47 protein-coding genes are annotated in these 57,671 nt (G+C 60.9%); 22 read left to right on the plus strand and 25 right to left on the minus strand.

What is annotated here, in order from left to right; all coding sequences use genetic code 11:
• Nucleotides 1-164: 164 nt before the first annotated feature.
• From rpoN to lptC, 4 genes are all read right to left on the minus strand, one after another.
• On the minus strand, nucleotides 165-1,658 hold the full coding sequence (gene rpoN, locus HF949_RS05295) for an RNA polymerase factor sigma-54 (RefSeq protein WP_292898770.1): 1,494 nt from the start codon (nucleotides 1,656-1,658) through the stop codon (nucleotides 165-167).
• A gap of 96 nt (nucleotides 1,659-1,754) precedes the next feature.
• The gene (gene lptB, locus HF949_RS05300; RefSeq protein WP_292900002.1) at nucleotides 1,755-2,489 is read right to left on the minus strand and encodes an LPS export ABC transporter ATP-binding protein; all 735 of its coding nucleotides are present in this window, start codon (nucleotides 2,487-2,489) and stop codon (nucleotides 1,755-1,757) included.
• A gap of 75 nt (nucleotides 2,490-2,564) precedes the next feature.
• Complete coding sequence (locus tag HF949_RS05305; protein WP_292898772.1) at nucleotides 2,565-3,125, minus strand: LptA/OstA family protein; 561 nt, start codon at nucleotides 3,123-3,125, stop codon at nucleotides 2,565-2,567.
• A gap of 44 nt (nucleotides 3,126-3,169) precedes the next feature.
• Nucleotides 3,170-3,874: an LPS export ABC transporter periplasmic protein LptC gene (gene lptC / locus HF949_RS05310; RefSeq protein WP_292898774.1), complete on the minus strand. Its 705-nt coding sequence runs from the start codon at nucleotides 3,872-3,874 to the stop codon at nucleotides 3,170-3,172.
• Between the two features lie 363 nt (nucleotides 3,875-4,237).
• Here lptC and sppA point away from each other — a divergent pair, with 363 nt between their 5' ends.
• The 9 genes from sppA (at nucleotide 4,238) to HF949_RS05355 (ending at nucleotide 13,158) form a co-directional block, all read left to right on the plus strand.
• Nucleotides 4,238-5,200 (plus strand): signal peptide peptidase SppA, encoded by a 963-nt coding sequence (gene sppA / locus HF949_RS05315; RefSeq protein WP_292898776.1) that lies wholly within the window; start codon nucleotides 4,238-4,240, stop codon nucleotides 5,198-5,200.
• 75 nt (nucleotides 5,201-5,275) lie between these two features.
• Nucleotides 5,276-5,566: an integration host factor subunit beta gene (locus tag HF949_RS05320; RefSeq protein WP_007008125.1), complete on the plus strand. Its 291-nt coding sequence runs from the start codon at nucleotides 5,276-5,278 to the stop codon at nucleotides 5,564-5,566.
• Nucleotides 5,567-5,632: 66 nt separating this feature from the next.
• Nucleotides 5,633-5,959: a LapA family protein gene (locus HF949_RS05325; protein ID WP_292898779.1), complete on the plus strand. Its 327-nt coding sequence runs from the start codon at nucleotides 5,633-5,635 to the stop codon at nucleotides 5,957-5,959.
• Between the two features lie 99 nt (nucleotides 5,960-6,058).
• Nucleotides 6,059-7,087: a class I SAM-dependent rRNA methyltransferase gene (locus HF949_RS05330; RefSeq protein WP_292898781.1), complete on the plus strand. Its 1,029-nt coding sequence runs from the start codon at nucleotides 6,059-6,061 to the stop codon at nucleotides 7,085-7,087.
• The gene (locus tag HF949_RS05335; protein ID WP_292898783.1) at nucleotides 7,084-7,944 is read left to right on the plus strand and encodes a TrmH family RNA methyltransferase; all 861 of its coding nucleotides are present in this window, start codon (nucleotides 7,084-7,086) and stop codon (nucleotides 7,942-7,944) included. Before HF949_RS05330 ends, HF949_RS05335 begins: the two co-directional genes overlap by 4 nt.
• The gene (gene lspA, locus HF949_RS05340; protein ID WP_292898785.1) at nucleotides 7,941-8,438 is read left to right on the plus strand and encodes a signal peptidase II; all 498 of its coding nucleotides are present in this window, start codon (nucleotides 7,941-7,943) and stop codon (nucleotides 8,436-8,438) included. The genes HF949_RS05335 and lspA overlap by 4 nt, the downstream gene beginning before the upstream one ends.
• A gap of 63 nt (nucleotides 8,439-8,501) precedes the next feature.
• Complete coding sequence (acuI, locus tag HF949_RS05345) at nucleotides 8,502-9,497, plus strand: acrylyl-CoA reductase (NADPH) (RefSeq protein WP_292898787.1); 996 nt, start codon at nucleotides 8,502-8,504, stop codon at nucleotides 9,495-9,497.
• Between the two features lie 67 nt (nucleotides 9,498-9,564).
• Nucleotides 9,565-11,859, plus strand: coding sequence for a PAS domain-containing hybrid sensor histidine kinase/response regulator (locus tag HF949_RS05350; protein WP_292898789.1), 2,295 nt, complete (start codon nucleotides 9,565-9,567; stop codon nucleotides 11,857-11,859).
• A gap of 423 nt (nucleotides 11,860-12,282) precedes the next feature.
• Nucleotides 12,283-13,158, plus strand: coding sequence for a GNAT family N-acetyltransferase (locus HF949_RS05355; RefSeq protein ID WP_292898791.1), 876 nt, complete (start codon nucleotides 12,283-12,285; stop codon nucleotides 13,156-13,158).
• A gap of 73 nt (nucleotides 13,159-13,231) precedes the next feature.
• Here the strand turns inward: HF949_RS05355 and mauJ are convergent, their stop codons facing one another.
• Both mauJ and HF949_RS05365 read right to left on the minus strand, forming a co-directional pair.
• Entirely contained in the window at nucleotides 13,232-14,635 is a 1,404-nt protein-coding gene (mauJ, locus tag HF949_RS05360) for a methylamine utilization protein MauJ (protein ID WP_292898793.1), read from the minus strand.
• A gap of 30 nt (nucleotides 14,636-14,665) precedes the next feature.
• Nucleotides 14,666-16,951 carry an NADP-dependent malic enzyme gene (locus tag HF949_RS05365; RefSeq protein ID WP_292898795.1) on the minus strand — a complete coding sequence of 762 codons (2,286 nt, stop codon included), beginning with the start codon at nucleotides 16,949-16,951 and terminating at the stop codon, nucleotides 14,666-14,668.
• A 226-nt stretch (nucleotides 16,952-17,177) separates the two neighbouring features.
• Here HF949_RS05365 and mutS point away from each other — a divergent pair, with 226 nt between their 5' ends.
• Entirely contained in the window at nucleotides 17,178-19,826 is a 2,649-nt protein-coding gene (mutS, locus tag HF949_RS05370) for a DNA mismatch repair protein MutS (protein WP_292900004.1), read from the plus strand.
• 15 nt (nucleotides 19,827-19,841) lie between these two features.
• On the opposite strand, the gene HF949_RS05375 is transcribed toward mutS, so the two are convergent.
• Complete coding sequence (locus HF949_RS05375) at nucleotides 19,842-20,801, minus strand: small ribosomal subunit Rsm22 family protein (RefSeq protein ID WP_292898797.1); 960 nt, start codon at nucleotides 20,799-20,801, stop codon at nucleotides 19,842-19,844.
• Between the two features lie 134 nt (nucleotides 20,802-20,935).
• Between HF949_RS05375 and HF949_RS05380 the strand changes: the two genes are divergently transcribed.
• The 6 genes from HF949_RS05380 to HF949_RS05405 all read left to right on the plus strand — a co-directional run bounded on the left by HF949_RS05380 (nucleotide 20,936) and on the right by HF949_RS05405 (nucleotide 29,109).
• A complete protein-coding gene (locus HF949_RS05380; RefSeq protein ID WP_292898799.1) occupies nucleotides 20,936-23,734 on the plus strand; it encodes a [protein-PII] uridylyltransferase in 2,799 nt (932 codons plus the stop codon).
• Between the two features lie 160 nt (nucleotides 23,735-23,894).
• Nucleotides 23,895-25,457, plus strand: a complete 1,563-nt coding sequence (gene murJ, locus HF949_RS05385; protein ID WP_292898801.1) for a murein biosynthesis integral membrane protein MurJ — start codon at nucleotides 23,895-23,897, stop codon at nucleotides 25,455-25,457.
• Nucleotides 25,458-25,523: 66 nt separating this feature from the next.
• Nucleotides 25,524-26,717: an acyltransferase family protein gene (locus HF949_RS05390; RefSeq protein ID WP_292898803.1), complete on the plus strand. Its 1,194-nt coding sequence runs from the start codon at nucleotides 25,524-25,526 to the stop codon at nucleotides 26,715-26,717.
• A 72-nt stretch (nucleotides 26,718-26,789) separates the two neighbouring features.
• Entirely contained in the window at nucleotides 26,790-27,857 is a 1,068-nt protein-coding gene (trpS, locus tag HF949_RS05395; protein WP_292898805.1) for a tryptophan--tRNA ligase, read from the plus strand.
• Between the two features lie 92 nt (nucleotides 27,858-27,949).
• Complete coding sequence (locus HF949_RS05400; RefSeq protein WP_007008142.1) at nucleotides 27,950-28,441, plus strand: universal stress protein; 492 nt, start codon at nucleotides 27,950-27,952, stop codon at nucleotides 28,439-28,441.
• A gap of 92 nt (nucleotides 28,442-28,533) precedes the next feature.
• Nucleotides 28,534-29,109 carry a NifU family protein gene (locus HF949_RS05405; protein WP_229450350.1) on the plus strand — a complete coding sequence of 192 codons (576 nt, stop codon included), beginning with the start codon at nucleotides 28,534-28,536 and terminating at the stop codon, nucleotides 29,107-29,109.
• Nucleotides 29,110-29,207: 98 nt separating this feature from the next.
• Here HF949_RS05405 and HF949_RS05410 read toward each other — a convergent pair whose 3' ends face one another.
• The gene (locus tag HF949_RS05410) at nucleotides 29,208-29,831 is read right to left on the minus strand and encodes a L,D-transpeptidase (RefSeq protein ID WP_292898809.1); all 624 of its coding nucleotides are present in this window, start codon (nucleotides 29,829-29,831) and stop codon (nucleotides 29,208-29,210) included.
• Nucleotides 29,832-30,021: 190 nt separating this feature from the next.
• Here HF949_RS05410 and cueR point away from each other — a divergent pair, with 190 nt between their 5' ends.
• Both cueR and HF949_RS05420 read left to right on the plus strand, forming a co-directional pair.
• Complete coding sequence (cueR, locus tag HF949_RS05415; RefSeq protein ID WP_292898810.1) at nucleotides 30,022-30,411, plus strand: Cu(I)-responsive transcriptional regulator; 390 nt, start codon at nucleotides 30,022-30,024, stop codon at nucleotides 30,409-30,411.
• Between the two features lie 38 nt (nucleotides 30,412-30,449).
• Nucleotides 30,450-30,950, plus strand: a complete 501-nt coding sequence (locus HF949_RS05420) for an MmcB family DNA repair protein (RefSeq protein ID WP_292898811.1) — start codon at nucleotides 30,450-30,452, stop codon at nucleotides 30,948-30,950.
• 3 nt (nucleotides 30,951-30,953) lie between these two features.
• Here the strand turns inward: HF949_RS05420 and HF949_RS05425 are convergent, their stop codons facing one another.
• From HF949_RS05425 to HF949_RS05455, 7 genes are all read right to left on the minus strand, one after another.
• Nucleotides 30,954-31,571 carry a 2-hydroxychromene-2-carboxylate isomerase gene (locus tag HF949_RS05425; protein ID WP_292898812.1) on the minus strand — a complete coding sequence of 206 codons (618 nt, stop codon included), beginning with the start codon at nucleotides 31,569-31,571 and terminating at the stop codon, nucleotides 30,954-30,956.
• 61 nt (nucleotides 31,572-31,632) lie between these two features.
• Nucleotides 31,633-32,178, minus strand: a complete 546-nt coding sequence (locus tag HF949_RS05430; protein WP_292898814.1) for a thioesterase family protein — start codon at nucleotides 32,176-32,178, stop codon at nucleotides 31,633-31,635.
• 153 nt (nucleotides 32,179-32,331) lie between these two features.
• Entirely contained in the window at nucleotides 32,332-34,551 is a 2,220-nt protein-coding gene (locus tag HF949_RS05435) for a 3-hydroxyacyl-CoA dehydrogenase NAD-binding domain-containing protein (RefSeq protein WP_292898816.1), read from the minus strand.
• Between the two features lie 22 nt (nucleotides 34,552-34,573).
• Nucleotides 34,574-35,782 carry an acetyl-CoA C-acetyltransferase gene (locus tag HF949_RS05440; protein ID WP_292898818.1) on the minus strand — a complete coding sequence of 403 codons (1,209 nt, stop codon included), beginning with the start codon at nucleotides 35,780-35,782 and terminating at the stop codon, nucleotides 34,574-34,576.
• A 47-nt stretch (nucleotides 35,783-35,829) separates the two neighbouring features.
• Entirely contained in the window at nucleotides 35,830-36,936 is a 1,107-nt protein-coding gene (locus tag HF949_RS05445; protein ID WP_292900005.1) for an acyl-CoA dehydrogenase family protein, read from the minus strand.
• A gap of 134 nt (nucleotides 36,937-37,070) precedes the next feature.
• The gene (locus HF949_RS05450) at nucleotides 37,071-38,867 is read right to left on the minus strand and encodes an acyl-CoA dehydrogenase C-terminal domain-containing protein (protein ID WP_292898820.1); all 1,797 of its coding nucleotides are present in this window, start codon (nucleotides 38,865-38,867) and stop codon (nucleotides 37,071-37,073) included.
• A gap of 235 nt (nucleotides 38,868-39,102) precedes the next feature.
• Complete coding sequence (locus HF949_RS05455) at nucleotides 39,103-39,570, minus strand: MerR family transcriptional regulator (RefSeq protein WP_292898822.1); 468 nt, start codon at nucleotides 39,568-39,570, stop codon at nucleotides 39,103-39,105.
• Nucleotides 39,571-40,007: 437 nt separating this feature from the next.
• Between HF949_RS05455 and HF949_RS05460 the strand changes: the two genes are divergently transcribed.
• The 3 genes from HF949_RS05460 (at nucleotide 40,008) to HF949_RS05470 (ending at nucleotide 45,731) form a co-directional block, all read left to right on the plus strand.
• Entirely contained in the window at nucleotides 40,008-43,724 is a 3,717-nt protein-coding gene (locus HF949_RS05460; RefSeq protein WP_292898824.1) for a peptidoglycan-binding protein, read from the plus strand.
• Nucleotides 43,725-44,027: 303 nt separating this feature from the next.
• Entirely contained in the window at nucleotides 44,028-44,948 is a 921-nt protein-coding gene (locus HF949_RS05465; protein WP_292898826.1) for a sulfite exporter TauE/SafE family protein, read from the plus strand.
• Nucleotides 44,949-44,951: 3 nt separating this feature from the next.
• Complete coding sequence (locus tag HF949_RS05470) at nucleotides 44,952-45,731, plus strand: TIGR02186 family protein (RefSeq protein ID WP_292898828.1); 780 nt, start codon at nucleotides 44,952-44,954, stop codon at nucleotides 45,729-45,731.
• Here HF949_RS05470 and pdeM read toward each other — a convergent pair whose 3' ends face one another.
• From pdeM to phnC, 9 genes are all read right to left on the minus strand, one after another.
• Nucleotides 45,732-46,439 (minus strand): ligase-associated DNA damage response endonuclease PdeM, encoded by a 708-nt coding sequence (gene pdeM, locus HF949_RS05475; RefSeq protein ID WP_292898830.1) that lies wholly within the window; start codon nucleotides 46,437-46,439, stop codon nucleotides 45,732-45,734.
• Nucleotides 46,436-48,967, minus strand: coding sequence for a ligase-associated DNA damage response DEXH box helicase (locus HF949_RS05480; protein WP_292898832.1), 2,532 nt, complete (start codon nucleotides 48,965-48,967; stop codon nucleotides 46,436-46,438). The genes pdeM and HF949_RS05480 overlap by 4 nt, the downstream gene beginning before the upstream one ends.
• An 84-nt stretch (nucleotides 48,968-49,051) precedes the next feature.
• Nucleotides 49,052-49,684 carry a phosphonate metabolism protein/1,5-bisphosphokinase (PRPP-forming) PhnN gene (gene phnN, locus HF949_RS05485; RefSeq protein ID WP_292898834.1) on the minus strand — a complete coding sequence of 211 codons (633 nt, stop codon included), beginning with the start codon at nucleotides 49,682-49,684 and terminating at the stop codon, nucleotides 49,052-49,054.
• Complete coding sequence (locus tag HF949_RS05490; RefSeq protein WP_292898836.1) at nucleotides 49,681-50,820, minus strand: alpha-D-ribose 1-methylphosphonate 5-triphosphate diphosphatase; 1,140 nt, start codon at nucleotides 50,818-50,820, stop codon at nucleotides 49,681-49,683. The genes phnN and HF949_RS05490 overlap by 4 nt, the downstream gene beginning before the upstream one ends.
• 2 nt (nucleotides 50,821-50,822) lie before the next feature.
• On the minus strand, nucleotides 50,823-51,530 hold the full coding sequence (locus tag HF949_RS05495) for a DUF1045 domain-containing protein (protein ID WP_292898838.1): 708 nt from the start codon (nucleotides 51,528-51,530) through the stop codon (nucleotides 50,823-50,825).
• Between the two features lie 112 nt (nucleotides 51,531-51,642).
• Nucleotides 51,643-53,190 carry a phosphonate ABC transporter, permease protein PhnE gene (phnE, locus tag HF949_RS05500; RefSeq protein ID WP_292898840.1) on the minus strand — a complete coding sequence of 516 codons (1,548 nt, stop codon included), beginning with the start codon at nucleotides 53,188-53,190 and terminating at the stop codon, nucleotides 51,643-51,645.
• A gap of 2 nt (nucleotides 53,191-53,192) precedes the next feature.
• Nucleotides 53,193-54,161 (minus strand): phosphonate ABC transporter, permease protein PhnE, encoded by a 969-nt coding sequence (gene phnE / locus HF949_RS05505; RefSeq protein ID WP_292898842.1) that lies wholly within the window; start codon nucleotides 54,159-54,161, stop codon nucleotides 53,193-53,195.
• 66 nt (nucleotides 54,162-54,227) lie between these two features.
• Nucleotides 54,228-55,136 (minus strand): phosphonate ABC transporter substrate-binding protein, encoded by a 909-nt coding sequence (gene phnD, locus HF949_RS05510; RefSeq protein WP_292898844.1) that lies wholly within the window; start codon nucleotides 55,134-55,136, stop codon nucleotides 54,228-54,230.
• 87 nt (nucleotides 55,137-55,223) lie between these two features.
• Entirely contained in the window at nucleotides 55,224-56,066 is an 843-nt protein-coding gene (phnC, locus tag HF949_RS05515; RefSeq protein WP_292898846.1) for a phosphonate ABC transporter ATP-binding protein, read from the minus strand.
• Nucleotides 56,067-56,276: 210 nt separating this feature from the next.
• Here phnC and HF949_RS05520 point away from each other — a divergent pair, with 210 nt between their 5' ends.
• On the plus strand, nucleotides 56,277-56,684 hold the full coding sequence (locus HF949_RS05520; RefSeq protein WP_292898848.1) for a GFA family protein: 408 nt from the start codon (nucleotides 56,277-56,279) through the stop codon (nucleotides 56,682-56,684).
• A 22-nt stretch (nucleotides 56,685-56,706) separates the two neighbouring features.
• On the opposite strand, the gene HF949_RS05525 is transcribed toward HF949_RS05520, so the two are convergent.
• Nucleotides 56,707-57,663, minus strand: coding sequence for an NAD(P)H-dependent flavin oxidoreductase (locus HF949_RS05525; RefSeq protein WP_292898850.1), 957 nt, complete (start codon nucleotides 57,661-57,663; stop codon nucleotides 56,707-56,709).
• Between the last annotated feature and the right edge of the window lie 8 nt (nucleotides 57,664-57,671).

Genomic DNA, 57,671 nt, shown 5'->3' on the forward strand with positions numbered 1-57,671 from the left:
CATGTACAAGGTGCCGCGGCGGATTGTGATGTAAGTCGGCCGCGTATCCCTTCTTCGGTTGCTGGCACTGCGGACAAAAGTCGAAGGCTCTCAAGGCCTGGTAGTCCATGCGGGCGGGCTTCTAGTGGCTTCCGTCGCCCTTGTCAATTCAACCGCAGGCGCAATCAGGCGCGCGTGCCTGCAGCCGCCAGCATCTTCTTCTCGCGGCGGCGCTGCACCGACGACGGAATATTGAGCGCTTCCCGGTACTTGGCAACGGTACGGCGGGCAATGTCGATGCCTTCTTCGCGCAGCATATCCACAAGGGCGTCGTCAGAAAGCACTGCGGAGGGCGCCTCGGCATCAATAAGCGAGCGAATGCGATCGCGGACCGATTCCGACGAGTGCGCGTCACCGCCGGATGCGGAGCCGAGTGCCGATGTGAAGAAATATCTCAACTCGAATGTGCCGCGGGGGGTCATCATGTACTTGTTTACGGTCACGCGGCTTACGGTCGATTCATGCATCCCGATCGCTTCCGCGACGGTGCGCAGGTTGAGTGGGCGCAGATGGCTGACACCGTGGATCAGAAAGGCATCCTGTTGGCGTACAATCTCGGAGGCGACTTTCATGATGGTCTTTGCCCGCTGGTCGAGGCTGCGGGCGAGCCAGTTGGCGCTCTGCAGGCATTCGTTGAGAAACTGGCCTTCGCCCTCGCGAGCCTGGCTGGAAACCTCCGCGTAGTACGGTTCGTTGACGAGAACACGGGGCAGGGTTTCGGGATTGAGTTCCACCGTCCAGCTTCCATCATTCGCCGCTCTTACGATAATGTCGGGGACAACCGGATCAGCAGTGCCGCCTGAGAATGCCATGCCCGGTTTGGGGTCGAGCGCCCGGATTTCCGACAGCATGTCGGCCAGATCTTCCGTATCGACCCCGCACAGGCGCCCGAGTGTACGGAAATCGCGCTTTGCCAGAAGCTCGAGATTGTCCACCATCGCCTTCATGGCGGGATCGTATCGATCCTGAGCGATCAATTGCAGTGCGAGACACTCCGCCAGATCACGCGCGAAGAGGCCCGGCGGGTCGAATGTCTGGCAGGTAGAAAGCGTTGCCTGGACGGTTTCAGCTGCGGCGCCGATACGCTGGGTGAGTTCTTCGATGTCAAGGGCGAGATAGCCTGCCTCATCCAGGCCATCGGCGAGTTCATGGGCGATGAGCAATTGCGCGGGGTCAGTGAAGGCCAGCGCGATCTGGCCATTTACGTGGTCGCGCAGGGTTGGGGCGGCGGCTGTTGTGCTCTCCAGGTCGAAAGCGGTGCCGCTGCTGCTTTGGAGCCCGTTGCCACTCGCCGATTTCCATTGCGCTGAGAGATCGGAGCCGATGCGCTCCTTTGTACCTGGATCATCCGGAAACAGGTTTTCCAGTGAGGAGTCCAGCTTGTCCGAAATGGATTCGGCTGTGTTTTCGCGCAGTTCCGGCTCGTTCTGCCAGGTTTCGGTGCGTTCTTCCGAATTGGCTTCGCCGCGCTCCAGCAACGGATTGCGCTCGATCTCGGAATCGAGGAAGCGTTCAAGCTCCAGATGTGTCATCTGCAGCAGCTTGATCGACTGCAGCAGTTGCGGCGTCATGACGAGCGATTGCGTCTGACGCAGATGGAGTTTTGGCGCAAGCACCATAAAAACCAGCCCCGATTGAGCCCGGCTGGGAGAGCCGGGAGAAAGCCGGATTCAATTGGCCCGACTTTTGCTTGTCAAGTTGAAAGAGGGGAATGGTTAAAGGGTGAAGCCTTCGCCGAGGTAAAGACGGCGTACATCGGCATTGCCGACAATGTCGTTGGGACGTCCGTGGGTAAGCACCTGGCCGGCATGAATAATATAGGCCCGGTCGATCAGTCCGAGCGTCTCGCGCACGTTGTGGTCGGTGATCAGGACGCCGATGCCGCGCGCGGTAAGATGGCGCACGAGCTGTTGGATGTCGGTCACGGCGATGGGGTCGATGCCGGCGAACGGCTCGTCGAGCAGCATGAAGTTGGGACGGCTCGCGAGCGCGCGGGCGATTTCCAGCCTCCGCCGCTCGCCGCCGGAAAGCGCGACCGATGGCGACTTGCGAAGATGGCTGATGTTGAACTCATCAAGCAGCGCGTCGAGGTTCTTGTCGCGTTCCTTGCGGCTGGGTTCGACAACTTCCAGGATCGCGCGGATATTCTGTTCCACCGTCAGGCCGCGAAAGATCGAGGCTTCCTGAGGCAGGTAGCCGATGCCCAGCCGCGCGCGGCGATACATGGGCATTCCCGTAACGTCGTGCCCGTCGATATGGATTGTGCCCTGGTCCACTGGAACAAGGCCCGTAACCATATAGAAGCACGTGGTCTTGCCTGCGCCATTGGGGCCGAGCAGGCCTACGGCCTCGCCGGCGCGCACGCCGATGGAAACTCCGCTGACGACCTGGCGGCCCTTGTACGCCTTGGTCAGGCCACGAGCGATGAGCGTGCCCTTGTAGTTGGGCAGCTTGCCCCTGGCCGGATTCTCCGCCGCGGGCTCTTTTGCCGGCCGCTTCTTACGCAACTTGGAAATCAATGTGGGTTACTGCCTGTTCTGGGAGCCAGGGGTGAGCAGCATTTTCACACGGCCGCCAGAACCACCGCCCTTGCAGCCATCAAGCTTTGCCTGACCGCTCTTCATCTGCACTGTGAGGCGGCAACCGACGATGACGTTCTCGCCCTCCGAAAGCACAACCTCCTTGCCCGAGAGCACGAGCACCTCGGTCGCCATGTCGAAAGTGGCGCTGTCGCCGGTGGCGACCTGCTTCTCCGACTTCACGTAGACATTGCCGTCCACCTCAAGTCGGTCGATATTCGCGCTTCCGGTTGCAGCAGAGCCGCCATCTTTCAGGTAATACACCTTCATGCGCCCCGCCTTGAGCAGGGTCGGCCCCTGCACGACGGACACGTTTCCGGAGAACACCGCAACATTCTCGCTCTCGCGCACTTCAAGGCGCTCACTCTCGATCTGAATGGGTTTGTCACCGGAAAGCTGGAGGCCGGTCAGGCGACTCTGGGAATCCTGCGCAAGAGCGGCAGAGGACACTCCCGCCAGAAGAAGAAGCACGCCAGAGGCGAGCCTGGAAAAGCTTCCGATGCGCATTGTGTTCCTCTCCATTGCCTGGTCATCGCGCCGGTGACCGTGGTTCAATTTCCCGCTGCTGCCGCTGTTTCGCGAAGCCGCGACGGGTCGATTGTAACGCGAACGCGTTTATCGAATACAAACACTTTGCCACCGTCTTCCGCTGCGAAGGAATCGGCTGCAATCTTCGTTCCTTCAAGCTCGATTTCCACCGGCTTCGAAGAGGCGAGGCTGCTGTTTTCGATATCGATTTCCGCAGAGTCCAGCGTGGCAACAATACCTGAAGTGGTGCGTAGCGAAATCTTGCTGGTGATGTCCAGACGATTATTGCTCCGATCATAGATGCCGTCACTCGCCTGGATGGTGGCGAAATTGTCGGCATCAACCGGCACATGGGCGCGAATGCCCTCCAGCTCGATGACATCCTCACCGCCCAGCTTCTGGCGTGCGCGCTCGGCTGTCATCTTGTAGGGGCGGTCGTCATTGGTGAAGCCGTTCAATTCGGGGCTGGACATGACCAGTGATCCGCCCTCGATCGATGCGCTTGCCAGATCTATCGCACCGCGCGTCCCGGAAAAGACGTAGGAATATCCGACGAACACAACGGTGATCACAAGAGCCGCTGCCGGAAGAACGCGTTTGAGAAGTCGCACACGCTGCGAATGCCGTGATGCCTGCTCGAAGGCTTCCGCACCGCGCTCGCTGCTACGGATTGCCTGCCCGCGCCCGCTCTTCGCCGCTTTGGCGCTGCTGTTGACTGATTCACTCATTCTATTTTTCCGTGTGCGCTACAGCAGACCAATCAGCCGATTAGGTCTGAGCCCTCCCGGATACTACCGATGACGATCCGATGAGGAACGCACGATCCATGAGGCGATACAACCCAACCCGGCTTCCGACCGAAACAGCGCAGCCACAAAACCCCGAGTTCCAAACTCGCCCCTTCATACTCCATTCAATCCCAATATGGCTATTTTTGGATTAACGACAATGATTTAGGCGCAATTTTTGCGCCTTTCTCGCCCATGACGTGTACTCGACGCAAAATCTTGTACAAAGGCGGTGGCTCCAGATTGGCCTTTGCACTAAAAGGCGCTTGGTTTGGACCGAAACCGGGTGAAAGCGAGGATGTCATGTCCACTCGAGCGGATGAACTGATCGACCGGCGGCGACTGCGGCGCAAGCTTACATTCTGGCGGGTTGTGGCCTTTGCCGTCATCGTGCTGGCGATCGCGTTCGCAACGCGTCAGATCATGGGAAGCGCGGTGGATGTTTCTGCGAACCATATCGCGCAGGTCAAGATTTCCGGAACGATCTTCGAAGATGACGAACTGCTGGAGAGGCTCCAGCGCATCCGCGAAGCCCCATCAGTGAAAGGCGTAATCCTGACTATCGACTCACCTGGCGGCACCACGGCCGGGGGCGAGGCGATCTACGAGGAGGTTCGGCGGCTGGCCAGCGAGAAGCCCGTGGCGGCGCAGGTGGGTACGCTGGCAGCTTCAGCCGGTTATATGATCGCCAGCGCCACCGATCATATCGTCGCGCGGCAATCCTCCATCGTGGGTTCCATCGGCGTCCTCTTCCAATACCCGGATGTGAGCGGTCTGATGGACAAGCTGGGTGTAAAGCTGGAAGAGATCAAGTCATCGCCTCTGAAGGCAGAGCCATCACCTTTCAAACCGACAAGCGACGAGGCGCGCGCCATGATCCGCGCGATGATTCTCGACAGTTACGACTGGTTCGTGGACCTGGTCACAGAGCGCCGACCCCTGTCGCGGGACGAAGTCTTGAAACTTGCCGACGGTTCGGTATTCACCGGGCGTCAGGCGCTTGAGAATAAACTGGTCGATGGGCTTGGCGGCGAACGTGAAGCAAAAGAGTGGCTGGTTTCAAAGGGGCTCAGCGACGATCTCGACGTTGTCGAATGGAAGAAGCGCGAAACGGCTGGCAGTCTCCTGCTGCCCCAGATCGCTTCCCGCTTTCTCGGAGTGCCCGAAGGCGGTGCCGACATCCTGCGTGAGCTTGGTGCCGACCGCATCTTCCTTGACGGTCTCCTGTCGGTCTGGCAACCTGAAATGAAAAGGTTGACTGACTAAAAAAGCAAACAAAATCATCTTTGTGTCACAGACACAGGGCGATAAACAGGGCAACTCAGCGGCGGAAAAGAATCCATGATCAAATCAGAGCTCGTGCAGACGATTGCCAATCGCAACCCGCATCTCTATCTGCGTGACGTGGAAAACATCGTCAACGCGATCTTCGAGGAGATCTCCGATGCGCTCGCGGAAGGAAACCGCGTGGAGTTGCGAGGTTTCGGCGCATTTTCCGTGAAGAACCGACCGGCTCGTACCGGTCGCAATCCTCGCACTGGCGAATCCGTCGAAGTCGAGGAAAAGTGGGTTCCATTCTTCAAAACCGGGAAGGAACTGCGCGAGCGACTGAACGCGGAGAAAGACCGTTAGGTCTTTCCTGAAACGTCTACCCGAAGCGTCTACCCCGAAGCGTCTACAATGTAACAGTGGGTTGAAATGGCCAACCGCATCATTCTCGTACTCGTTCTCGTGCCGTTGGCGGTAATCATCATTGCGCTGGCGGTTGCCAACCGCGCGCTGGTGCCTTTCACCATCGACCCGTTCAATCCCGGCAATCCTGCTCTCACTGTTCACTGGCCGCTTTTTACCTACCTCTTTGCCTCAGCGGTGCTGGGCATGGTGATTGGCAGCCTTGCCACCTGGTTCCGTCAGGGGCGCTATCGCCGCGACGCGCGTGAGCGCAGGAAAGAGGTCGACAAGCTGCGCAAGGCGCCGCCTGCAGTCGCGCGTAATGCGCCGCAGATCAAACACTCCGCTTCGTGAACCCAGTTTAATTGAGATGAACCCGGCGGAGGCTTTGTTGCCTGTCCTGCGCTGCTATGGCAGAAGCGCGGGCATGATTGCCCAGTGTCGGAGACCCGATTGAAGCCAGCGCGCCCCAAACGCCGGAACGAAGACCGGCGCAGCCCCAGGAAGCACTCAGCGCCGGGCGAGAAGCCGCAGCGGCAACCGGCGACAAGCGCTCGTCCGGCGCCCCCGCGGCGCAGCGGTGCCCTGCCGGATGAGCGGCTGCCCGTCATTCTCGAAGTGTTGCCGAATGATGATTATGCGCTGCTCGATTCCGGCGGTGGGCAGAAGCTTGAGCAATACGGCCCCTATCGCATCGTGCGGCCGGAGGGGCAGGCGATCTGGCGACCTGCGCTTGGCCCGGCGGAATGGAACAGGGCGGATGCCATCTTTACCGGCGATACCGACGAAGAAGGCATGGGTCGCTGGCGTTTTCCCAGGGAGCCACTCGGCGAGACATGGCCAATGCGCCATGACGGGATCGACTATCTCGGACGTTTCACCTCGTTTCGTCATGTGGGCGTCTTTCCCGAGCAGGCGACACACTGGTCGCACATGGAAACGCTGGTGCGCGAGGCGCGCCGCCCGGTGAAGGTGCTGAACCTTTTCGGCTATACGGGGCTTGCCTCGCTGGTTGCGGCCCGGGCGGGGGCTGAAGTGACGCATGTGGATGCGTCCAAGAAGGCGATCGGCTGGGCGCGCGAGAACCAGGAAATGGCCGGCCTCGGCGACAAGCCGATCCGCTGGATCTGCGAAGATGCGGTAAAATTTGCCGAGCGCGAGGCGCGGCGCGGCAATGCCTATGACATCGTTCTGTTCGACCCGCCCGCTTATGGGCGCGGGCCCAAGGGCGAGGTGTGGCAGCTGTTCGAGGATCTGCCCTATCTGGCCGATCTCTGCCGCTCGATTCTGACACCCAGGCCGCTGGCGGTGGTGCTGACGGCCTACTCGATCCGCGCCTCCTTCTTCGCCATACATGCCCTGATGCGCGACACATTTGCCGGCGATGGTGGTCGAGTGGAATCGGGTGAACTGATCATTCGCGAGAAATCGGCAGGCCGCGCCCTGTCCACCTCGCTGTTTTCGCGCTGGGTAGCATCATGAGCGGACATGACAATGAGCGGCGCAGGCCGGGTCAGGTGAAGGAAGTCACCAGCCTGACCAATCCGATCATCAAGGATATACGCGCGCTTGCGCAAAAGAAATATCGCGACCGGGAGCACGCCTTCATCGCCGAGGGACAGAAGCTGGTGATCGACGCTTTCGATGCCGGCTGGACGATCCGCACGCTGCTCTATGCCAAAGCGGGGCGCGGCAATGAGGCGGTGGAGCGGCTGGCCGCGCGCACCGTGGCATCCGGCGGTCTTGTTCTCATCGTCAGCGAAAAGGTGCTCTCGACCATCACCAAGCGCGACAATCCGCAGATGGTTGTCGGCGTCTTCGAGCAGAAGACGGTTAAGCTTGAAACCGTAAAGCCCGCCGATGGCGACGTCTGGGTGGCGCTCGACCGGGTGCGCGATCCCGGCAATCTCGGCACGGTTCTGCGCACCGTGGACGCCGTGGGCGCAAAGGGTGTCATCCTCGTGGGCGACTGCACCGACCCGTTTTCCTTCGAGACGGTGCGGGCCACGATGGGCTCCATATTCGCCGTGCCCATCGTGCGCTCGAGCGAAGAGGCGTTTCTCGCCTGGCGGAAGGGGTTTTCCGGCCGGGTTGTGGGCACGCATCTGAAAGGCTCGGTCGATTTTCGCACCGTCGATTACAAGAAGGGGCCGGTCCTGCTCCTGATGGGCAATGAGCAGCAGGGCCTGCCGGACCGGCTTGCCGAAAGCTGCGACACGCTCGTGCGCATCCCGCAGGCGGGGCGGGCGGATTCGCTCAATCTCGCCGTAGCAACGGGCGTGATGCTCTATGAAATCCGGCGCGAGGCGCTGCCGCTTGAAGAAAGGGCCGACGCATGAGCGCGCGCGCCATCGGGTTTTACGCTGTGCTAATCGTGCTCCTCACGGTGGCAGATCAGGTGGTGAAAGAGCTGGTCGAGACCATGATGCCGCTGCATGAGCGGATCGGGCTTCTGCCGTTCCTCTCACTTCTGCATTCACGCAATACCGGCATAGCCTTCTCCATGTTTTCCGGGATGAGCGATCTTGCGCTCAGCCTTGTGATGGCAGGTGTGATCCTGTTCATCGGGTATCTCGCACTGCGCACGGGGGCCGCGCAAAAATGGGCGCGGTTCGGCTTCGCGCTCATTCTGGGTGGGGCATTCGGCAATCTCATCGACCGGCTCACCAACGGTTTCGTCACCGACTACATCTATTTCCACACGCCGGTCTGGTCGTTTGCGATCTTCAATCTGGCCGATGTGTTCATCACGGTCGGTGCGGGACTTGTCATCCTCGACGAGTTTCTTGACTGGCGGCGCGGCCGCATGGGCGGCCAGACGCACGCGGATTGACCTCGCGCCCGCTGCGCCGCAAAGTCTGCCATCATCGATGACCGTAACCAGCCGGAGTGAGTGATGGCGGACACGTTTCAAGCGGTTCTGATTTCGCGCGACGAGGACAAGAAGCAGTCCGTCGAATGGACGGAGCTTTCCGAAGACGATCTGATGGAGGGCGACGTTACAGTTGCCGTGGAGGCGACCACCGTCAACTACAAGGACGGGCTCGCCGTTACCGGCAAGGCCCCCGTGGTGCGGCGCTTTCCGCTTGTGCCGGGCATCGATTTCGCCGGCACGGTTGTGAAATCCACCCATGACGGCTGGAAAGAGGGCGATAAGGTCATTCTCAACGGCTGGGGCGTGGGTGAGACGCATTATGGCGCCTATGCCGGGCGCGCGCGGGTGAATGGTGACTGGCTGGTGCCGCTGCCCGACGGAATGAGCGCGAAGGACGCCATGGCCGTGGGCACCGCCGGCTATACGGCCATGCTGTGCGTGATGGCGCTGGAACGTCACGGCATCACGCCGGAACGCGGGCCGGTGGTGGTGACGGGGGCGGCCGGCGGTGTCGGCTCTGTCGCAATCGCGCTTCTGGCCGGGCAGGGGCATCACGTGATCGCCTCCACCGGGCGCGCATCCGAGGCCGATTACCTGAAGGAGCTCGGCGCATCAGAAATCATCGACCGGGAGGAGCTTTCCGGCCCCGCCCGTCCGCTCGGCAAGGAGCGATGGGCCGGTGGCATCGATGCGGTGGGCAGCCACACGCTCGCCAATGTTCTGTCGATGACCTCCTATGGCGGCGCGGTTGCTGCCTGCGGTCTGGCGCAGGGCATGGACCTGCCGGCCAGTGTCGCGCCGTTCATCCTGCGCGGCGTCTCGCTGCTGGGCGTTGATTCCGTCATGGCGCCGAAGGAACTGCGCATGGAGGCCTGGCAGCGCATTGCCAAAGAACTCGACCACAAAAAACTTGGCGCGATCGCAAGCGTCGTGCCGTTCAGCGACGTGATTTCGGTGGCAACGGACATCATCGAAGGCAGGGTGCGCGGGCGCGTGGTGGTGGAGATGCCCGGTTAAGGCGATCGCTAAAATTCAAACGACCAGCCAAAAGCTTCCGTAATTCCCGCCGCCTATTGTCTTCGCCATGACAGTTGCGGGGAAAAACAAAAGCGACCAGAAGCCGGCAAGGACGCTTTCTCCAGAGCGGCAGCCGCGCAAGAGGATCCGCATCAGGCCACCGGCGCTCGCGCCGGTGCGGCTTCCCGTGCCGACACATCATGGCGAGGTGGCAATCGGTCTCGCGATCATCCTGATTGCCGGGCTCAGCCATCTGACAGGCGCTTCACCGCTGGTCAGCATGGCGCTTCTGGGGCTGGGCGCTCTTGCGCTGGCCATCGCCTTGCGCGCCTCCAGGGCGGACCGGCGCATGGCGACTGCGCTTGCCGAATCCGAGACGGTTAATCGCGGCGAGCTCGAAGAACTGGCCGACCGCATGTGGGAGCTGCGCGAAAGCGAGGAGCGCTTTCACGGGCTGGTGGACGCGCTGGGAGACCTGATCGTCCACCGCGACCGCAGCGGCCGCATCGTCTATGTGAACCGCGTGTTCGCCGATCTTCTGGGTCGCGACCCTTCCACCCTGGTGGGCCGCACGCTGAGCCAACTCGGCATCGACATCGGCCTCGTGCCCGATGCGGCTTTCACCGATGGCGAATGCCTGAGTTCTACCGATGTGGCGATCCACACGCGTGGCGGGGTGCGCTGGTATTCATGGATCGAGCACTCGGTGCGCGACGACAGCGCGGATTCGGTGTCGCACCGCGCCATTGCGCGCGACATCACCGCCCGCAAGCGGGCCGAGACAGCGCTGATCAACGCGCGCGAACGCGCCGAACAGGCAAGCCGCGCGAAATCGAGCTTCCTCGCCACTGTGAGCCATGAAATCCGCACCCCGATGAACGGCATTATGGGCATGGCGACGCTTCTGGCCGACACGGAACTGACGCCCGAGCAGCGCACCTATGTGGGCGCGGTATCCACTTCTGCGAGCGCGCTTGTGGCGCTGATCGAGGACCTGCTCGACTATTCCAAGATCGAGGCGGGGCGGCTGGAACTGGAGCCCCAGGCGCTCCCGGTGAACGAGCTCGTGGAAAACGTGGTCGAGCTTCTGGCTGCCCGCGCCTTTGCAAAGAACATCGGCCTTGGCTGCTACATCGCGCCGGATGTGCCCGAAACCATCACGGCGGATCCGGGCCGGCTTCGCCAGGTGCTGATCAACCTGCTCGGCAATGCGCTCAAATTCACCGACGAGGGCGGGGTGACGGTCGCGGTCTCGCGGGCGGAGAAGAATGGTGCGCCGGCGCTGCGGATTGCCGTTTCCGATTCCGGGCCCGGGCTCGAAAAGGACGACATCAACCGTATTTTCAAGGATTTCGAACAGGTGGACGGCAGCTCCACCCGCCGCCATGGCGGCGCGGGGCTCGGCCTTGCCATCACCAAGCGCATTGTCGACGCGATGAATGGCTCGATCAGCGTGGCGAGCACGCCGGGCGAGGGCTCGGAATTTGCCGTGCTCCTGCCGCTGGACGCGGAGGCGGAAGAGGCGGGCCGCGTCGAGCCGGTGCTTGAAGGGATCAACGCCGTCATTCTTTCGCCCTTCGCACAGGAGGCCGAGACCATCGCCATGACGGTGCGTGTCCATGGCGGGCGCGCGGCGATCGCCGCCACTGCGGAGGATGCGGCAAGGCTCGCCGAGGAGAGCGGCCGGCCGTTCAACACGGTGCTGGTCGACGCCTCGCTTGAAAGCGACGAGGGCGCGCTGATCACCCGTCTGCACAAGCTCGGCGTGGGCGGAGAGCGCGCGCTGACGCTGATCACGCCTTCCGAGCGCGGGCGGCTTCCCGCGTTTCGCGCCAGCGGCTATGGCGCGTTTCTCGCGCGGCCCGTGCGTGGCAGGACGCTGCTGCGCCAGCTTTTGGGCAGCAAGGGCGAGGCCACCTGGCCGGCTGCGGAAACGCATGATCGCACACATGATGCCGGGACCATGGGCCGGCGCGCGGGCGGGCTCAACATCCTTGTGGCCGAGGACAACGAGATCAACGCCATGCTGGCGCGCGCCACACTGTCTCGCGCTGGGCATCGGGTCACCCTCGTCTCCAACGGGCGCGAGGCGGTGGAGGCGGTGAGCGCGCCGGGCACACGCTTCGATGCGGTGCTGATGGATCTGCACATGCCGGTGATGGACGGGCTCGACGCCATCAACGCCATCCGCCGTCACGAGGAGGAAACAGGGCTGGCACCTCTGCCCATCCTCGTTCTCACCGCCGACGGGCAGGAAGAAACGCGCAGCGGCGTGCTTGCCCATGGCGCCAATGGCTTTGTCACCAAGCCGCTCGACCCGGACGAACTTCTGGCCGCGCTGGAGCTGCAGGTCACGGCCTGAGAACAGGGTGGGGACAGACCCAGGTGCGGAATGAGCGGTTCGATTGGGCGGGTTGCGAATGCCGCTTCTCTGTGCCTTCACCCTCATCCTGCGCTTCCTGAGCCTGTCGAAGGGCGAAGGGCGGGGTGAAGGCATGCACGACCCTCGCCACCGCCGCTGCACTCCATGCCGCCCTCGCCCTTCGACACGCTCAGGATGAGGGCTGTGTGGTCCTTCGCCCTCCAAGCACCGCGTCTACCCGGGCCTGACGCGGGACCCATTGAGAGCAGGGCCTGGTTTTGCAGAAGGTGCTGCCGGTGGAGCAGGGGCGGTGCCCGCGCCCCCACTCCCGCTTGCCGCTTACCCTCGTGTGACGGTAGTGTCATAGTTCTGTCGCAAGCGATCACTATCTGAGCGTCAACGCCAAGCGGAGGAGAATCAGCAATGCAGGGCATCACGCTGAACCGGACGCCTCTCGATGACCAGGCCGCAAGGCCGCCGCTCGTAAGCGCTGCCGAGGAGGCTCTTCTGGGCCGCATCGGCTCGCTGGAAGTGCGCCTTGCGCGCAGCGAGGAGGAGATTGTCGCGGCCCAGAGCATTCGCTACCGGGTTTTTTATGACGAGATGGGCGCAAAGGCGCCGCTCGGCGCGCTGAATGCCGACCGTGACGCGGATGCGTTCGATGCCGTGTGCGACCATCTTCTGGTGTTCGACACCGCGCTTCCGGGCGAGGATGTGGACCGCATTGTCGGCACCTACCGGCTTTTGACGCCGGAGGGCGCGCGCCGGGCCGGAAAATTCTATTCCGCAGACGAATTCGCCATCGAGACGCTGATGGCCCGCCACCAGGGCCGCCGCTTTCTGGAGCTTGGCCGCTCCTGCGTTCTGCCGCCCTACCGCACCAAGCGCACGATCGAGCTTCTGTGGCAGGGCATCTGGGCCTATTGCCGCAAGAAGCGCATCGACGTGATGATGGGCTGCGCCTCCTTCCCCGGCGTCGTGCCGGCGGCCCATGCGGAAGCGCTCTCCTTCCTCGGGCATTTCTGCCAGGTGGAGGCCGAGTGGCATGTGCGCGCCGTCGCCAGCCGCTATGCCCCGCTCGACCTGATGCCGAAGGAAGCGATCCAGACCCGCTCGGCGCTTGCCGCCATGCCGCCCCTCGTCAAAGGCTATCTGCGCCTCGGCGCCCGCTTTGGCGATGGCTGCGTGATCGACCATGATTTCGGCACCACGGATGTGTTCGTCGTGCTGCCGGTGGAGGCGATCTCGGACCGGTATATCAATTACTACGGGGCCGAAGCGCAGCGCTTTGCGGCTTGAGAAGGCCGTATTCAAAAATTTAAAGTATTGATTTAGTGTTCGGCTGTTAAAGGTACTGATCTCTTCAGATTGTTTAATCGTGAAGGTACGATTCCGAAAAATTGAAAATCGTTCGGATGTGATGGCGCGCTAGCGCCCGTATGATTTGGGCTGCGTTCGAAAGCCTGATTGTTTCAAGCGAATTGTCTCCATCGGAGGGATGATTTCGGGAGGCGTGAGCTGACGCGACGCGGCAGTTTTCAAAGATATATTTCTCAACGGAGATACCGTTTCGGTCTTTGTGAAACTGTTCTATCGTCCTCTCATTCACGTTTGCACATGCTTCTTCGAAAGCATCCGCGATCCACTGCCTGACCTCCCGGCCTTTGCGCTTCATTTCGAACACTTTGAAGAAGCTCAAAACTTCCTGTGATGCGATGCCAGCTTCAGCTGCGTTCAGGCCCTCTCTGTAGTAAGAGAGACAGTTCAGTAACGCATTGTCTTGAGGCATTGTCCGGTAGAACATCCAACGCTGCATTGTGGCAAACGCTGTGTCATGTCTCGGAACTGGCACTGGTACAGGGTTGCCAGACCAACCATCGCGCAAGACTGCATGGCAATCATCGCACCATGAGAGCAGGCTTAAAAAGCGATTCAGAAGTGTCAGAGCTTCTTCATTTGTGATGCGTTCAGTGTGCAAATCTATGCTGATTGAATGTGAATACTCACTAGTTTTGGGAAACAACACAAAATGATGGCCGCCAAAAGAAATACGTGTTGGGCTCTTCGGCCATGTGGCATCGGTATCAACGCCAATATTCAGAAAACATGAATGCGACGTGGCACCCAGACGTTGACAAAAAGCGCCTAGCTCTTCTTCATTCTGATATTCGCACCAATCCGTCTCCACAGGCAAATTTAAGCTCCGGGAGAGAGCGACATTTCGTTTGAGCTCTCGAAAAAAGGCGCGGCCTAGAATGAGTTGCCTAGTACTGGCTGAAATCGGGCGATCGTGGTCAAATTCTTCCTCGGAACCCTTTGCTGTCAGCGAAATGGCGTATTTTGAAACATATGAGAACGTCCGTCGCTGGCCGTTCTCTTCGGAAACGAGACGCGCTTGGTATTCATTCGCCCCAGAGGTGTGGGCCATCGATAGTGATAGCGATATTAGCGTTTTCCAGACTTCACTTTCGCTGAGCAGGGCAGCAATGGCGGAGTTGAGCGAGGTCGACCTTTGAAACGAAGCTTCGATGCCGCCCACGGGCCGAAGGTCACCCATAATAGAGGCGACCTGCCCTGCCCTGTTGCTGGATTTTGGAACGAATCCAATTATTGCGGAAGCGATCTGCTCGTTGGTGAGACGTTCGCCAGCCTTGCCGCGCCCACGAGGCAGTAGGTGATAGCTGCGCAAGCCTTCGAAGCGCTTTAACGTTTCGCTGTAATCTTCTGCTTCGGAAATACTCTTGTGAAGTATAGAAGATAGGCTCTTTGCATACATGTTTTTTTATTTTCTTGAGTTTTTCTGACCTCAAACCGCCGCATTATAAGCCGCAATCGCCGCCATGTTTACGATATCCGAATCCTTCGCGTTGAGCGAAACCACCTGAACAGACTTGTTCAGCCCCACCAGAAGCGGGCCGATGACGGTTGAGCCGCCCAGTTCCTGCAGCATCTTGGTGGAGATGGAGGCGGAGTGGAAGGCGGGCATGACGAGCACGTTCGCCGGGCCCGACAGGCGGCAGAAGGGATATTGCTGCATCAGGCTCGGATTCAGCGCCACATCGGCGGCCATCTCGCCATCATATTCGAAATCGACCCGGCGCTTGTCGAGGATCTTCACCGCCTCCTGCACACGCTCGGAACGTTCGCCCGGCGGGTGGCCGAAGGTGGAATAGGCGAGCATCGCCACGCGCGGCTCATAGCCCATGCGGCGGGCCTGTCCGGCAGCCTCCTCGGCAATGTCGGCCAGCTCCTCGGAATTGGGCATGTCGTGCACCGCCGTATCGGCCACCAGCACGGTGCGCCCGCGGCACAGCGCCAGCGTGACGCCGATGACCCGGTGGCCGGGGCGGGCGTCGATCACGCGGCGCACATCGTCGAGCACGGTGGAATAGTTGCGCGTCACGCCGCTCACCATCGCATCCGCATCGCCCAGCGCTACCATGGTTGCGGCGAAGTGGTTGCGGTCGTTGTTGATCAGGCGCTGCGCATCGCGGAAGAGATAGCCCTTCCGCTGCAGGCGCTCATAGAGATAGTCGGCATAGATGCTGTTGCGGCGCGAAAGCCGCGCATTGATGATCTCGATGCCGGATTTGGAAAGATCGACGCCCGCCTGCCGCGCCGTCTCGCGGATCTGCTCCTCCCGGCCGAGAAGAATGGCGGTGCCGAGCTTCTGGTTCACATAGGAGGCGGCAGCGCGCATCACCTGTTCTTCCTCGCCCTCGGCGAAGACCACGCGCTTGGGCTGGCGGCGCACCCGGTCGTAGATGCGCTGGAGCGTCGAGGCGAGCGGGTCGCGGCGGGCCGAAAGCTCGTTTTCGTATTTCTGCATGTCGAGGATGGGACGGCGGGCAACGCCCGAATCCATCGCCGCCTTTGCGACAGCCACCGGCACCGCCGAGATGAGGCGCGGATCGAACGGCACGGGGATAATGTAGTTGGGGCCATATTTTGGGCGGTTGCCCTGATAGGCTGCGGCCACATCGTCCGGCACGTCCTTGCGGGCAAGCTCGGCCAGCGCTTCGGCGGCGGCCACCTTCATCGCGTCGTTGATGGTGGTCGCGCGCACATCGAGCGCACCACGGAAGATGTAGGGGAAGCCGAGGACGTTGTTCACCTGGTTGGGATAGTCCGAGCGGCCCGTCGCCATGATGGCGTCGGTGCGGATTTCGGCCACTTCCTCTGGCGTGATTTCCGGGTCCGGATTGGCCATAGCGAAGATGATCGGGTTTTTCGCCATGGACTGCACCATGGTCGGCGTCAGCGCGCCCTTGGCCGAAAGGCCGAAAAACACATCCGCCCCTTCCAGCGCCTCGGCCAGCGTGCGCTTGTCGGTTTCGACGGCATGGGCGGATTTCCACTGGTTCATGCCTTCCTCGCGGCCCTTGTAGACCACGCCCTTCGTGTCGCAGAGGAAGACGTTTTCCGGCGCAAGGCCAAGCGATTTGGCAAGCTCGATACAGGCAATGCCGGCAGCCCCCGCGCCATTGCAGACAAGCTTGGTCGTCTTGATGTCGCGGTCGGTGAGGTGCAGCGCGTTGATGAGGCCGGCGAGCGCGATGATCGCCGTGCCGTGCTGGTCGTCATGAAAGACGGGGATGTCCATCAGCTCGCGCAACTGGCTTTCGATGATGAAGCACTCGGGCGCCTTGATGTCTTCCAGATTGATGCCGCCGAAGGAGGGGCCGAGCAGCTTGACGCAGTTGACGAAGGCGTCGGCGTCTTCCGTGTCGACCTCGAGATCGATGGAATCCACGTCGGCGAAGCGTTTGAAAAGGACGGATTTGCCCTCCATCACCGGCTTGGAGGCGAGCGCGCCCAGATTGCCGAGGCCGAGGATCGCCGTACCGTTGGAAATGACGGCCACCATGTTGCCGCGCGTGGTGTAGTCGAAGGCGCGGCTCGGGTCTTCGGCAATGGCCTGAACGGGAACCGCCACGCCCGGAGAATAGGCGAGCGACAGGTCGCGCTGCGTCGCCATCGGCTTGGTGGGGGTGATTTCCAGCTTGCCGGGTCTGCCGGATGAGTGGAAGTCGAGCGCTTCCTGCGGGCTGACGGACGGTCCCTGACGTTCGGACTTTTTATCGTTGGGCATGTCGGCTTTTTTCCTCCGGGAGACGGGCTCTGGCTTATGCTTTCTGTGGAGTTTTGCCAGTGACGGGTGCATAAGGCTACACTTTTGCCCAGTAAATGGCCAAGCAGATTGAAGCTGTTGATTTGAAGCCAGTACAAAGCCAATGCAAAGGCTGGGGGAGCCCTCCTTGAACGACGAAACGCCCATGCGCCAAAAGGCAATGCAGGCAGCCGCCGGGGCAACGCCCATGATGGCGCAATATATCGAGATCAAGACGGCCAATCCCGATTCGCTCCTGTTCTATCGCATGGGCGATTTCTATGAGCTGTTCTTCGAGGATGCGGAGATTGCCAGCCGGGCGCTGGGCATCACGCTCACCAGGCGCGGCAAGCACCAGGGCGACGACATCCCCATGTGCGGCGTGCCGGTGCATGCGGCTGACGATTATTTGCAGAAGCTGATCGGGCTTGGCCATCGCGTCGCTGTCTGTGAGCAGATGGAAGACCCGGCGGAGGCGAAGAAGCGCGGTTCGAAATCCGTGGTGCGGCGCGATGTGATCCGGCTGGTCACGCCGGGCACCATCACCGAGGAAAAGCTGCTCGACCCCTCCGAGGCCAACTATCTGATGGCCCTTGGCCGGGTGAAGGGAGGGGATGAGAGCCTTGCGCTCGCCTGGATCGACATTTCCACCGGCGCGTTTCGGGTCGCACCCACGCGGCCCGACCGGCTTTTGGCCGATGTACTGCGCATCGACCCGCGTGAGCTGATCGTGCCCGAGGCCGTCTATTATGACGAGGCCTTCCGGCCTGCCTTCGATGTTCTGGGACGGGTGGCCAATCCGCAGCCGGCGAACCTGTTCGATTCCGCCTCCGCCGAAATGCGCCTGACGCGCTTTTATGGCGTGGCGACGCTGGAAGGTTTTGGCCGCTATTCCCGCGCCGAGCTTTCGGCCATTTCCGGCGCGGTCGCCTATGTGGAGAAGACCCAGAAGGCAGAGCGTCCGCCGCTTGGCCGCCCGGAACGTGATGACGAGGGCGCGAGCCTGTTCATCGACCCGGCGACCCGCGCCAATCTGGAGCTTGGCCGCACCTTGTCCGGCAGCCGCGAGGGCAGCCTTGCCAAAGCCATCGACCGCACGGTGACGGGGGCGGGCAGCCGGCTTTTGTTCGAGCGGCTCATGTCACCGCTCACCGATCCGGAGGCGATTGGCAGGCGGCTCGATGCGGTGTCCTTCTTTCTTGCCGAGCCGGGCCTGCGCGAGGATATGCGCCGGCTTCTGAAGGGCGTACCGGACATTGCCCGCGCGCTTTCGCGTCTGGCGCTCAACCGTGGTGGCCCGCGCGATCTCGGCGCGCTCGCCTCCGGTTTCGAGGCAGCGCATGGCGTGGCGGAGCTGCTTATGGGTAAGGACGCGCCGGCGGAGATCGCCGGAGCGCTTTCCGGAATAGCCGGTCTTCCCATGGATTTTGCCGCCCATCTTGCGCGCGCGCTTTCTGATGAGCTTCCGCTTTTAAAGCGCGACGGCGGGTTCATCCGCGCCGGCTACAATGACGAGCTCGACGAGATGCGCGCGCTTCGCGACCAGTCGCGCCGGGTGATCGCCGAGATGGAGCGGCAGCTTGCCGAGGAGACGGGCGTCAAGTCGCTCAAGATCCGGCACAACAATGTGCTCGGCTACTACATTGAGGTCACGGCCAACAATGCCGGCGTGATGACGGGAACGGATGAGGCCAAGGCCCGCTTCATCCACCGCCAGACCATGGCCAACGCCATGCGCTTCACCACGACGGAACTGGCCGAGCTTGAAACGAAAATCGCCAACGCCGCCGACCGCGCCTTGCAGATCGAGCTTGGCGTGTTCGACCAGCTGCTGTCGGAAGCAGTGTCCGCCGCCGATAGCATCCGCGCTGCCGCCGATGCGCTGGCGGTGCTCGATGTTTCGGCCGCACTTGCCGAGCTTGCGGAAGCGGAAAACTATTGCCGCCCGCAGGTGGACGACAGTCTCGACTTCCACATTGAGGGTGGACGGCATCCGGTGGTCGAGCAGGCGTTGCGCAGGCAACTGGCCGAACCGTTCGTTGCCAATGACTGCGACCTCTCGCCGACAGGTGAGGAGCAGGCGGGCGCGATCTGGCTTCTGACAGGCCCGAACATGGGCGGTAAATCGACTTTTCTGCGCCAGAACGCGCTGATCGCGGTGATGGCGCAGATGGGCTCCTTCGTGCCCGCGTCTATTGCCCGCATCGGCGTGGTGGACCGTCTCTTCAGCCGCGTCGGTGCGTCCGATGATCTGGCGCGTGGCCGTTCGACCTTCATGGTCGAAATGGTGGAGACCGCGGCGATCCTCAATCAGGCGGGGCCGCGCGCGCTGGTGATCCTTGATGAGATTGGCCGGGGAACAGCGACGTTTGACGGTCTTTCCATTGCCTGGGCAGCGGTCGAGTATCTGCACGAACAAAACCGCTGCCGGGCGCTCTTCGCCACCCATTTCCACGAGATGACAGCGCTTTCCGAAAAGCTCGGAAGGCTCTCCAATGTCACCATGCGGGTGAAGGAATTCGAGGGTGACGTGGTGTTCCTGCACGAGGTGGGACGCGGCGCGGCCGACCGCTCCTACGGCGTACAGGTGGCGAGGCTTGCTGGCCTGCCCCATGCGGTGGTCGAACGCGCCCGCGAGGTGCTCCAGCAGCTTGAAGAGGGCGAAACCTCCGGCAATGCCTCGAAGCTGATCGATGATCTGCCGCTCTTCTCGGTGGCGGCAAAACAGGAAGCCAAGGCATCGAAGGCACCTGACCGGCTTGGCGATGAGCTGCAGGCGATCAACCCCGACGACCTGACCCCGCGCGAGGCGCTGGAGGCGCTTTACCGGCTGAAGCAGATTGCGGCGGAGAAATAGGCTGCTTGCCTCGCCCTAAAGCACATCGCCCCAGTCGGCCTTGCGGGCGGCCCTGAAGGAGGGGCCTTCGCGGCGGGTGACAAGGCGTTCCTCCAGAGCGCCGCTGCTGGTGCACAGTTTCAGGCGCACCATGCCGCTGGCCTTCTTTGGCGGGGCGAGCACTCGGTCGGGTCGGTCGTCGGGTGCGTGGCGAGACACCGCCAGAAAGCAGAATTTTTCATCCTCCCACGGCACCTCGCCGCCCTTGGCTGTGCGGTGCAGGCGCGAGCGGGCCACGCGGCGCGAAAAATGACACCAGTCGGGGTCCCCCACCGGGCAGGGCGCGTGATGCGGGCAGGGGGCCAGAATGTAAGCGCCGAGAGCGGTAAGTCGGTCGCGTGCGGCAAGAATGCGCTGCCAGCCGGCAGGGGTGCCTGGCTCCACGATCACCAGCGTGTCGGTGGTCAGGGCCCAGAGGCGGTCGATCAGCGCTTCGCGCACCGCCGGGGCAAGCTCATCCAGAACATAACAGAGCGTCACGAGGTCGGCCGGCGCGATATCGGTGAGACCGCCTTCGATGCTTGCCGCAAGCCACCTGGTGTTCACGGGAAGAGCTTCAGCAAGCCTTGCGCCCGCCTCGCGCATGGCAGCGCTTGTTTCAACAAGCGTCGCCACACCAAGATGTGGCCACTCTGCATGTGCCGCCCAAAGCGCTGTGCCGGGGCCCGCGCCGACGTCGAGCATGCGCGATGGCGCAAGATCCCGACGCCGGGCCGCCGTCTCGGAAACGCACTGGCGCACCGCGGCATAAGTGGCGGGCAGACGGGTTGCCAGATAGGCTTTTGCCGCCAGCGTGTCCCCCACATGCAGGCTACCATCGCGGGTTTCGGCGCGATAGCGCTGCGACAGGCGCCGGGCGGCGTCCTGTATATCGGAAAGCGGGGTGCCTTCCAGAAGTGCATCGACTGCCTGGCGCAGCGGGGCGGGAAGCTCCATTTGAAACCCGGGTGGTTGGTGTGCGAAACGGGTGCGACATAGCGGCAGGCGGTAAAACCCGCAACCGCAGTTTTTGGCAGCCATTTCGCAGCGCGCGAAAACACGCTATACAGCGCCGCCAACTCGGGAAACTCATGGCCAAGGTTCCACTCAAGCTCGATCAGATCATCGATGGCGCGGCGTTGCGTGCCGAGCTATCAGCCTTTGCCGAACAGTCGAGCGGTCCAGAGCAGCGCTCGAAGGTTATGAAGGCACTGAAGGCGCGCATAGCTGAAGGCCGCAAAGTCGCTGAAACCATGCTGATGAATGATGGGGGGGGCACGGCCTGCGCGGCGCGTCTCTCGCACCTCATGGATGTGATCATCACCGAGGTGCAGCTTTTTGCGGCAACGCATGTCTATCCGACACAAAACCCTTCATCGGCAGAGCGGTTGGCGATCGTCGCGGTCGGTGGCTATGGGCGTGGCACGCTGGCGCCAGGCTCCGATATAGATCTCCTGTTTCTGCTTCCTTACAAGCAAACCCCGTGGGGCGAGCAGATCGTTGAATATGTGCTCTATATGCTGTGGGACATGGGGCTGAAGGTCGGTCATGCCACCCGCAACATCGATGAGTGCATCCGCCAGGCGCGCACCGACATGACGATCCGCACTGCGGTTCTGGAAGCGCGCTTCATTTGCGGTGAGAAGCCTCTCTACGAGGAAATGGTCGAGCGCTTCGACGAGGAAGTGGTCAAGGATACGGGCGCCGAATACAGCCAGGCCAAGCTGGCCGAGCGCGACCTGCGCCATGCCAAGGCGGGCGAGAGCCGCTATCTGGTCGAGCCCAATGTGAAGGACGGGAAGGGCGGCCTGCGCGACTTGCACACGCTGTTCTGGATCGGCAAATATTTTTACCGTGTGCGCCGCGCGGAAGACCTGGTGGGGCAGGGCGTTTTCACCCGCAAGGAATATCTCCAGTTTCGCAAGGCGGAAGATTTTCTCTGGGCAGTGCGCTGCCACATGCACTTTCTTACCGGAAAGGCTGAAGAGCGGCTGCATTTCGATATTCAGCGCGATATTGCCGAGCGGCTTGGCTATACGAGCCATCCCGGCCTGTCGGCGGTCGAGCGTTTCATGAAGCACTACTTCCTGACCGCCAAGGGCGTGGGCGACCTGACCCGCATCTTCTGTGCGGCTCTTGAGGAGGAGCAGGGCAAGCATGTGCCCGGCTTCAACCGCTTTTTCATGAATTTCTCGCGCCGCCGCAGAAAACTTGCAGGCACCAGCGATTTCATCGTCGACAATCACCGCATCAACGTGGCCGACGAAGGTGTGTTCGAGCGCGACCCGGTGAACCTGTTGCGCCTCTTCTGGTTCGCAGACCGGCACGGGCTCGAATATCACCCCGAAGCGCTGAAGCTGCTTACCCGTTCGCTCAAGCTGATCGATCGCAATCTGCGCCGCGACAAGGAGGCCAATCGCCTCTTCATGGATGTGCTGACATCCGACCGCGATCCCGCGCTCAATATGCGCCGCATGAACGAGGCAGGCGTTCTGGGCAAGCTCATCCCCGATTTTAACAAGATCGTGGCGATGATGCAGTTCAACATGTACCACCACTATACGGTCGACGAGCATCTCATCCGCTGCATTGGCGTCCTGTCCGAGATCGAGCATGGCGACGGGGAGAAGCTGCATCCGCTTTCCCATTCCCTGATGCCCTCGCTGAAACCGTGGCGCGAAGTGCTCTACACCACGGTGCTTCTGCATGACATCGCCAAGGGGCGACCCGAAGACCACGAGACGGCGGGCGCGCGTATCGCCCGCAGGCTGTGTCCGCATATGGGGTTCGATCCCAAGGAAACGGAGATGATCGCCTGGCTGGTCGAGCATCATCTCGACATGTCCATGGTTGCCCAGACGCGCGATCTGAACGACCGCAAGACCATCCAGGACTTCGCCGACATGGTGCAGTCCGTGGAACGGCTGAAGCTGCTTCTGGTGCTGACCGTCTGCGACATTCGTGGGGTAGGGCCGGGCGTATGGAATGGCTGGAAGGGGCAGCTCCTGCGCACGCTCTATTATGAGACCGAAGTGCTTCTGACCGGTGGCTTCTCGGAGGCACCGCGCTCGACCCGTGCGGATGAGGCGCGCCAGAGGCTGGCAAGCGCGCTAGAGGAGCACGGCTGGCCGAAAAAAGACATCGAGGACTATCTCGAATTGCATTATTCGGCCTATCTTTTGGCCGTCGATCTGGATGATCAGATCCGCCATGCGGATTTCATCCGGGAGGCAGACCGGGAGGAGCGCCCGCTGGCCACGATGGTGAAGCCACACACATTCGAGGCGGTGACGGAGATTACCGTATTTGCTCCAGACCACCCCCGCCTCCTGTCCATCATTGCGGGTGCCTGCTCGGCGGCGGGAGCAAACATCGTCGATGCGCAGATTTTCACCACCACCCATGGCCGCGCGCTCGATACGATCCTGATCAACCGTGAATTCGATTTCGATGCGGATGAGCGCCGCCGCGCCGAAAGTGTACGCAAGCTCATCGAGGATGTACTCTCGGGCAAATCCTATCTGCCAGACATGATTGAAAAGCGCGCAAAGCCGCGCCGCGGCACCCGTGCTTTTCGTGTCGAACCGCGTGTGGAGATTGGCAACACGCTGTCGAACCGCTTCTCTGTCATCGAGGTCAAGGGGCTGGATCGGCCGGGTCTTCTCTCGGAGGTGACCGAAACGCTGTCTGATCTCTCGCTGGATATAGCTTCCGCACACATCACCACTTTCGGTGAGAAGGTGATCGACACATTCTACGTGACCGATCTCACCGGCCAGAAGATCGTCAGCACCGATCGGCTGGACGCCATTCGCAAGGCTCTTCTAAAAACGCTGGAAAGCGGCGTGGAGCGATCGGCGAGAGGCAAGTCACGGGCGGCTGCCGAATGAGCGGAACAGCGGGGGAGGGAGTCTTGCAGGGCGGCGGCGGGAGCAGCGTTCCGGCATGGATCCCCGGGCTTGACCCGGGGATCCATGCCAGAGCATCTCAGCATTGCAATTCTATGGATTGCAGCCCCCATCCCGCTCCCGTTTTCAGGTCTTCCTAGCCATGAGTCTCATTGGAAAATTCGCCAGTGTCGGCAGCGCCACCATGGCAAGCCGCATACTCGGCTTTGCGCGTGAGGCTCTTATCGCCGCCGCGATCGGTGTCGGCCCCGTGACCGATGCCTTCTATGCCGCGTTCCGCTTTCCCAATCTCTTCCGGAGGCTCTTCGCTGAAGGTGCGTTCAACACCGCCTTCATTCCGCTGTTTGCCAAGGAAATGGAGGGCGGCGGCATCGAGGCGGCGCGGCGCTTTGGTGAAAATGTGCTCGCCGTTCTGATCACGGTGCTCTTGGCGCTGTCGGCCGCGGCCATGCTCGCCATGCCATTCCTCGTCTCCACCATCATCGCGCCGGGTTTCGCCGACACGCCGGAGAAGTTCGATCTGACGGTGATCATGACGCGTATCATGTTCCCCTATCTGTTCTGCATGTCACTGGTCGCCATGTTCTCCGGCATTCTGAATGCGATGCGCCATTATTTTCTGGCAGCATTGGTGCCAACGCTTCTCAATGTCATTCTGATCGGGGTTCTGCTTGTCGCGCTGCTATGGGAATTCGACCCACGCCAGACGGGGATCTGGCTTGCCTGGGGTGTGTTTGCTTCGGGTCTGGCGCAGCTTTTCTTTCTCATTCAGGGCGCGCGTCACGCGGGCTATTCCATGCGGTTGCGCCCGCCGCGTCTCACACCGGGCGTCAAGCGCCTGCTTGTGCTGATGGCGCCTGCGCTGCTCACCGGCGGCATCATGCAGATCAACCTTCTGGTCGGGCAGATCATTGCCTCCACGCAGGACAATGCCATTGGTCTTCTGAACTTTGCCGACCGCATCAACCAGTTGCCACTCGGCGTCATCGGCATTGCAGTTGGCGTGGTGCTCCTGCCGGAGCTCTCCCGTGCGCTGAAGGCGGGGGATCATGCCGACGCGCAACATCTGCAAAACCGATCCATGGAATTCGCGCTGGGGCTCACACTGCCAGCCGCCGTAGGGCTCATGGTGATGCCGGCTCCGATCGTTGCCATACTCTATGAACGTGGCCAGTTTACCGCTCTCGATACGGCGATGACGGCGGCGGCTCTCGCGGCCTTCGCGAGCGGTCTTCCGGCCTATGTGCTGACCAAGGTGTTTCAGCCAGCCTTTTTTGCCCGCGAGGACATGAAAACACCCATGTGGTTCTCGCTGATCACGGTGGTGGTGAACATTGCGGCGAGCCTCCTGTTTTTCCCTCTGTATGGTCATGTGGCCATTGCCGGGGCGACGGCGCTCTCTGCCTGGGTGAACGTGCTGCTGCTGGCCATTACCCTCTGGCGGCGCGGCGACTTTCGTCCGTCGTCGCTCACCCTTCGTCGCATCACCTTTATGTTGCTTGCGAGCGCAGTCATGGGAGCGGTCGTGTGGGCGCTGCTTGCTGCTCTGCCGGAGTTCGTGGGACACGATCTTCTGATCGTCCGCATTCTCACGGTTATTGCCATCGTCCTTCTGGCGGCCATTGCCTATTTTGGCGTGGCGCTTGCGACCGGTGGCATCGACCGGGCGGAACTGGCGCGTGTTCGGCGCAGACGCGGCAGATAAGTCTCCCATTAACCGAATGCGAAGGCAGGGCTGATAGCGTGCCCTTCGCTATTTCGGGGGAGAGGCATGCAGCAACGGCTCTATTACATCGATTTCCTGCGTGTCTCCGCGTTCATGCTGCTGATCGCCTACCATGCATCAGTGGCGTTCTTTCCCGACATGAAGTGGCTGATCGAAGCGCCGGAAGGCAGTGCCACGCTGTCGCTTATCATGAAATTCCCGCGCGCGTGGCGGCTCGCCCTGCTTTTTTTTGTGTCAGGCATGGGGACGTGGTTCGTCTACCGGCGGTGTAGCGACCTCAGCTTCCTGAAAGGCCGCTTCAAGCGGCTTTTCCCTCCGCTGATCTTCGCCATGTGCGTCATCATCGTGCCGCAGGTCTGGTACGAGCGCATATATGAGAATGGCTATGAGGGGTCGTTCCTCACCTTCTGGCTCACGCGCTATTTCACCGAAGGCAAGTATCCGGACGGGAATTTCACCTGGGCGCATATGTGGTTTGTTGCCTATCTGCTGGTGATGACCTTTGTCTGCTATCCGGTCTTCCGCTTGATCGACCAGCCTTTCATGAAGCCTGTGACCGACTGGTTTCAACGGATAGCCGCCTCACCCCGGGTCTATTTGCTTTTTCTCCTTCCGCTCGTGTTCAATCTCGCGCTGTCGCCCATTTTCCCGCGCCAGACCAATGCGCTTTATAATGACGGCGCATGGTTTGCGGTGTGGGCGAGCTGGTTCGGGCTTGGCTTTCTGTTTGCCCGATACCACCAGGCATTGATCGGGACCGTGGTGGGTTTGCGCTGGCAAAGTGCCGGGTTGGCAGCAGTGCTGACGCTGGCGATCTACCTTTTTTCATGGACAGGAGCTGGCGGGTTTTCGATCGGCGATTATGAAACCATGACACCACTATACAAGGCACTGCTGATGGCGCTTGCATGGACGATGATCCTGGCGCTATGCGGGTTCGCCGCGAAGCATCTGGATGCACCGAGTGCAATCGTCTCATGGCTCAATCGCAAGGTGTTTCCGCTTTACATCGTGCATCAGACCGTGGTGGTGGCGGCCCTCTATTATGTGCTGCCGCTCGGGCTTGGGGTCTGGACGGAGTATGCGCTGGTGCTGATGGCGACGTTCGCCGGCTCTTTTCTGTTCGCCATGGCGGTTGAGTTACTGCCTGGGCGCATCGGCCTTCTGGTGGGGCTTCCGCCACGTGGAAAGCCGCTGCCGGCGGGTGGCGCGGAAACGCAATCGATGCGTGGGGCTTGATTGCCGGTTTCTCGTCGTTCATAAGCCATGGCGCGCGGCCTTCGCGCTCCACAGGGCATTCAGGAAAGATCCATGAGCGAATTCAGGGAGCTCGTCTTCTCCGGCGTTCAGCCGACGGGCAATCTTCACCTCGGCAATTATCTGGGCGCGCTGCAGAAATTCGTCGCTCTGCAGGACAGCCATGAGTGCATCTATTGCGTCGTCGATCTGCATTCACTGACCGCGACCATGGCGCACGACGATCTGGCCGACCAGACGCGTTCGATCACCGCCGCTTTCCTCGCGAGCGGCATCGATCCGAAGAAGAACATCGTCTTCAACCAGAGCCAGGTGCTGCAGCACGCCGAGCTCGCATGGATTTTCAACTGCGTTGCGCGCATCGGCTGGATGAACCGCATGACGCAGTTCAAGGACAAGGCCGGCAAGGATCGTGAAAACGCATCGCTCGGTCTGCTTGCCTATCCGAGCCTCATGGCGGCCGACATTCTCGTCTACCGCGCCACCCATGTGCCGGTGGGGGACGACCAGAAACAGCACCTTGAGCTGACGCGTGACATTGCGCAAAAGTTCAACAACGACTTTTCCCAGCGCATCGCCGAACTGGGCTATGGCGTCGAAATGGAGGTGGGCGAGGAAAAGGTGAACGGCTTCTTCCCGCTCACCGAACCGCTGATCGAAGGCGCTATCACGCGGGTGATGAGCCTGCGTGACGGTTCCAAGAAGATGTCCAAATCGGACCCCTCCGACCTGTCGCGCATCAACCTGACGGACGAGGCCGACGCCATCGCCAAAAAGATAAAGAAGGCGAAGACCGACCCCGAGCCACTGCCCTCTGAAGTGGGCGGCCTGGCAGAGCGCCCCGAGGCGCAGAACCTCGTTGGCATTTATGCCGCGCTTTCCGGTGTCACCAAGGCGGATGTTCTTGCAGAGTTCGGTGGACGCCAGTTCTCGGAGTTCAAGCCGGCATTGGCGGAGCTTGCAGTCGAGAAGCTGTCCCCGATCGCAGGCGAGATGCGCCGTATCATCGCTGATCCCGCCTATATCGATGGCGTTCTGTGCGAGGGTGCGGGACGGGCACGCGAGAAGGCGGAAGCGACCATGAAGATGGTGCGCGAAATCATCGGGCTCATCGACGGGTGACCCCGATGAGCGCCCCGTCTTGCCGAAAGCCCTCTGCAATGGCAGATTGCGCGGAATTGGCGGGGCACTCGCCGGCGAAACAGGACGTGTGAATGGTCTCCAAGCGACTGATCCGCGAGGCGGGGCACCGCCGCAAATTCCTTGCCATCATTGATGACACGCCCGAATGCGAGCGGGCCGTTGCCTATGCGGCCCGGCGTGCCCAGTCGACGAACGGCGTTCTGGTGCTTCTTTTCGTGATCGAACCCGGGGACTTTCAGCATTGGCTGGGGGTTGAGCAGATCATGCGTGAGGAAGCGACGGCAACCGCCAATGCGGCACTCGATACCCACGCGACCAAGGTCCGCGAGACCATCGGCATCGAGCCGGAGCTCGTCGTGCGCGAAGGAAAATCCGCTGACGAGATTCACAAGCTGATCGAAGAGGATCAGGACATCGCCATTCTGGTTTTGGCGGCGGGCAGTTCCAAGGAAGGTCCGGGGCCGCTTGTCTCGTCCATTGCCGGTAAGACGGCCGCTTTTCCCATCCCCGTCACCGTCGTGCCGCAGAATCTGAGCGACGAGGAAATCGAAAGCCTGGCATAAGCGCGCGGTGCTCCCCATATGTGCGCTTGAACCGTCGAACGATTCCGCCTATTTTAGAATCATTCCAATAAACGCCAGATCGGAAAACTACAATGTTCATTCAGACCGAAGCGACCCCCAATCCCGCGACGCTGAAATTCCTGCCTGGCCGAGTGGTTCTGGAAGAGGGCACTGCCGACTTCCGCGAGGCAGAGTCCGCGGCGGAGACATCGCCTCTGGCCGAGCGGCTTTTTTCGGTCACAGGCGTGTCCGGTGTCTTTTTCGGTTATGACTTCATTACGGTCACCAAAGAGGATGGGCCAGACTGGCAGCATTTGAAGCCGGCCATTCTCGGCACCATCATGGAGCATTTCATGTCGGGGCAGCCCGTCATGGCGAAAGCAGGGTTAGGCGGGCTTCCGGTTTCGGAAGACGGAGAGTTTTATGACGAGGCCGACGAGCAGATCGTTTCGACCATCAAGGAACTGCTCGACACCCGTGTGCGTCCCGCAGTCGCTCAGGATGGTGGTGACATCACGTTCCGAGGCTATGAGAAGGGCACTGTCTTTCTGCATATGAAGGGCGCCTGCGCTGGCTGCCCGTCCTCCACCGCCACTTTGAAGCACGGCATCCAGAACCTGCTCCATCACTTCGTGCCGGAAGTACGGGAAGTCGAACAGGTGCTCTGATCGCTCCCGCAACAGGATTTAGGCAAGAAAAAACCGGGCTCTTAGGCCCGGTTTTTTTTCAGGGTCGGAACAAAAGACCCTGGTCGCTGAGACGGTTTCTACCGCTTAACGATTACTTTAGCACCAACTTCGGTACGGTTGTAAAGGTCGATTATGTCCTGATTCATCAATCGGATGCAGCCCGAGGACATTGCTTTGCCGATGGAGCGCCATTCCGGCGTGCCGTGCAGGCGATAGCCCGTATCGCCACCGCGGTTGAACAGATAGAGCGCGCGGGCGCCGAGCGGATTGGACAGGCCGGGCGGCATGCCGCGGCGCCATTTCGCAAGTTCCGGCTGACGGCCGATCATTGCAGAGGGCGGCGTCCAGGTCGGCCATTCGCGTTTCATCGCAATGCGCGCTGTGCCTGCCCATTCAAAACCCTCACGACCAACACCGATGCCATAGCGCATAGCCTTGCCGCCATCCATCACCAGGTAGAGAAACTTGGCATTGGTGTCGACAATGATGGTGCCGGGCTTCTCCTTGGTTTCGTAAGAAACAATCTGACGATGATACTGGCGGGGAACTTCGTTGATCGGGATCCGTGGCAATTGATAGCCAGCGTCTTTCACTGTGCCGTAGTCGGAGGTGAATACCTTGAAAGGTCCGTCCGTCGTACAGCCTGCGAGTGCTGTTGCGAATCCCAGTGCCGCAGCGACGGCGATGGCCTTGAATCTCATGTGTTCCCCCAACCCGGATACCTTAATTGTGCCTGAAGCGTATCGCAATTTGAGCACCATTGTTAAATTCTTGGTTAATGAATTGCCAAGGCTTCGGCCGCATTGACGTTGCGTAAGCCTGTTATTGACTCCGATTATTGCAAACAGGCAACACAATCCCCAGTTTCGATGAAAGCGCAGGAGCTGCATCATGAATGTTGGACAGGCCGCCCGCCGTTCGGGATTGCCGGCTAAGACGATTCGCTATTATGAGGAAATCGGCTTGATAGCGCCGCAGCGTGCGGGCAATGGCTATCGCGCCTACAGCGACGAAGATCTGCATTTCCTCACCTTCCTGAAACGAGCCCGGGGGCTCGGCTTCTCAATCGACGAGTGCCGGCAACTCATGGCGCTTTATCGCGACAGGGAACGGGCAAGTCAGGACGTGCGCGATATCGCCGTGTCCCACGTGGCGGCAATCGACGAGAAGATTGCCGAACTCCAGTCCATGCGCGCGACCCTGAATAAGTTGATCCTCGCCTGTCGCGGCGATGAACGCCCCGATTGTCCGATCCTCAACGACATTGCCGGAGCGCGCTGAGGCTTCAATCAGACGTGCGGGAATGGCATAGTCTCCAGATGCCTATCATCTCTCCGATTCCCCTTAATCCTCTGGCCGATGGGCGCCAGTCTGACCGGGCCATGGTTATCCGCCGCGGTGTCCAGCGGCTGCTCATGACCATGGGGGCCGTGGTTCTGCCGGAGTTGACGCTTGCCACGGGCCGCCGTGCCGACCTCGTGGCACTGACGCTGAAGGGCGACATCTGGATTATCGAGATCAAGTCCTCGGTCGAGGATTTCCGGGTGGATCGGAAATGGCCGGAATACCGCCAGCACTCCGACCGCTTCTTTTTTGCAACCCACCCGGAAGTACCTGCAGAAATTTTCCCCCAAGAGTGCGGTTTCATCCTGTCTGACGGTTATGGGGCAGAGATCCTGCGTGAACCGGATGAGCATCGGCTCGCCGCCGCGACGCGCAAGGCGATGATGCTGCGCTTTGCGAGGGCGGGAGCGGCACGTGTCACCGCTGCCGAGCTCGCGGGGATTGAAGTCCCGCTGGCAGACGATGAAGCAGGTTGAGATTCAGGCTTTGATGGGAGCGCGGCCCGTTGCCAGCGCGTGGTCGAGATACTCCACGCGGTCCTGCCCGAAGAACGCCTCACCATTGAGCACGTAAGTCGGCACGCCGACCGCGTCGGCTTCCACGGCATCTTTGGTGTTCTGTGCGCGAATCGCAGAAATCTCTTCGCTCTGCGCCATCTCCAGAATGGACGCGGCGTCGAATTTTTCCAGTTCGAGATATTTCGCAAGTGTATCGGGATCGGCAATGTTTTCTTCATTCGCCCACACGGCGGCGAAGACACGCTCCATATAGCTCATGGGGTCGCGCCCCTCAGCGACGAGTGCTGCGATCACATGGTCGGCAAGAGCCGGATCGACCGGCCAGTGCTTCGGCGTCTTGTTGATGGGCATGCCACGGAAATCCGCGATGCGCTGGAGTTCCACCAGACGCAACCGCTGCCGCACTGGAGGGCGCTTGGCCGGTGGAACCGCTCCGGAAACCTCCCAGATACCCATGAGGTTGATCGGCTTCACCCGCACATCCACACCATGCTTCGAGAGCACCGCGCGCAGGGGCTGGTGCCCCAGATAGGTGAAGGGCGATGCGGATGTGAAATAATAATCTACGGTGGTTGTCATCGATGTCTCCGGTTTGATCTAGGGGCCGAAACTATCGAGGCCGAGGGTGGACCGATAGGCTTCAGGACAACACTTTTGCGCGAGCACGCATGCCTTGATGTGAAGCCATGAAAGCGCGCTCTTCATCGTTAGGTGCCCGCGGCGCAGCGTTCACGCCAAGAGCCTTCATCACTTCTTCAACAGGGACGAAGCGTTTCCCACGATAATCGTAAACACCACCGGTGGTGAGGATCATGGCGGCGACACGCCCGTCCTTGAGCACGAAACGGTGCTGGCCGATGATCTGCGTTCCTTCCCAGGTCTCGATGGTCGATATAACGTCGAAACGCTGCCACAGGCGAACCTCGCGCACATAGGCGGTCTGCAGTCCACCGAGCAACGGGGCCCAGCCGCGCTGGCGTGCGGCACCGATCAGCCCGCTGCGCAGGAAAATGTCGATCCGCCCCATATCCGCCAGCATCATGTAGCGAGCGTTGTTGAGGTGGATGTTCATGTCGATGTCGGTGGGCAGGCAGCGGAAGGAGAGCTTGCTCTCATCGCCCAGCCGATAGACGCCCCGGCTCTTGCGTGTAGCGGCCACGCGAAGAAGACGCATCCAGACATACATGTTTTCTTATCCTGATCGGGTTGGCGTTGCGGTCGCTGCCTCTCCTAACGCTTAAGGCGTTTTTGGGAAACAGCGATCTGAGTTGCCGCCGTATCCACCGCCCCGGATGCGGAACGCTCCCGGGACGGGGTTTTTCATTTCAAGCGACCTGCCTCAGGCAGCCTTCTTTTCCGTCGCCTTTTCAGGCGCAAAGCGCTGGTAGAATGTTTCACCGCTCTCAGCCATGTCGAGAAGAAGCTTCGGAGCCTTGAACTGCTTGCCATACTTCTTCTGCAGACGCTTGGTCATGGCGACGAAGGCGTCCGCACCCATCCCATCGATGTAGGACAGCGCGCCGCCCGTATAGGGTGCGAAGCCGAAGGCGAGAATGGAGCCGACATCCGCCTCGCGCGGATCGACGACAATGCCTTCTTCCATGATGCGGGCCGCTTCCAGCGCGATCGTGGCCAGGAAACGCTCCTGCAGCTCCTCGACATCGATCTTGTCCGGGTTCTTCTGCGGATAGAGATCCTTCAGGCCAGCCCACAGATGCTTTTTCGCGGGCTTTGCCGGATAGTCATAGAAGCCCTTGCCGTTCTTGCGGCCCAGGCGCCCATGCTTGTCGACCAGCGTGTCGATCAGCTCCATGTGACGCGGGTCGACAGCCTTGGGGCCGAGATCACGCACCGTCTGCTTCATGATCTTCTGGGCAAGGTCGACAGCCGTCTCATCGGTGAGGGCGAGCGGGCCAACCGGCATGCCGGCCATCTTTGCCGCATTCTCCACCATCGGGGCGGGAACGCCTTCGATGACCATGGAGAAGGCCTCCTGCATGTAGCGCAGGACACAGCGATTGACGTAGAAGCCACGCGTGTCGTTGACGACGATGGGCGTCTTCCTGATGGCGCGCACATAGTCCATCGCCGTGGCCAGCGCCTTGTCGCCGGTCTTCTTGCCCATGATGATCTCGACCAGCATCATCTTGTCGACGGGCGAGAAGAAGTGGATGCCGATGAAGTTTTTCGGGCGTTTGGAGTTCTTCGCAAGGCCCGAGATCGGAATGGTCGAAGTGTTGGAGGCGAAAACGGCAGACGGTTTGAGAACGGCCTCGGCCTTCTCCGTCGCCGTCTTCTTGATCTCCGAATCCTCGAACACGGCCTCGATCACCAGATCGCAGCCTTCAAGCTCCGCATAGTCATCGCTTGGCGTGATGAGCGAGAGGAGCTTTTCCTTGTCCTCGGCGGTAGCGCGGCCCTTTTTGATGGCCTTGTCCATCAGGTCGGCGGAATGCGCCTTGCCCTTCTCGGCGGATGCCGTGTCGCGATCGATCAGAACGACCGGAATGCCGGCCTTCGCCGTCACGAAGGCGATGCCCGCGCCCATGAAGCCGGCACCGAGCACGCCGATCTTCTTGAACTTTTTGGTTGGTACATCGTCGGGGCGGCGAGCGCCCTTGTTGAGCTCCTGCAGCGAGACGAAGAGCGAGCGGATCATCATCTTCGCTTCGGTCGTCTGCATGATCTCGGTGAAATAGCGTTGCTCGATGGTGAGCGCCGTGTCGAAGGGCACCAGCATGCCCTCATACACGCATTTCAGGATCGCAGCCGCCGCCGGGTAATTGTTGTAGGTCTCGCGGCGCAGGATGGCGATTGCCGGCGGCCAGAGGTTTGCGCCCGCGGCCGAATAGACCGGACCGCCGGGCTGTTTGAAGCCCTTCTCGTCCCAGGGCTGAACCGGGCTGAGACCGTCGAGGATCATCTTCTTCGCGGTCTCGACCAGCTTCTTCGGCGCCGCGATCTCGTGGATCAGTCCCATGGCCTTCGCCTTTTGCGGCGAAAGCGTCTGGCCGGTGGTGAGCATCTGCAGGGCTTCCTGCGGCTTGGCCAGACGCGGCACGCGCTGGGTGCCGCCGGCACCGGGGAAGATGCCAACCTTGACTTCTGGAAGCGCCATCTTGACCGCCGGACTGTCGGCTACAACACGGCCATGGCAGGCAAGAGACAGCTCGAATGCGCCGCCCATGCAGGTGCCGTTGATCGCCGAGACCCACGGCTTGCCGGACGTTTCAAGCTTGCGCCAGAGCCAGCCCATCCGGCCGGCATTGTCGAACAGAAGCTTGATCGCCTTCTTACGGTCCTTGGCCTTTTCCTTCTCGAACTGGCCGAGCATCTTCTGCAGCATGGTCAGGTCAGCACCACCGGAGAATGTTTCCTTGCCGGAGGTGATGACAGCGCCCTTGATCTCGTCATTGCTTGCAACGTGATCGATGATCGCGTCCAGCTCGTTCATCACCTCTTCGGTGAAAACGTTCATGGAGCGGTCTGGCATGTCCCAGGTGACGAGCGCGATGCCATCTGCGTCCACGTCAACGGTAAAGTTCTTGTAGTCGGTCATGGTCTGATCTCTCCCCGACAGCTCAAACGCGTTCGATGATGGTTGCGGTGCCCATGCCCGCGCCGATGCACAGCGTCACGAGCGCCGTATTCAGGTCGCGGCGCTCCAGCTCGTCGAGAACCGTGCCAAAAATCATCGCGCCGGTCGCACCCAGCGGGTGGCCCATGGCAATCGCGCCGCCATTCACATTGATCCGGTCATGGTCGATTTCGAAGGCCTGCATGTAACGCAGCACGACGGAAGCGAAAGCCTCGTTCAGTTCGAACAGGTCAATGTCCGAAAGCTTCATCCTGGCTTTCTTCAGGAGCTTTTCCGTCACGTCGACCGGGCCGGTCAGCATAATGGCGGGCTCGGAGCCGATATTGGTGAAGGCGCGGATTTTCGCGCGTGGCTCAAGCCCCATGGTCCTGCCCGCCCTGCGCGAACCGAGCAGCACGGCGGCAGCGCCATCGACGATGCCCGAAGAGTTGCCAGCGTGGTGTACGTGGTTGATGCTCTCAAGCTCCGGGTAACGCTGCACGGCCACGGCATCGAAACCACCCATTTCGCCGGGCATCACGAAGGAGGGGTTGAGCTGGCCGAGCGCCTGCATGTCGGTGCCGGGGCGCATGTGCTCGTCATGGTCGAGAATGGTCAGCCCGTTCTGGTCTTCCACCGGGATCACGGAGTTCTTGAAATAGCCCTTGTCCCAGGCATTCTTGGCGCGCTTCTGGCTTTCCACGGCATAGGCATCCACGTCGTCGCGTGAAAAGCCGTATTTCGTGGCGATCAGATCGGCGGAAACGCCCTGTGGCATGAAATAGGCGGGGATGCCGACCGAAGGGTCCATGAACCATGCACCGCCGGACATGCCCATGCCGACGCGCGACATGCTTTCAACGCCGCCGGCAATCACGATCTCGTCGGAGCCGCCGGCAATCTTGGCCGCACCCAGATTGATGGCGTCGAGGCCGGAAGCGCAGAAGCGCGAGATCTGCATGCCAGGAGCCGCGTTTGCGTAGCGCGCCTCGAAGGCGGCCGAGCGCGGGATCACGGAGCCTGCCTCACCGACCGGATCGACGCAGCCGAAAATGATGTCGTCTACTTTGGCCGTGTCGAGCCCGTTGCGGTCGCGCACGGCTTCGAGAACTTTCGCGCCAAGGCGCACGGCGGGCACCTCGTGCAGCGAACCGTCCTTCTTGCCGCGTCCGCGCGGCGTGCGCACGGCATCATATACATAAGCGTCAGCCATATCGGTCTCCCTGCTTTACCGACCCAACGCGGGGTCGTGCGATTGGTTCAAAGGGTTCTGGCGATCACCAGCTTCATGATCTCGTTGGTGCCGCCATAGATGCGCTGCACGCGGGCGTCGCGATACATGCGCGCGATGGGATATTCGTTCATGTAGCCATAGCCGCCGTGGAGCTGCAGGCATTCATCGACCACTTTGCACTGCAGGTCGGTGAGCCAGTATTTGACCATGGAGGCGGTGGCGGTATCGAGATTCCCGTCAAGGTGGCGTGCCACGCAATCATTGTAGAAAACACGGCCGACCGTTGCCTCGGTTTTCAATTCCGCCAGTTTGAACTGGGTGTTCTGAAAGTCGATCACATTCTGGCCGAAGGCCTTGCGCTCCTTCACATAGTCGATGGTGACAGCCAGCGCGCGCTCTATCATGGCTATCGCCTGAGCGCCGATCAGAAGCCGCTCCTGCGGGAGCTGCTGCATAAGCTGCACAAAGCCCTGACCTTCCTCATGACCGAGAAGGTTGGCGGTCGGCACACGCACATCGTTGAAGAAGATTTCCGAAGTGTCGTTGGACTTGAGGCCGATCTTGTCGAGGTTGCGACCACGCTCAAACCCTTCGGCCTCGTCGGTTTCGACCACGATCAGGGATGTGCCCTTCGCGCGCTGGCTCGGGTCCGTCTTGGCCACCACGATGACGAGATTGGCTAACTGCCCGTTGGTGATGAAGGTCTTGGACCCGTTGAGACGGTAATGGTTTCCGTCCTTCTCCGCCCGCGTTTTCACACCCTGGAGGTCGGATCCGGCACCGGGCTCGGTCATGGCGATTGCGCCGATCAGCTCGCCGCTTGCGAGCTTCGGCAGCCACCGCTGCTTTTGCTCTTCCGAGCCATAGTGGAGGATGTAGGGCGCGACGATGGCATTGTGGAGCGCGATGCCGAAACCATCAACGCCCACATGACTGATCGCTTCGATGATCGCGCTTTCATGGGCGTAGGTGCCGCCCGCACCGCCGTGCTCCTCCGGCATCGAGGCGCAGAGAAGGCCTGCCGCTCCGGCCTTCTCCCAGCTCGCGCGGTCGAATATCTCCGCCTTCTCGAACGCTTCATAGTGAGGCGCAATCTCTTCCGTCAGGAAGCGGCTCGCCATGTCATAGAGCATCGCGACGTCTTCGCCGGCCCAGTCGGGCCGGGAAAGGCCAAGTACGGACTGCGGGTCTGCCACTCTACGCCTCCTCGCTGACAGCACTGCGCTCTAGCGAAAGCACGCTAGAACGAGCACGGTTTTCATGCCAGTCAAAACGCCTCTTCCGGCAGTGCCATCATCGCGTCGGCGCCGGTGGAGATACGGGCAAGATGCGCCGCCGTTTCGGGCATGACGCGCTCCATGAAATACCGGCCGGTGGCGATCTTGGCTTCAAGGAAGGAGGCGTCGCCATTGGCACCGGCGGCAATCTGCTCCTGCGCTTTCTTGACCATTCGGCCCCACATGTAGCCGAGCGCCACAAGGCCCATCAGATGCATGTAGTCATGGGAGGCCGCGCCCGCATTGTCAGGCTTCTGGACGGCGTTCTGCATCAGCCACAGCGAAGCGGCCTGCAGGTCGTTGAGGCCTTTCTTGAGCGCCTTCGTGAAGGGGGCCATCGCCTCGTCTCCACGATGGGCCTCACAGAAATCGCCCACCTCCTTGAAGAAGGCCTGTGCGGCGCGGCCACCCTTGGCTGGAAGCTTGCGGCCCACCAGGTCCAGCGCCTGAATACCGTTCGCGCCTTCATATATCATGGCGATGCGTGCATCGCGCACGAACTGGCTCATGCCATGCTCTTCGATATAGCCATGACCGCCGAAAAGCTGCTGCGCCATGACGGCGTGCTCGAAGCCCTTGTCGGTGAGAACACCCTTGATCACGGGCGTCATCAGCGCCAGGAGGTCGGATGCCGCTTCGCGATCCTTTTCGTCTTCCGACAGATGCGCGATATCGGACTGGAGCGCTGTCCACAGGATCAGCGCGCGGCCCGCTTCGTTGAATGCACGCATCGTCATCAGGTTACGGCGCACATCCGGGTGGACGATGATCGGATCGGCCTTCTTTTCCGGCGCTTTCGCCCCTGTGAGCGAGCGGCCCTGGAGCCGTTCGCGCGCATATTCCACCGCACCCTGATACGCCGCTTCACCAATGGCATGGCCCTGCAGACCGACGCCGAGACGCGCCTCGTTCATCATCGTGAACATGGCTTTGAGGCCGCCATGCTCCTCGCCAAGCAGATAGCCGGTGGCGTCGTCATAATTCATGACGCAGGTGGCGTTGCCGTGAATGCCCATCTTTTCCTCGATGGCCCCGCAGGAAACGCCGTTACGCGCACCGGGCGTGCCGGCATCGTCGACCATCACCTTCGGCACGATGAAGAGCGAGATGCCTTTCACGCCGGCGGGTGCGCCCTCGATGCGGGCCAGAACCAGATGGATGATGTTTTCCGAAAGGTCGTGTTCGCCGGCGGAAATGAAAATCTTCTGGCCGGAAATTTTGTATGTGCCGTCGCCATTCGGCACGGCTTTGGAAGTCAGAAGGCCCAGATCGGTGCCGCAATGGGGCTCGGTCAGGTTCATGGTGCCGGTCCAGGTGCCTTCCACCATCTTCGGCAGCCACTTCTGCTTCTGCTCCTCGGTCCCATGCGCAAGGATCGCCGCGATGGCGCCCTGCGTGAGGCCGGGATACATCATCAGCGCCATATTGGCGGAAACCAGATACTCGCTGACGGCCGAGTGCACCGTGTAGGGGAGGCCCTGGCCGCCATATTCTGCAGGCACGGAGAGACCGAGCCAGCCACCTTCGCAATATTGACGGTAGGCCTCGTCAAAACCCTTCGGCGTGGTCACGGAGCCATCGTCATGACGGGTGCAGCCTTCCACGTCGCCAACCCGGTTGAGCGGCTGCATGACGTTTTCGGCCAGCTTGGCGCCTTCGCTCAGGATCGCTTCGACGATGTCCGGCGAGGCATCGGAAAAGCCCGGCAGATTGTCGTGATTGCCATAGCCAAGAACATCGTTGAGCACGAAAAGCGTGTCGCGTACGGGCGCCCGGTAGGTCGGCATGAGACTCCTCCAGCTCTCGGAATTCGGCGCGAACAGAACTTTCGCGCAGCGTTCCAGGCGCTTTAGCAAATTTTGACGTTTGCGTAAACGTCAAAAACGACGCATGGCGTGATTCAGCCCCGCGCGGAGTTGTGTCGGCACGGTCTGTCCGGCAATGAACGTGGAGCGGAATGTGGAGCGGTGTCTGCCCGAGTGTGGAGGGCTTCGTCCCCGCAGCCTGGATGCCGTGATGGAATCAGCCGGCTGTACTGAGAGCCGAAGTGCTTTCCAGTCGTCCCGTCACGTCCGCGATCAGCTTCTTGAGCTCGGAAATCGCATCTTCGATGGAGCGCTGCTGCTTTTCGAGCCTCACCATCTGGCGTTCAGATTTTCTGAGCACGAGCTTCAGCTGTTCGACATTGCCTGCCCCGCGGTCCTTTGCGGGATCGTGCAGGTCCAGGACTTCCTTGATGTCGCTCAGCGAAAAGCCGATCTTTCGGCCAAGCAAAATTTGCTGCAGGCGGAGTTTGTCGTTGCGGGAGTAAAGGCGCGAGGTGCCGATTCGCTCCGGCGTCAGAAGGCCCTTGTCCTCGTAGAACCGCAAGGCGCGAAGAGTGACGCCGAACTCGCGCGCCATCTCGCCAATGCGGGTGTAGTCTTCGGACTGATTGGGAGAATCATTTCCCTCGGCTGTGTTTTCAACAGCCTTTGCAATGTTCGTCATGATCACTGTTCCGTATCGAATGAACACTCCGGTGAGGGCCCGGAATGGTGCCATACCTGTTGGTCAAGCTCCGCTGATGGCGGAGAATGCACCACGCAGACATGTTTTGAAGGCGGGCTTATGCGTTGCAGAATGCGGCATTACAAGGGCCGCAAGCCAAATTGTGAACGGCTTGCCAACAACCTTTTCGATGGATTTCCGCGCGTATGATTAATCGCCGGTAAGAAATATTAACTCCGTGTTTACCATGATCGGGGAATTGTGGGTTCGTCAGTAGACCGTGCCCGTTGGCTTTTGTCGCCTCGGGAATGGCAGCCTGACCGTGGGTATCTTTGCAGCGTTTGTCTTCTGCCGTCCCGGCGTTCCAAAGCTCAAGGGCCCGCGTGGCAAGAACTATCGATGGCCAACCGGCAACCGGTGGAGAGGCGGGCGTTCCGATGAACAACAAGCGTTCCTATCTGGAAAACATAAATGCCGGTCGTCGGCGGCGACCAGGGGCGAACGCGTCTCTTGATGAGATAAGCCGAACGCTGGAAGAAATGGAGCATCGCTTCGGGCATGCAACGGGCCGTTTCGACCATAACGCCGAAGAGAATGAGGTTGCCCGCCGTATCCAGGAACTTTCCGAAACCGTATCGCAGACCTATGCCCGACCGATGGAGAGGTCAGCGCCGCACAGACGCAAAGCGCCGCCGCATACGTCCTTCGAGCGCGCTGCACACGAGCTTGAACGCAGCCATAGGCAGGAACGTGAAATCGCTTCGATCGGAAGCATTGCAAATGAGCTCAAGACACTACGCGCGGATCTGCATGATGCGATGCGTTCCGGTCTGAACGACGAGTTCTCGGTTTTGCGCCGTGAGTTGGCTGGCATCATGGCTTCCGTGCCCAACGCCGCGTTGAGCCGGGAGCTCGTGGTCGAGTTCGAGCGCCTGTCCAATGCCATTGGTCAGCTTGCAGAACGCAGCGACGACAAGAACGTCAAGATGCTGCGTTTGGAAATGGAAGAGCTGAAATCGTCCATCTCCAAGCTTGCGCGTGAAGAGACACTGCGTGCGGTCGATCAGCGCTGGGATGCCCTCGATGATCGCTGGAGCGCGTTCGAGGACCGTGTTTCCAGTGACATTCGCAGGAGCGACCCGGCGATCGAAATGCTGCATCAGCGCATCGAAGAAATTGCCCATGCGGTAAACAATCTGCCCGAGTCCCTTTCGATCCAGTCTCTTGAGGACCGTGTGCGTACACTGGCCGGTGCGCTTGACCAGTTGCTTGAACGCAAGCAGCAAAGCAATCCCGAAATCTATGCCGCCCTTGACGAACGTCTGGACGAAATCAGCAGGGCAATCGCGGCTTCGGCCCCGAAAGCGCAGGCCGCAAGCTTTGATCCGCAGCCGTTTGAGCGCATTGAGGCCCGCATTTCCTCGCTTGCAAACCAGGTGTCGGAACTGCTCGCCGAGCGCGGAGGTGGCGAGGCAGTCGGGCAACTCAGCGACCAGCTCTATTCCTTGTCACAGCGCGTCGATGATATCGCCCGCCGTATCGACATGCCGGAACAGACCGTTGAACGCCTTGCCGGACAGATTGCCGGCATCGCCGAGAAGCTGGACAACGCACCGCAGCCTCAGATTGCGGAGCATATGCTGCGCGGCATCGAAGACCGCTTCGCGCATCTTTCCCAAATGATCGAACAGCGACAGGGCGATGTGGTCGAGCAGAGCCGAACGCTGGTCGACGAGCTGGAACGCCGTCTTCAGGAAATTTCCGCCCGGATCGATGAGCGCAGCCATCCTGTTCAGGATGAGGCGGGCATCATGGCGACGATCGATGCCCGGTTCAACGAACTGGTCGCGCGTCTCGATACGGGTGCCAGTGCTGGAAGGGCTGACAGTGACGCGCTCCGGGCACTGGAAGCTCGGCTCGATGACATCTCGGGGCGCCTGCAGGCATCCTCGGCAAACGCCTCCTCTGTCGATCCCGACGTGATCCGGGATCTCGAAGCGCAGGTCCGCAGTCTTTCCGAACATCTGTCGCGCCCGGGCGCCGATCTGCCGGAATTCGAGGACCTGGCCCCGCGTCTGGAGAACATCGAGCGTTCTATTCACGAGAACCGCGCCGCTGTCGTTGAAGCTGCACGTCACGCTGCCGAACAAGCGATCGGCGCTCTCGGAAGCACTCCGCAAGCCGAGGCTTTCGACCGCGAACTGCGGGCGGAACTGCGGGCTCTTGAGGAACTCACGCGCAAATCGGACGAACGCAACACCAAGACGTTTGAAGCCATCCACGACACGCTTCTCAAGATTGTCGATCGGATCGGCGCAGTAGAGGGGACCGCGAAAGCCGGAGGCCGTGGCGATGCGGCGAAAATTGCCGTTGCGGCCGCCCCGTCGATTTCGCCTGTTGAAGACGAACCCGCCTCTAAAGGGGTTGAGGACTATGAGCCCGCGCCCAACCGCTCACCCGCCGAAGCCGCCGCCGCCGCCGCGCGCGCAGCTTTGGATGAGGACGGTGAGAATGAGCAGGCAAAACCAGGTCGGACATCCCTTCTCGGAGGCCTGTCCCGTGCATGGGGTGCACGCGGCGATAAACAGAAAACCGAGATCGCGGAGGAAGAAGGCGGGGAGATCGATTTCGAAGTCGATGCAAGTCTCGACGCCGTGGAACTTGACGCTGAACGTATCAATCAGCCGCTGGAACCAGGCTCGGGGGCCCCGGACCTCAATGCGATCCTGCGCCGTGTGCGCGACGAAAAGAAAGCACCCGCACGCGCGGAGACAGACGACGCGGCGAAATCCGACTTCATCGCAGCGGCAAGAAGGGCGGCGCAGGCAGCCGCCGCTGAAGCGGAGATCCTCAAAAAGCGCAGGGGCGAGGCGACAGAGGAGCGCGGCGGCTTCGGTCTCGGCCGCCTTCTCAAACGCAGTAAGAAACCTCTCATGGTCATGCTCGGAGCAGGTATCGTGGTCGCCGGCGGCTACCAGATGAGCAAGGCTTATCTGTCGAGTTCGACCTCTATTCCGACGCCGGTCGCAAGCCACAGCCTGACGTCAGAAACGGCACCCGTGTTGGCCAAAGCCGAGGAACGGCCTGTTCGCATTCTCGATGAACAGCCGCTGGAAGAAGTGGCGTTTGATGACACCTCGGACGAGGCGGTGGACACGCTGGCCTCCATGCCGGAGATGGATGGGCCTGCCGAGGGAAAATTTGAAGAGCCACTTCCGGTCGCGGAAGCAGAGAACACCCCCGAGTTGCCGATTTCGGAAGTCGTTCAGCCGGTTTCGCTTGATGAGATCCCCATGGATGCCGGACCGGTGCCGCTCCGGGAAGCGGCTGCTGGGGGAGACCCGAAAGCGTATTTCGAAATTGCCAGCCGCTATGCGGAAGGGCGCGGAACGACTGCGGACATTTCAAAGGCTATCGAATGGTACACAAAGGCCGCTGAAGCCGGTTTTGCTCCGGCTCAGTACAGGCTCGGCGATCTTTATCAGAAAGGTACCGGCGTCGAGCGCGACGCAGCCAAGGCGAAAATGTGGTTCCAGCTTGCGGCACAGCAGGGCAATGCCGGCGCGATGCACAATCTGGGTGTCCTCTATGCCATGGGCGCCGACGGACCGGCCGACAATGCCTCCGCGGCTCGCTGGTTTCTGGAAGCGGCTGAACATGGCGTCAGGGATAGCCAGTTCAATCTTGGAATTCTCTCTGCCAAAGGCATGGGCGTGCCGCAGGATCTGACGGAAGCCTACAAATGGTTCGCCATCGTCGCCAATGGCGGGGATGCGGATGCCGCCGGCAAACGCGATGAAATCGCTGCTGCCCTTTCGCCAGACAAGCTGGAACAGGCAAAGAACAAGACGGCTCTGTGGAAGGCCAAATCAATCGATCCCGCCGTCAACATGGTGGATGTTCCAGAATCCTGGCGCGAGAGCCGCGAGCTGACGGCAAGCGTGGACATGAAGAAGGCGGTTACAAACATTCAGCTGATCCTGAATCAGCAGGGGTTTGATGCAGGCAAACCCGACGGGATCATGGGTGCGAAAACGAAAATGGCGATCAGCGCCTTTCAGAAGGCCAACGGCATGACGCCGACCGGAGAAGTGGATGAAGCGCTGGTGCGCGCCCTTCTGGAAAAGAACAAGGCGGCAGCGGTGGCCCAGTAAGAAGGCTGGGCGTTTCATAGACAGGCGGCTGCAAATCGCGTGTGGGTGAAATCGCCCGTAACGGCGAATGTCCGCCGCATCCTTCCGTTCGTGCGGGGTGCATCGTGGAAGGCTGCCTGTCCGCCCCGGTGTGTCAGAATGGCCGCACTTCACTTTCGCCGGGCAAGTCGTTCAAACTTTTCCCGATTTCGTGACAACTCGGTTTGACTTCGTGACCGCCAGAGCGCAGAACGGAAGCACGCATAATGCTTCCACATCTCGCCTGGCGTCGTCGCCGGGCAAACAATTATTCGGGTGCCGCGGGTGGGTATTTATCTCCCAATCGCCGAAATGTCCGTCAACGTGTTCGTGCTGCTGGCCATGGGCGGCGCGGTCGGCTTTCTCTCCGGCATGTTCGGCGTCGGTGGCGGATTTCTCATCACGCCGCTCCTGATCTTCTACAATATTCCCCCCGCCATTGCGGTTGCCACCGGCGCCAACCAGGTGATTGCATCGTCGTTCTCGGGTGCACTGGCGCATTTCAAACGCAAATCTCTTGACCTGAAGCTAGGCACCGTATTGCTGGCCGGCGGTATAGTTGGTGCATCTCTGGGTGTCTCCGTCTTTGCTTATTTAAGGCGTCTGGGGCAGCTCGATCTGATCGTCTCACTGCTCTACGTGGCATTTCTGGGCGTGGTCGGTGGGTTGATGCTGATGGAAAGCGTGCGCGCCATCAGGCGGTCCCGCGGTGGCCAGACGGTCACACTGCGCAAGCCTGGCCAGCACAACTGGATCCATCGCCTGCCGCTGAAGATGCGCTTTCGAGCCTCGAAGCTATTTGTCAGTGTCATCCCAGTTCTGGCGCTCGGAGCATTCATCGGTTTTCTGGCATCGATCATGGGTGTAGGCGGCGGCTTTATTATGGTTCCGGCGCTTATCTATCTCCTCAAAGTGCCGACGAATGTCGTGATCGGTACATCGCTGTTCCAGATCATCTTCGTGGCCGCTTTCACGACGATTATCCATTCGACGGCAAACCAGACCGTTGACGTGGTGCTCGCTTTTCTTCTCATGGTAGGTGGGGTTGCCGGCGCGCAATATGGCGCAAGGGTGGGGCAAAAGCTTCGCGGCGAGCAATTGCGTGCGCTTCTTGCACTGCTCGTTCTGGCGGTGGCGCTTCGTCTTGGGTTTGACCTCTTCGTTCGTCCCGAGAGCGTCTACTCGCTCTCACCGGCGGGAGGTTGAGCGATGCGGTTTGCCCTGTTCTTCGCCCTCATCCTGTTGACGTCCTACTCGGCGGTGCAGGCACAGGATCGTATTCCGGAGAATATCCAGATTGGTCTGTCTACAGATCAGGTTTCGATCACCTCCGATTTCAGCGGCGCCGAACTCACCATCTTTGGCGCACTCGACAATGCAGATCCGTTGATTGCCCGGCAGGGACGTTACGACGTGATCGTGGTTCTAGAAGGGCCGCCGCGCCCCGTGACGGTCCGCAAGAAAACCCGCGTCGCTGGCATGTGGATCAATACCGAATCGGTGATCTTCCGCGATGTCCCCGCCTCCTATTCCATGGCGCTCACGCGCGCGCCGCAGGATATCACGGCCCCTGATGGCTATCGGCAATTGGCGCTGGGTGCGGACAATCTTCATCTTCAGCCACTCGATGCGGATGGCGACCCGAAAACGATCGAGGAATTCACGCGTGCGCTGCGCGAACGCAAGGAGGCCGAAGGCCTTTACTCGACGCGGCCAGGGGCGGTGCGGTTTCTCTCACAAAGCCTTTTCAGAGCCTCGCTCAGGCTCGCCCCCAACGTCGCAGTCGGCACGCATAGAGCTCGTGCCTTTCTGTTTCGCAACGGCATGTTTCTACGTGAAACCTCGGCTCAACTCACCATTCGCAAGGCTGGGCTTGAGCAGCGCCTCTATCAGTTCGCGCATCAGAACAGCATGCTCTACGGCATTCTTTCCGTGCTGATCGCGATTGTGACAGGCTGGCTTGGGCGGCTGTTTTTCCGCAAGGACTGATTATCGCAACATGCTTCCGGCAATGGCGTAGATGCCCTGTCGGCCAAGCATGTAGGCTGTCAGCCTTTCACGCTCGAACAACCCGCTGAAAGCGCGGTCGAGTACATTGAGCGCGCCCGTCAGGCTGCCAAATGCCGGCATGATGAGCCGGCTTCCGTCACACGCGAAACAGGCCCGTCGCACGCCACGTCCGCGTCGCACGATGCGCGCCCCCGGATGCAGGTGCCCGGCGATTTCACCCGGGCCCGCAGTGCGGGCGGGTTCGTGTCGAAAGGTGAGGCCATCAATGGCGATTTCCCGTGCGCAGTGGCCGGGCAGGTCCGGAGGAGGTGCCGGATCATGATTGCCGGCAATCCAGTGCCAGTCGCGCTTGTCGATGATTCGGACAAGATGTTCGCGGAAAAGCGTGGGCATTTCGGCTGCACCCTCATCATCGTGAAAACTGTCGCCGAGGCTGATGACCATCTCGGGGTCGTAATCTGCCAAAACGCCTTCCAGCCGCTTCAGGGTTGCAGCGGTGTCATAGGGCGGCAGCATGCGGCCGCGCCGGGCGAAGGCCGCACCCTTTTCCAGATGCAGGTCGGAAACGACCATCAGGCCCATCGCCGGAAAGAACAGCACACCGCGCCAGTCGCACACGGCTTCGTGCCCGGCAATGCGCACGGTCAGCGCTGTGCTTGCATCGGTTGCGGGTGCCAGGCTGTTCATGCTTCGAGGGCCTCCTGCATCAATTCCTCGCCCGAAAGTCGCGAAGCTTCGCCAAGCAGCGCTTCGTTTGCGTCACCGGCCACCGCTTCCTTGCCGATTTCGAGCATGATGGGCACGGCGAGTGGCGAAATGCGTGTCAGCGCCTTATGCACGATTCGTCCGCGAATGCGCGACAGCATCTCGCCCAGCCTCCTGACATCAAGCAGCCCCTGCGCGGCGTCCGCCCATGTGGCCTGCATGAGAATGTGGTCGGGCTCATGGGCCCGCAAAACGTCGTAAATCAGGTCGGCGGAAACGGTCACCTGCCGGCCGGTCTTTTCCTGGCCGGGATGGCGTTTTTCCACGAGGCCGGAAATCAGCGCGCAATTGCGGAAGGTGCGTTTCAGAAGCCAGCTATCGGCAATCCATGCTTCGAGGTCATCGCCCAGCATGTCCTCGTCCATGAGCGCGGCCAGGCTGAGCTTGCTGCTTTTCAACATGGCGCTCATATCGTTGAGGCCCCATACGGCAATGGCATAGTCATTGGCGACGAAGCCCAGCGGGTGTGCGCCGGCGCGCTCGAGCCGGCGGGTGAGAAGCATGCCGAGCGTCTGGTGCGCGAGCCGTCCTTCAAACGGGTAGAGCACCATGTAGAATCGGTTGCCGCGTGGAAAGGTCTCCACAAGAAGGTCTTCGCGGCGCGGCAGGATGGATTTGTCGTGCTGGATGGAAAGCCACTCGGCCACCTGCGGCGGCAATGTCTTCCAGCGCTCCGGGTCGGCCAGCATGGCACGAACCTCCGAAGCCAGATAGGTGGAAAGCGGGAATTTTCCGCCCGCATAATAAGGCACCTTGGCGTCCTCGCCGCCGCCCGCCGAGACAAGACACTCATTCTCGCGAATGCCCTCGAAGCGCAGCACACGGCCTGAAAACAGGAAGGTGTCGCCCTGTGTCAGGGTTTCGAGGAAATACTCCTCTACCTTCCCAAGAACCGGTCCGCCGCGCGAGGCGCTGCCGCGCCCAGGCCGCACCATGCGGATATTCAGCATCGGCGATTCGACGATGGTGCCGACATTCAGACGGTATTGCTGTGCGATGCGCGGGTTGGCGATGCGCCAGAGCCCGTCCTTCGTCTTGCGGATGCGGGCATAGCGCTCATAGCTTTTCAGCGCGTAGCCGCCCGTCGCTACAAACTCGACAATACGGTCGAATGTCACCCGGTCCAGCCCGGCATAGGGGGCAGCACTCGCCACCTCGCCATAGAGCACATCCGCGTCGAACGGGGCTGCACAGGCCGAACCCAGCACATGCTGAGCCAGCACATCGAGTGCGCCTTCCACCAGTGGCGGTGTGTCCTGCGCGCCAAGATAGTTTGCCTCAAGCGCCGCGCGGCACTCCATCACCTCAAAGCGATTTGCCGGCACGAGAATGGCGCGGCTCGGCTCATCCATGCGGTGGTTGGAGCGGCCGATGCGTTGCGCCAGCCGGCTCGCTCCCTTCGGCGCGCCCACATGGACGACGAGATCCACATCGCCCCAGTCGATTCCCAGATCCAGCGTCGACGTGGCGACGATGGCCCGGAGGCTATTGGTCTCCATCGCTTTTTCCACCTTGCGCCGCTGGCCGACATCCAGCGAGCCGTGGTGCAGCGCAATCGGCAGATTGTCTTCATTGGCGCGCCACAATTCGCGAAACAGAAGCTCGGCCTGGCTTCGCGTATTGACAAAAAGCAGGGTGGTCCGACGCGCCTTGATCGCCTCATAGACCTTCGGGATGGCATAGAGCGCGGAGTGTCCGGCCCAGGGCACGCGCTCGTCCGTTTCCAGAATGGTAATGTGTGGTTTTGCGCCGCCGGACACGGTCACGATGTCGGCCATGGCGTCGGGCCTGTCCTGCGGCACCAGCCAGCGGCGCAGTGCTTCAGGCTCGGCAACGGTCGCAGAAAGACCAATGGTCTGCAGCTCCGGCCGCAGGCGGCGCAGCCGCGCAAGGCCGAGTGAGAGTAGATGTCCACGCTTGGAGATCACCAGCGAATGCAATTCGTCGAACACCACGAATTTGAGGTGCGAGAAGAAGCGCTCCGCATCGGGGGACGCGATAAGAAGGGCAAGCTGTTCGGGCGTGGTGAGCAGAATGTCGGGTGGCGCATGCTTCTGCCGCTGGCGCTTGTGGGTGGGCGTATCGCCGGTGCGTGTCTCCATGGTCACCGGCAACTCCATCTCGGCCACCGGCATGTTGAGATTGCGCTGAATGTCGACGGCGAGTGCCTTGAGCGGCGAAATGTAGAGCGTGTGCACCCCGCGTCGCGCTTCGCCGGGGCGAGGTTTTGGCCGGTCCGCGAGATCGGTGAGCGTTGGCAAAAAACCGGCGAGCGTCTTGCCGGCACCCGTCGGCGCTATCAGTAGCGCGGAGCGACCGGCCTGCGTGCGTGCCAGAAGCTCCAGCTGATGCGCACGCGGCTGCCACCCACGCGTGGCGAACCATTCGCTGAAGGGCGCTGGCAGGGTGGGCGCGGCAATGCCGTCAATGGGGTGCGTCCGGTGTTCCAAGATGCGTTAGAACTAAACCAGAACAGAGGGCGCGCCAAGAGGTGCTTTTGGCGTCTGCCCGCATCTCTGGAGCAGGGAAGGGGATCAGACGCTGTCGCTCACCGCGCTCCATGCGGCGGCACGACGCAGAATGTCCTGAAATTTTTCGCCCGCCTCCTCCAGCGAACCGGAGTTATCGATGATTGTTGCGTCTTCCACGGCGAGCTCCTTCGCGTGCGCCCGTTCAAGACGCGCCAGCACTTCCTCGCGGGTTTCGCGACCACGACGAGAAAGCCGCTCGGCAAGAACCTCGCGCGATGCCGTCACGATCACGGCAATCACATTGCCATAGCGTTCACGCAGCAGGGGGATCACCGCGCGTGAAACGTTGGCGACTGCCACATGGCCTTCACGCACGATTTCGTCGACGCTGGCGGGCAGCCCGTATTTCAGACCGTTCGCCTCCCAGCTCACCGCGAATGCACGCTCGCGCTCCGCTTCTTCGAACTCCACCCGAGTGAGGCAGTCATGCGCCTCGCCGGCTCCGTCCATCTCGCGCGTGATGACACGGCGGACAAAGGTCACATCGCTGTCCTGCGGACCGAGCCGCTGGCGGGCATAGTCCATCACCGAATCCTTGCCGGCGCCCGAAGGACCGGCCACTGCAATGAAAACGCCGTGCCGGATCGGGAAATCCTGCTCGTCGAGAATGCGCTCCAGCGTGGCCGATGACCTCATGCCACCCGCGCTCCTTCGCGCCAGACTGAGCGTACGATCGGCACATGCTCGTCTACCCGCACCCGGATCACGTCACCGCGGCGGCCCTGTTCAAGAATGCCGCGATCATCAAGGCCGACAGCTTCGGCCGGGTTCTTGGAAACCATGGCCACGGCCTGTGGAAGCGAAATGTGCTCCACCGTCTCGCCCAGTGCAAAGGCGGCCTGAACGAGGCTGAACGGGATATAGTCGGACGACAGAATGTCGAGCGTCTTGCCTTCCGCCAGACTGCGCGCGGAGACATTGCCGGAATGCGACCCGCCACGCACCACGTTGGGCGCGCCCATCAACACCTGCATGCCGGCCTCTCGGGAAGCCCTGGCAGCTTCCTGCGTGGTCGGGAACTCGGCGACACGTACGCCCTGCGTTGCAGCTTCGTTCACATGCTCCATCGTGGCGTCGTCATGACTTGCCAGAATGATGCCCTTTTCCCGACAGATGTCGGCAATGGCGTTGCGATGCCTGTTCGAATAGGTCTGCGACTGGGTGACGCGCTTTTCACAGAACTGGCGGAAATCCTCTTCCGTCATGCCGGTCTTGTTCATGTAGTAGACCTTGTAGGTCTCGATGCTGGTGAACTGGCGCTGGCCAGGGGAGTGGTCCATCAGCGACGCGAGCTTCACCCGGCTGTCATTCATGAATAGTTCGAACCCTTCCAGGCAATCGGGCGCGGAGACCTCGCATCGCAGATGCAGGAAGTGGTCGGCGCGTAACCGACCGGCTTCCACGCTGTTCTCGATCGCGTGGCCGAGCTCGCGCATTTCCGGCGCGCCAAGATTGCTGTCTTCATCAAGGCCGATCCGCAGCGCGTCGAACACGGTGGTGATGCCGGAAGCGGCAATCTGCGCGTCATGCGCCAGCACCGAGGCGATCGGGTTCCAGCGCACTTTCGGACGCGGCGCATAGTGACGCTCCAGATGATCCGTGTGCAATTCTACAAGGCCCGGCAGGACGTAATCGCCCTCCATATCTTCACCGCTAGAGGCATTGCCGGCGGCAATGTCGGTGATGCGCCCGTCGCGTATCGAAATGCTGCCTTCGATCACTTCATCCGGCAGCACGATGCGGGCGTTTTTCAGGACCAGTTCGTTCGTCATTATCAGGCGGTCTTTCTTGTCTTGTTCCAGCCAAGCGTCTGGAAGGATTTCACCTGGAACGGCGCACCCGGCTCCGACTCGATGAACAGAGCCAGCGAGCCGATTTCCAATGGTTCCGACAAAAGCGGCCCGAAGAAGGCATCGATGGCGCGTTCCATGCGCGGAGCCTCTTCCTGGGGCACGCGTCCGGTCAGGGTCATGTGGAAGCGAAATTCCTCGAACACATAGGGGTAGCCCCATTTGTGCAGATTCTTGAGCTGCGCCGGTGTGAGGTTTTCCGGATTACGCCGTTCAAGCTCCCCGGCGGTCAGCGGAGCGCGAAACGCTTCAAAGCTCTCCACGATACTGCCGGCCAACGCGTCCAGCCGTTCGGAGCGCTCTTCGGGAACAAGCGCGAAAAAGCCGTCCAGCCTGCGCACCACCGCGCGCGGGATCGTTACCGGCTCCATCTGTGCGCAGAACTTTGCCAGCGCCTGGATCAGCGCCTGCTCGCTCTGGCCCTCGGCTAGCCGGAACGGGGCCTTGAGCGTCGCATGAAATCCGTAGCGGCGTGCCGCAGCCGTGTGAAACGAGATCTCCGCCGCCGAAAAGGGCCCGGCATCCACCGGCGTGAGCGATGCGCCGGTAAAGGCATCGCGTCCCAACCAACGGGCGGCGGCCCGCGTTAGCGGGTCATCCTGTTCGGGTGTGAAGTAGATTGCGTAGCGCATGAGCTTTTCCTCGCCGATTGCGGTGCAATAGGCGATTTGTGTGACAGGTTAACGAATCCCTCGAAAGGACCACAGAAGCTATCAGCCAAATTCCGTCGCGTCATCATCCACCTCATTGCCTGCCGATGAGACGCTGACGCAGCGCGTTGGAGATGTTGTCGAAGATGAAAACCACCAGCAGGATCAGGATGACCATATATGCAACGTTTTCCCAGTCCTGATTGGTCCGCATGGCCTCCCAGAGTTTGAGGCCGATGCCGCCTGCACCCACTGCGCCGATGATGGTGGCAGAGCGCGTGTTGGACTCCCAGAAATAGAGGGACTGGCTCAAAAAAACGGGAAGGACCTGGGGCACGACGCCGAAGCGTTGCACGGATGACGGCGAGGCGCCGACGGAGCGCACGCCCTCCCGCTGCTTGTCATCGATGTTCTCGAGCGCTTCCGAGTAAAGCTTGCCGAAGGTGCCAGTGTCGGTGAAGAAGATCGCCGAAATGCCGGCAAGCGGTCCCGGCCCGAACGCCCGGGTGAAGAACAGCGCCCAGATCAGCATATCCACCGAGCGTAGAAAATCGAAAGAGCGCTTCAGAAGATGGTTGACGAAGCGATTGGGCATGATGTTGCGCGCGGCCGCAAAAGCCAGCGGAAAGGCCAGAAGCGAAGCAAACACAGTGCCGGCAAATGCCATTACGATTGTTTGCAGTAGTTTCAGCCAGACATCGCCATGCTGCCAGTCGGCATTGTTGACGATGTTGTCCCAGGCGATGGCCAGATTGGAGCGCCCTTCCTCGATGCGCTCACCGAAAAAGATCGTCCCCAGAACTTCGCTCGTCGACATGCCCCAATAGGGCGAACGCGTGTCGAAGAAGAAGTTTTCCCAGCCGAGAAAACGACGGCGCACCTTGACTTCATCATCCTCGATTTCCGCACGGCCGGCAAAGCCGAAGCGTACGATCACCTTGGCACCGGGCGCGCGCTGGCTGGCCCAGTCGGGCAGGGGACCGCGCGCATGAACGGCTTCCCTCTCTTCTATATCGAGTTCCAGTACCTCACCATTGTACGCGACAGACACGAAGCCTGGCTGAACGCGTATATGCGCGTCACCACCGAAGGAAATATCGGCGCCCACAATGGCTTCCTCCCGGGTTACCATCGGCTCCGCCGGTGCGGGTTTTGCGGTCGGTGCTTCGGTTGGCGCGGAGGGAGAAGGCATGGCACCGAGGAAACCACCATCATCTTTCGCAGCCGGCTTCGTGTCGAGCGCACCGAGGAAACCTGCGCCACTGGTTTGGCCGCTGCCGGTGTCTGTGGCTTGAGTGGTCACTGCGCGACGGCGTTCGACAATTGCTGTTTCCGTTGCCAGCCAGTCAGGTTTCGGATTGTCCCCCAGCGGTGAGAAGCGGGGGAAAGAAATCTCCAGCGCATCGCCGTCATACTCGATGTCAGGGCGGATTTCATACGAAACCCAATCGGCCAGATAGCTGCCTGCAATATCCCAGTTGCCGTTGGAGACGACCTGCCCCACGGCAAAGAGCCACCAGGCAAAGACCATGTAGAGCGCGACTGCGCAGATGATGAGCAAGCCCCGCAGGTGCTCCATCACTGGCCGATGAAACACGTCCGCATGGCGCGCGGCAATGGCGTTGGCTTCGGTTTCGGTCATGATCAGGCTCCCCGGCCGAATTCAAATGCCTGCTTGCCGACAAGGCGACCGCGCAGCCAGGCCGAAAACTGGTCGACAGCGACGATGGTGCAGAACAGGAGAAGGATGATGGCGAGCGTCTTTGCCTCATGTGTGCGGCTGATCGAGAGGCGCAGCGCCTCGCCGATGCCGCCGCCGCCTACCGCGCCGATGATCGTGGAGGCGCGCACGTTGATCTCAAACCGCAGAAGAGCGTAGCTCAGAAAGTTCGGCATGACCTGTGGAACGATTGCGAACCACACCCGCTCCACCCAGTTTGCGCCGGCAGCGCGCAGGCCTTCTTCAGCCTTCATATCGGCGTTCTCGACTACTTCGAAGAACATCTTGCCGAGTGCGCCAATCGTGTGGATGGAGACCGCGATGATCGCGGGGACTGCGCCGAGCGAGAGGATGGCGAGAAAGAAGCCGGCGATCACGATCTCGGGGAAAGCGCGCAGCACTTCCATGAAGCGGCGTACGAAGAAACGCAGCCAGCGTCGCGTGGTCAGGTTCGATGCAGCGAGGAAGCACAGCACAAAGCCCAGGCCGAAACCGATCAGCGTGGAAACCAGTGCAATGTTGATGGTCTCCAGCATCTTGTAGAAATACTCGGGCAGATAAAAGGTCTCGGTGAAATAAACCCGCCCTTCGGGATAATTGTATTTGAGGCTCCCATCGTCATAGGGCGATGGCAGGTCGAACAAGGCGCGCCATATTTCCCACCCATCGCGCGGCAGCATCTGGCCTACGAAATCGAACAGGTAGGGAAGCCGGTCGAAAAATTTGCCGGCGTTCGATTCATTCGCAAACCAGAGCGAACCGCTCATGGCGAGAACCATGAACACGATGCCGCCAATGGTATAGAGCCGCCGGCGTCCGGCCAGTTCGCGCCAATGGCGCTCCACGGCCTCGCCGGCTTCGGAAAGAAGCGGGGAATGGGTCGTTGCTGTCATGTCTGGCACGCCTGTGCAACAACGCCGCCGGCGGGGCCGGCGGCGCGTCAGATTACGGGAAAGGGATCAGGAACCGATCTTGGAGCGACGGGCGTCGATGATCGGCTCGTAGAATGCCGGCGTCACTTCGGTGTAGCCCTTGTAGTCGCCGCCCTGGATGGCGGAGAAACACTCGGGATCCGTCTCCGGGAGCTCCATCATGAAGGTCTTGAACTTGGATTTCATGTCGGCGTCCATGGAGGTGCGCACGACAACGGGGCCGTTCGGGATCAGCGGCGATTTCCACAGTTCCACCAGATCGTCCATGTCGAGAATGCCCTTCTCGACCATCTTGTGCAGATTGCCGGAGGTATAGCCGTCGGAGAATTCCCCAACACCGGAAGCCCAGGTGGTGCCGGCATCAAAGGTACCCTTCACCACTTCGAGAACCAGGTTTTCGTGGCCGCCGCCGAATCCGGTCTCGCCAAAGAATTCTTCAACCGAAGCGCCGATGGCCTTGGGGAGCGTTACGGCAGGCACGAGGTAGCCGGAGGTGGAATCGGGGTCGGCAAAGCCGAGCTTCTTTCCCTTCATGTCTTCCAGCGAGGTGATGCCGGAATCCTTGCGGGCCACCATGACTGAATGATAACCGGTGGAGCCATCGGTCTGGACCGTCGTCAGGATAGGCTCCACGGCCTCGGCGTTTTCCAGATAGACTTTTGCATAGGCGGAAGCACCGAGTTCGGCATAGTCGAGGGTGCCGCCAAGAAGCCCCTGGATCACGCCGTCATAGTCAGCCGCAGGAAAGAGTGAAACCTTCTCGACGCCGATTACCTCGGGAAGTTTCTCGGAAATGCAGGCAAAATTGCGCAGGCGGTCGGCTTCGTTTTCGCCGCCGAGAATGCCGATGCGGAATTCCTTCAGGTCTTCGGCCTGTGCGCCGCCTACCATCAATGCAGTGAGCGCGACGGCGCCCATAAGAGCTTTCTTGAACATGACGTCTCTCCGTTTGGATGCCGGCTCTTGCCGCCGGCGGGTTTTCAGGCAGAACGGCCCGTTACGCGGGCCAGGCGATCCCGTGGGTCAGACGACGGCGAGTGCCGGTTGGGCCTGACCCGTCGATTTTTTCGCTGGCTGGGGAGCCGGAACATTGATGCTGGTGGAGGTGATGGCTTCCGAAAGCTCCGCACCTTCCTCACCACCATAGATCGTGCGCACGGCGTCGCCCGTCAGCGCTTCCGGTGGGCCGTCGAACACCACTTCGCCCTTCGCCATGCCAATGATGCGATTGCAATAGGCGCGTGCCGTGTCGAGCGTGTGCAGATTGGTGATGACCGTGATGCCTTCGCGAGCATTGATGTCAGCGAGTGAATCCATCACCACCTTGGCGTTGAGCGGATCGAGCGAGGCGATCGGCTCGTCGGCGAGGATCACCTTCGGCTCCTGCATGAGCGCACGGGCAATCGCGACGCGCTGTTGCTGGCCGCCGGAAAGCGTGCCTGCGCGCTGCAGGGCAGTCTGCGCAATGTCGAGGCGCTCCAGTGCGGCGATGGCGCGGATGCGCTCTTCTCGGGTGAACATGTTCATCAGGTTCAGAACGGTGGAGCGGTGGTTGAGCCGCCCAAGCAGGACATTGGTCAGCACGTCGAGGCGCGGCACAAGGTTGAACTGCTGAAAGATCATCGCACAGTCGCGCTGCCAGCGGCGCAGCTCCGCCCCACGAAGCGCGGAGACTTCCTTGCCGTGGAAGAAGATCGAGCCTTCCGAAGGATCGATCAGCCGGTTGATCATGCGCAGAAGCGTCGATTTTCCGGCACCGGAACGGCCGATGACACCGACCATCTGGCCCTGTTCGATTTCCAGTTCCACATCGCGCACAGCCGTGTTCGGACCGAAGCGTCGGGTGACCTGTCGAATTTCAAGCATTTGCTTATCCCGTTAAGCGCCTTGTTGCGGCTCTCCCGCAGGCTTTTCGCCCTTGTTGCTCATTCGCCTAATGGGTGTGGATGAAACCTGCATGTCGACTGGATGACGGTTTCTTGACAGTCCACATTGCTGCCGCGCGCAGGGTTGCGTCGTGGCGATGTGTCTTCTCCCGGGATGTGCTAAGAGGCGTCATCTTTGAGGAGATGATCAATGGGTACGAAGCATTCCGGCGCTTGTCTGTGCGGGACGGTAAGATATGAAATCTCAGGTGCGTTCGAGCGGTTTTATCTCTGCCACTGTTCGCGCTGCCGCAAGGGGTCTGGCTCGGCCCATGCGGCCAATCTGTTTTCGAGCGAGGCAGAGATTACCTGGCTTTCGGGGGAAGAGAATATAGCAAGCTACCGTGTGCCGGGGGCGCGGCACCGGAGGAGCTTTTGTCAGACCTGTGGCTCGGCTTTACCGAGATCGGAAGCAGGCGGGGCGATGGTTATCGTTCCCGCAGGGTGTCTTGATACACCGGTTTCAACACCTCCGACCGCACATATCTGCATGTCCAGTCGTGCCGACTGGGACGAAGGATTGAGCGAAATTCCCCGGCTGGAGGGCCTGCCGGGGTGAAGTGCGGTGAAGTGCGGAAGGGTCAGCGCGGCGCGCAGACCCGATCCTTCGCTCTGGCATATTCGGTCGCAAGACGATCCACCAGAGCGCCCGTGCTCGCAATCTCGTTCACTGCGCCAATGCCCTGACCGCTCCCCCAGATATCCCGCCAGGCCTTTGCATCGGCGCTGGCGAAATTCATCTTGGAGGGGTCGGCTTCCGGCAGATTGTTGGGGTCCATGCCGGCCTTGACGATGGAGCCCTTCAGATAGTTGCCGTGCACGCCCGTGAAGAGGTTTGAATAGACGATGTCGGCGGCACGCGAGGAAACGATCATTTCCTTGTAATCGTCGGTGGCGCGCGCCTCCTGAGTGGCGATGAAGGGTGAACCGATATAGGCTAGATCCGCTCCCATTGCCTCGGCCGCCAGCACCGCGCCGCCATTGGCGATGGCCCCTGACAGAAGCAGCGGCCCCTCGAACCATTGCCGGATTTCCTGAACGAGAGCAAACGGGGAAAGCGTACCGGCATGTCCGCCGGCCCCCGTGGCCACGGCGATGAGCCCGTCCGCGCCCTTCTCGACAGCCTTTCGCGCATGGCGATCGTGAATGATGTCGTGCAGCACGATGCCACCATAGGAATGGACGGCCTGGTTCACCTCCTCTACAGCCCCGAGCGAGGTGATGACGATCGGCACCTTGTGGTCCACGCAGACCCTCAGGTCATGCTCCAGCCGATCATTGGAACGATGGACGATCTGGTTGACGGCAAAAGGTGCAGCCGGCCGGTCCGGGTTTTTCGCATCATGCGCGGCCAGCTCCTCTTTGATCTGCGATATCCATTCGTCAAGTTGCTCCTTGGGGCGCGCATTGAGTGCTGGAAAGGAGCCCACAATCCCGGCTTTGCATTGTGCGGTCACCAGAGGCGGATGCGAGATGATGAACAAAGGCGCGCCGACGACGGGCAAACGCAAGGTGTCGAAAACGGCCGGAAGCGCCATGTGATTTC

The sequence above is a fragment of the Nitratireductor sp. genome, assembly GCF_017794765.1.
Lineage (GTDB): Bacteria > Pseudomonadota > Alphaproteobacteria > Rhizobiales > Rhizobiaceae > Nitratireductor.

Coding starts and splice junctions, on each gene's coding strand:
- HF949_RS05410 (WP_292898809.1), bottom strand. CDS start 29,831: ATGAGATTCAAGGCCATCGCCGTCGCTGCGGCACTGGGATTCGCAACA.
- HF949_RS05350 (WP_292898789.1), top strand. CDS start 9,565: ATGACAGTTGCGGGGAAAAACAAAAGCGACCAGAAGCCGGCAAGGACG.
- HF949_RS05375 (WP_292898797.1), bottom strand. CDS start 20,801: ATGGAGCTTCCCGCCCCGCTGCGCCAGGCAGTCGATGCACTTCTGGAA.
- lptC (WP_292898774.1), bottom strand. CDS start 3,874: ATGAGTGAATCAGTCAACAGCAGCGCCAAAGCGGCGAAGAGCGGGCGC.
- HF949_RS05335 (WP_292898783.1), top strand. CDS start 7,084: ATGAGCGGACATGACAATGAGCGGCGCAGGCCGGGTCAGGTGAAGGAA.
- phnC (WP_292898846.1), bottom strand. CDS start 56,066: ATGCTTGAAATTCGACAGGTCACCCGACGCTTCGGTCCGAACACGGCT.
- lspA (WP_292898785.1), top strand. CDS start 7,941: ATGAGCGCGCGCGCCATCGGGTTTTACGCTGTGCTAATCGTGCTCCTC.
- HF949_RS05470 (WP_292898828.1), top strand. CDS start 44,952: ATGCGGTTTGCCCTGTTCTTCGCCCTCATCCTGTTGACGTCCTACTCG.
- mutS (WP_292900004.1), top strand. CDS start 17,178: ATGATGGCGCAATATATCGAGATCAAGACGGCCAATCCCGATTCGCTC.
- phnD (WP_292898844.1), bottom strand. CDS start 55,136: ATGTTCAAGAAAGCTCTTATGGGCGCCGTCGCGCTCACTGCATTGATG.
- acuI (WP_292898787.1), top strand. CDS start 8,502: ATGGCGGACACGTTTCAAGCGGTTCTGATTTCGCGCGACGAGGACAAG.
- HF949_RS05445 (WP_292900005.1), bottom strand. CDS start 36,936: ATGCTCTATGACATGGCGAGCCGCTTCCTGACGGAAGAGATTGCGCCT.
- HF949_RS05420 (WP_292898811.1), top strand. CDS start 30,450: ATGCCTATCATCTCTCCGATTCCCCTTAATCCTCTGGCCGATGGGCGC.
- phnE (WP_292898842.1), bottom strand. CDS start 54,161: ATGACAGCAACGACCCATTCCCCGCTTCTTTCCGAAGCCGGCGAGGCC.
- HF949_RS05440 (WP_292898818.1), bottom strand. CDS start 35,782: ATGGCTGACGCTTATGTATATGATGCCGTGCGCACGCCGCGCGGACGC.
- mauJ (WP_292898793.1), bottom strand. CDS start 14,635: ATGTATGCAAAGAGCCTATCTTCTATACTTCACAAGAGTATTTCCGAA.
- HF949_RS05490 (WP_292898836.1), bottom strand. CDS start 50,820: ATGACGAACGAACTGGTCCTGAAAAACGCCCGCATCGTGCTGCCGGAT.
- HF949_RS05320 (WP_007008125.1), top strand. CDS start 5,276: ATGATCAAATCAGAGCTCGTGCAGACGATTGCCAATCGCAACCCGCAT.
- HF949_RS05495 (WP_292898838.1), bottom strand. CDS start 51,530: ATGCGCTACGCAATCTACTTCACACCCGAACAGGATGACCCGCTAACG.
- HF949_RS05430 (WP_292898814.1), bottom strand. CDS start 32,178: ATGTATGTCTGGATGCGTCTTCTTCGCGTGGCCGCTACACGCAAGAGC.
- phnE (WP_292898840.1), bottom strand. CDS start 53,190: ATGACCGAAACCGAAGCCAACGCCATTGCCGCGCGCCATGCGGACGTG.
- cueR (WP_292898810.1), top strand. CDS start 30,022: ATGAATGTTGGACAGGCCGCCCGCCGTTCGGGATTGCCGGCTAAGACG.
- trpS (WP_292898805.1), top strand. CDS start 26,790: ATGAGCGAATTCAGGGAGCTCGTCTTCTCCGGCGTTCAGCCGACGGGC.
- HF949_RS05450 (WP_292898820.1), bottom strand. CDS start 38,867: ATGCCGACCTACCGGGCGCCCGTACGCGACACGCTTTTCGTGCTCAAC.
- rpoN (WP_292898770.1), bottom strand. CDS start 1,658: ATGGTGCTTGCGCCAAAACTCCATCTGCGTCAGACGCAATCGCTCGTC.
- murJ (WP_292898801.1), top strand. CDS start 23,895: ATGAGTCTCATTGGAAAATTCGCCAGTGTCGGCAGCGCCACCATGGCA.
- HF949_RS05305 (WP_292898772.1), bottom strand. CDS start 3,125: ATGCGCATCGGAAGCTTTTCCAGGCTCGCCTCTGGCGTGCTTCTTCTT.
- HF949_RS05455 (WP_292898822.1), bottom strand. CDS start 39,570: ATGACGAACATTGCAAAGGCTGTTGAAAACACAGCCGAGGGAAATGAT.
- HF949_RS05355 (WP_292898791.1), top strand. CDS start 12,283: ATGCAGGGCATCACGCTGAACCGGACGCCTCTCGATGACCAGGCCGCA.
- HF949_RS05400 (WP_007008142.1), top strand. CDS start 27,950: ATGGTCTCCAAGCGACTGATCCGCGAGGCGGGGCACCGCCGCAAATTC.
- sppA (WP_292898776.1), top strand. CDS start 4,238: ATGTCCACTCGAGCGGATGAACTGATCGACCGGCGGCGACTGCGGCGC.
- HF949_RS05425 (WP_292898812.1), bottom strand. CDS start 31,571: ATGACAACCACCGTAGATTATTATTTCACATCCGCATCGCCCTTCACC.
- HF949_RS05405 (WP_229450350.1), top strand. CDS start 28,534: ATGTTCATTCAGACCGAAGCGACCCCCAATCCCGCGACGCTGAAATTC.
- HF949_RS05390 (WP_292898803.1), top strand. CDS start 25,524: ATGCAGCAACGGCTCTATTACATCGATTTCCTGCGTGTCTCCGCGTTC.
- HF949_RS05460 (WP_292898824.1), top strand. CDS start 40,008: ATGAACAACAAGCGTTCCTATCTGGAAAACATAAATGCCGGTCGTCGG.
- HF949_RS05435 (WP_292898816.1), bottom strand. CDS start 34,551: ATGACCGACTACAAGAACTTTACCGTTGACGTGGACGCAGATGGCATC.
- pdeM (WP_292898830.1), bottom strand. CDS start 46,439: ATGAACAGCCTGGCACCCGCAACCGATGCAAGCACAGCGCTGACCGTG.
- HF949_RS05520 (WP_292898848.1), top strand. CDS start 56,277: ATGGGTACGAAGCATTCCGGCGCTTGTCTGTGCGGGACGGTAAGATAT.
- HF949_RS05380 (WP_292898799.1), top strand. CDS start 20,936: ATGGCCAAGGTTCCACTCAAGCTCGATCAGATCATCGATGGCGCGGCG.
- HF949_RS05325 (WP_292898779.1), top strand. CDS start 5,633: ATGGCCAACCGCATCATTCTCGTACTCGTTCTCGTGCCGTTGGCGGTA.
- HF949_RS05365 (WP_292898795.1), bottom strand. CDS start 16,951: ATGCCCAACGATAAAAAGTCCGAACGTCAGGGACCGTCCGTCAGCCCG.
- phnN (WP_292898834.1), bottom strand. CDS start 49,684: ATGAGGTCATCGGCCACGCTGGAGCGCATTCTCGACGAGCAGGATTTC.
- HF949_RS05525 (WP_292898850.1), bottom strand. CDS start 57,663: ATGGCGCTTCCGGCCGTTTTCGACACCTTGCGTTTGCCCGTCGTCGGC.